48 protein-coding genes and 1 riboswitch (1 of these 49 running past the window's edge) are annotated in these 57671 nt (G+C 46.7%); of the genes, 19 read left to right on the forward strand and 29 right to left on the reverse strand.

Features of this window, described 5'->3' with window-relative positions; translation table 11 throughout:
* Positions 1–190: 190 nt before the first annotated feature.
* A complete protein-coding gene (map, locus tag ACXHJ2_RS21375; protein WP_013369117.1) occupies positions 191–937 on the reverse strand; it encodes a type I methionyl aminopeptidase in 747 nt (248 codons plus the stop codon).
* A 192-nt stretch (positions 938–1129) separates the two neighbouring features.
* Between map and ACXHJ2_RS21380 the strand changes: the two genes are divergently transcribed.
* From ACXHJ2_RS21380 to ACXHJ2_RS21390, 3 genes are all read left to right on the forward strand, one after another.
* Positions 1130–1825: a GntR family transcriptional regulator gene (locus ACXHJ2_RS21380; protein WP_025678719.1), complete on the forward strand. Its 696-nt coding sequence runs from the start codon at positions 1130–1132 to the stop codon at positions 1823–1825.
* A 239-nt stretch (positions 1826–2064) separates the two neighbouring features.
* Complete coding sequence (gene gntK, locus ACXHJ2_RS21385; RefSeq protein WP_165083857.1) at positions 2065–3612, forward strand: gluconokinase; 1548 nt, start codon at positions 2065–2067, stop codon at positions 3610–3612.
* A gap of 91 nt (positions 3613–3703) precedes the next feature.
* Positions 3704–3883 carry a hypothetical protein gene (locus tag ACXHJ2_RS21390; protein ID WP_080567850.1) on the forward strand — a complete coding sequence of 60 codons (180 nt, stop codon included), beginning with the start codon at positions 3704–3706 and terminating at the stop codon, positions 3881–3883.
* A gap of 183 nt (positions 3884–4066) precedes the next feature.
* Here the strand turns inward: ACXHJ2_RS21390 and ACXHJ2_RS21395 are convergent, their stop codons facing one another.
* From ACXHJ2_RS21395 to ACXHJ2_RS21405, 3 genes are all read right to left on the reverse strand, one after another.
* Positions 4067–4186 (reverse strand): hypothetical protein, encoded by a 120-nt coding sequence (locus tag ACXHJ2_RS21395; RefSeq protein ID WP_013369112.1) that lies wholly within the window; start codon positions 4184–4186, stop codon positions 4067–4069.
* A gap of 107 nt (positions 4187–4293) precedes the next feature.
* The gene (locus ACXHJ2_RS21400) at positions 4294–5121 is read right to left on the reverse strand and encodes a serine/threonine protein kinase (RefSeq protein WP_025678715.1); all 828 of its coding nucleotides are present in this window, start codon (positions 5119–5121) and stop codon (positions 4294–4296) included.
* 145 nt (positions 5122–5266) lie between these two features.
* Positions 5267–6082, reverse strand: coding sequence for a MerR family transcriptional regulator (locus tag ACXHJ2_RS21405; RefSeq protein WP_013369110.1), 816 nt, complete (start codon positions 6080–6082; stop codon positions 5267–5269).
* A gap of 538 nt (positions 6083–6620) precedes the next feature.
* On the opposite strand from ACXHJ2_RS21405, the gene ACXHJ2_RS21410 reads away from it, so the two are divergent.
* Positions 6621–7577 carry an L-lactate dehydrogenase gene (locus ACXHJ2_RS21410; protein WP_058710441.1) on the forward strand — a complete coding sequence of 319 codons (957 nt, stop codon included), beginning with the start codon at positions 6621–6623 and terminating at the stop codon, positions 7575–7577.
* 106 nt (positions 7578–7683) lie between these two features.
* Here the strand turns inward: ACXHJ2_RS21410 and ACXHJ2_RS21415 are convergent, their stop codons facing one another.
* From ACXHJ2_RS21415 to ACXHJ2_RS21435, 5 genes are read right to left on the reverse strand one after another with little or no spacing between them, the layout of a single operon-like run.
* Complete coding sequence (locus ACXHJ2_RS21415; protein WP_058710440.1) at positions 7684–8412, reverse strand: ABC transporter permease; 729 nt, start codon at positions 8410–8412, stop codon at positions 7684–7686.
* The gene (locus ACXHJ2_RS21420) at positions 8412–9128 is read right to left on the reverse strand and encodes an ABC transporter permease (RefSeq protein WP_058710439.1); all 717 of its coding nucleotides are present in this window, start codon (positions 9126–9128) and stop codon (positions 8412–8414) included. The genes ACXHJ2_RS21415 and ACXHJ2_RS21420 overlap by 1 nt, the downstream gene beginning before the upstream one ends.
* Positions 9125–10042: an ABC transporter ATP-binding protein gene (locus ACXHJ2_RS21425; protein ID WP_025678706.1), complete on the reverse strand. Its 918-nt coding sequence runs from the start codon at positions 10040–10042 to the stop codon at positions 9125–9127. Before ACXHJ2_RS21425 ends, ACXHJ2_RS21420 begins: the two co-directional genes overlap by 4 nt.
* 59 nt (positions 10043–10101) lie before the next feature.
* Positions 10102–11532 (reverse strand): sensor histidine kinase, encoded by a 1431-nt coding sequence (locus ACXHJ2_RS21430; protein ID WP_165083855.1) that lies wholly within the window; start codon positions 11530–11532, stop codon positions 10102–10104.
* Positions 11532–12206, reverse strand: coding sequence for a response regulator transcription factor (locus tag ACXHJ2_RS21435; RefSeq protein ID WP_165083853.1), 675 nt, complete (start codon positions 12204–12206; stop codon positions 11532–11534). The genes ACXHJ2_RS21430 and ACXHJ2_RS21435 overlap by 1 nt, the downstream gene beginning before the upstream one ends.
* Before the next feature lie 150 nt (positions 12207–12356).
* On the opposite strand from ACXHJ2_RS21435, the gene ACXHJ2_RS21440 reads away from it, so the two are divergent.
* Positions 12357–14159, forward strand: coding sequence for an alpha-glycosidase (locus ACXHJ2_RS21440; RefSeq protein WP_165083851.1), 1803 nt, complete (start codon positions 12357–12359; stop codon positions 14157–14159).
* 730 nt (positions 14160–14889) lie between these two features.
* Here the strand turns inward: ACXHJ2_RS21440 and manZ are convergent.
* From manZ to ACXHJ2_RS21465, 5 genes are all read right to left on the reverse strand, one after another.
* On the reverse strand, positions 14890–15732 hold the full coding sequence (gene manZ / locus ACXHJ2_RS21445) for a PTS mannose transporter subunit IID (protein ID WP_269203258.1): 843 nt from the start codon (positions 15730–15732) through the stop codon (positions 14890–14892).
* An 11-nt stretch (positions 15733–15743) separates the two neighbouring features.
* Positions 15744–16514 carry a PTS mannose/fructose/sorbose transporter subunit IIC gene (locus ACXHJ2_RS21450; RefSeq protein ID WP_013369101.1) on the reverse strand — a complete coding sequence of 257 codons (771 nt, stop codon included), beginning with the start codon at positions 16512–16514 and terminating at the stop codon, positions 15744–15746.
* 31 nt (positions 16515–16545) lie between these two features.
* The gene (locus ACXHJ2_RS21455; protein ID WP_013369100.1) at positions 16546–17034 is read right to left on the reverse strand and encodes a mannose/fructose/sorbose PTS transporter subunit IIB; all 489 of its coding nucleotides are present in this window, start codon (positions 17032–17034) and stop codon (positions 16546–16548) included.
* Between the two features lie 2 nt (positions 17035–17036).
* On the reverse strand, positions 17037–17456 hold the full coding sequence (locus ACXHJ2_RS21460; protein WP_013369099.1) for a PTS sugar transporter subunit IIA: 420 nt from the start codon (positions 17454–17456) through the stop codon (positions 17037–17039).
* Positions 17457–17655: 199 nt separating this feature from the next.
* Complete coding sequence (locus ACXHJ2_RS21465; RefSeq protein WP_165083849.1) at positions 17656–20448, reverse strand: sigma-54-dependent transcriptional regulator; 2793 nt, start codon at positions 20446–20448, stop codon at positions 17656–17658.
* A 254-nt stretch (positions 20449–20702) separates the two neighbouring features.
* On the opposite strand from ACXHJ2_RS21465, the gene rpoN reads away from it, so the two are divergent.
* Entirely contained in the window at positions 20703–22019 is a 1317-nt protein-coding gene (gene rpoN / locus ACXHJ2_RS21470) for an RNA polymerase factor sigma-54 (protein ID WP_165083847.1), read from the forward strand.
* Positions 22020–22160: 141 nt separating this feature from the next.
* Here rpoN and ACXHJ2_RS21475 read toward each other — a convergent pair whose 3' ends face one another.
* From ACXHJ2_RS21475 to ACXHJ2_RS21485, 3 genes are all read right to left on the reverse strand, one after another.
* A complete protein-coding gene (locus tag ACXHJ2_RS21475; protein ID WP_165083845.1) occupies positions 22161–23312 on the reverse strand; it encodes a response regulator in 1152 nt (383 codons plus the stop codon).
* Between the two features lie 159 nt (positions 23313–23471).
* Positions 23472–26612 carry a hybrid sensor histidine kinase/response regulator gene (locus ACXHJ2_RS21480; RefSeq protein WP_165083843.1) on the reverse strand — a complete coding sequence of 1047 codons (3141 nt, stop codon included), beginning with the start codon at positions 26610–26612 and terminating at the stop codon, positions 23472–23474.
* 161 nt (positions 26613–26773) lie between these two features.
* Entirely contained in the window at positions 26774–30190 is a 3417-nt protein-coding gene (locus ACXHJ2_RS21485; RefSeq protein ID WP_165083841.1) for an S-layer homology domain-containing protein, read from the reverse strand.
* A gap of 273 nt (positions 30191–30463) precedes the next feature.
* Between ACXHJ2_RS21485 and ACXHJ2_RS21490 the strand changes: the two genes are divergently transcribed.
* Positions 30464–31444 (forward strand): aldo/keto reductase, encoded by a 981-nt coding sequence (locus ACXHJ2_RS21490; RefSeq protein WP_025678690.1) that lies wholly within the window; start codon positions 30464–30466, stop codon positions 31442–31444.
* A 135-nt stretch (positions 31445–31579) separates the two neighbouring features.
* On the opposite strand, the gene ACXHJ2_RS21495 is transcribed toward ACXHJ2_RS21490, so the two are convergent.
* Complete coding sequence (locus ACXHJ2_RS21495) at positions 31580–32245, reverse strand: methionine ABC transporter permease (RefSeq protein WP_025678688.1); 666 nt, start codon at positions 32243–32245, stop codon at positions 31580–31582.
* Entirely contained in the window at positions 32242–33264 is a 1023-nt protein-coding gene (locus tag ACXHJ2_RS21500) for a methionine ABC transporter ATP-binding protein (protein WP_013369091.1), read from the reverse strand. The genes ACXHJ2_RS21495 and ACXHJ2_RS21500 overlap by 4 nt, the downstream gene beginning before the upstream one ends.
* A 273-nt stretch (positions 33265–33537) precedes the next feature.
* On the opposite strand from ACXHJ2_RS21500, the gene pdaA reads away from it, so the two are divergent.
* Entirely contained in the window at positions 33538–34335 is a 798-nt protein-coding gene (gene pdaA, locus ACXHJ2_RS21505) for a delta-lactam-biosynthetic de-N-acetylase (protein WP_025678685.1), read from the forward strand.
* Positions 34336–34452: 117 nt separating this feature from the next.
* Complete coding sequence (locus ACXHJ2_RS21510; protein WP_255305282.1) at positions 34453–34575, forward strand: hypothetical protein; 123 nt, start codon at positions 34453–34455, stop codon at positions 34573–34575.
* Between the two features lie 69 nt (positions 34576–34644).
* Here ACXHJ2_RS21510 and ACXHJ2_RS21515 read toward each other — a convergent pair whose 3' ends face one another.
* Entirely contained in the window at positions 34645–36345 is a 1701-nt protein-coding gene (locus ACXHJ2_RS21515) for a glycoside hydrolase family 13 protein (protein WP_165083839.1), read from the reverse strand.
* A 269-nt stretch (positions 36346–36614) separates the two neighbouring features.
* Between ACXHJ2_RS21515 and ACXHJ2_RS21520 the strand changes: the two genes are divergently transcribed.
* Entirely contained in the window at positions 36615–37706 is a 1092-nt protein-coding gene (locus ACXHJ2_RS21520) for a hypothetical protein (protein WP_165083837.1), read from the forward strand.
* Between the two features lie 149 nt (positions 37707–37855).
* Here the strand turns inward: ACXHJ2_RS21520 and ACXHJ2_RS21525 are convergent, their stop codons facing one another.
* The 3 genes from ACXHJ2_RS21525 to ACXHJ2_RS21535 all read right to left on the reverse strand — a co-directional run bounded on the left by ACXHJ2_RS21525 (position 37856) and on the right by ACXHJ2_RS21535 (position 41947).
* Positions 37856–38917, reverse strand: a complete 1062-nt coding sequence (locus ACXHJ2_RS21525) for an EAL domain-containing protein (protein WP_165083835.1) — start codon at positions 38915–38917, stop codon at positions 37856–37858.
* Positions 38918–39192: 275 nt separating this feature from the next.
* Positions 39193–41295 carry a bifunctional 2',3'-cyclic-nucleotide 2'-phosphodiesterase/3'-nucleotidase gene (locus tag ACXHJ2_RS21530; RefSeq protein WP_165083833.1) on the reverse strand — a complete coding sequence of 701 codons (2103 nt, stop codon included), beginning with the start codon at positions 41293–41295 and terminating at the stop codon, positions 39193–39195.
* Between the two features lie 217 nt (positions 41296–41512).
* Positions 41513–41947 (reverse strand): pyridoxamine 5'-phosphate oxidase family protein, encoded by a 435-nt coding sequence (locus ACXHJ2_RS21535; protein WP_165083831.1) that lies wholly within the window; start codon positions 41945–41947, stop codon positions 41513–41515.
* 269 nt (positions 41948–42216) lie between these two features.
* Positions 42217–42326: riboswitch (TPP riboswitch) on the forward strand.
* Between the two features lie 196 nt (positions 42327–42522).
* Between ACXHJ2_RS21535 and ACXHJ2_RS21540 the strand changes: the two genes are divergently transcribed.
* Entirely contained in the window at positions 42523–43566 is a 1044-nt protein-coding gene (locus ACXHJ2_RS21540; protein ID WP_165083829.1) for an ABC transporter substrate-binding protein, read from the forward strand.
* Between the two features lie 35 nt (positions 43567–43601).
* Here the strand turns inward: ACXHJ2_RS21540 and ACXHJ2_RS21545 are convergent, their stop codons facing one another.
* Entirely contained in the window at positions 43602–43739 is a 138-nt protein-coding gene (locus ACXHJ2_RS21545; protein WP_165083776.1) for a hypothetical protein, read from the reverse strand.
* A gap of 342 nt (positions 43740–44081) precedes the next feature.
* On the opposite strand from ACXHJ2_RS21545, the gene ACXHJ2_RS21550 reads away from it, so the two are divergent.
* From ACXHJ2_RS21550 to ACXHJ2_RS21565, 4 genes are read left to right on the forward strand one after another with little or no spacing between them, the layout of a single operon-like run.
* On the forward strand, positions 44082–44375 hold the full coding sequence (locus ACXHJ2_RS21550) for an MTH1187 family thiamine-binding protein (RefSeq protein WP_013369080.1): 294 nt from the start codon (positions 44082–44084) through the stop codon (positions 44373–44375).
* Complete coding sequence (locus ACXHJ2_RS21555; protein ID WP_165083827.1) at positions 44372–45148, forward strand: ABC transporter permease; 777 nt, start codon at positions 44372–44374, stop codon at positions 45146–45148. Before ACXHJ2_RS21550 ends, ACXHJ2_RS21555 begins: the two co-directional genes overlap by 4 nt.
* Before the next feature lie 45 nt (positions 45149–45193).
* A complete protein-coding gene (locus ACXHJ2_RS21560) occupies positions 45194–46147 on the forward strand; it encodes an ABC transporter ATP-binding protein (RefSeq protein WP_165083825.1) in 954 nt (317 codons plus the stop codon).
* Positions 46140–46985 (forward strand): TatD family hydrolase, encoded by an 846-nt coding sequence (locus ACXHJ2_RS21565; protein ID WP_058831375.1) that lies wholly within the window; start codon positions 46140–46142, stop codon positions 46983–46985. Before ACXHJ2_RS21560 ends, ACXHJ2_RS21565 begins: the two co-directional genes overlap by 8 nt.
* A 179-nt stretch (positions 46986–47164) precedes the next feature.
* Here ACXHJ2_RS21565 and nfsA read toward each other — a convergent pair whose 3' ends face one another.
* The 5 genes from nfsA to ACXHJ2_RS21590 all read right to left on the reverse strand — a co-directional run bounded on the left by nfsA (position 47165) and on the right by ACXHJ2_RS21590 (position 52722).
* Positions 47165–47908, reverse strand: a complete 744-nt coding sequence (nfsA, locus tag ACXHJ2_RS21570) for an oxygen-insensitive NADPH nitroreductase (RefSeq protein WP_165083823.1) — start codon at positions 47906–47908, stop codon at positions 47165–47167.
* A 289-nt stretch (positions 47909–48197) separates the two neighbouring features.
* Positions 48198–50654, reverse strand: coding sequence for a heavy metal translocating P-type ATPase (locus tag ACXHJ2_RS21575; protein WP_165083821.1), 2457 nt, complete (start codon positions 50652–50654; stop codon positions 48198–48200).
* A gap of 117 nt (positions 50655–50771) precedes the next feature.
* On the reverse strand, positions 50772–50972 hold the full coding sequence (locus ACXHJ2_RS21580) for a copper ion binding protein (RefSeq protein ID WP_013369074.1): 201 nt from the start codon (positions 50970–50972) through the stop codon (positions 50772–50774).
* A 55-nt stretch (positions 50973–51027) separates the two neighbouring features.
* Positions 51028–51378, reverse strand: a complete 351-nt coding sequence (locus tag ACXHJ2_RS21585; protein ID WP_013369073.1) for a metal-sensitive transcriptional regulator — start codon at positions 51376–51378, stop codon at positions 51028–51030.
* Between the two features lie 114 nt (positions 51379–51492).
* Complete coding sequence (locus ACXHJ2_RS21590; protein WP_165083819.1) at positions 51493–52722, reverse strand: multidrug effflux MFS transporter; 1230 nt, start codon at positions 52720–52722, stop codon at positions 51493–51495.
* A gap of 202 nt (positions 52723–52924) precedes the next feature.
* Here ACXHJ2_RS21590 and ACXHJ2_RS21595 point away from each other — a divergent pair, with 202 nt between their 5' ends.
* The 4 genes from ACXHJ2_RS21595 to ACXHJ2_RS21610 form a co-directional block, all read left to right on the forward strand.
* The gene (locus tag ACXHJ2_RS21595) at positions 52925–53518 is read left to right on the forward strand and encodes a DUF5317 domain-containing protein (RefSeq protein ID WP_013369069.1); all 594 of its coding nucleotides are present in this window, start codon (positions 52925–52927) and stop codon (positions 53516–53518) included.
* A 283-nt stretch (positions 53519–53801) separates the two neighbouring features.
* Complete coding sequence (locus tag ACXHJ2_RS21600) at positions 53802–55652, forward strand: bifunctional diguanylate cyclase/phosphohydrolase (RefSeq protein ID WP_165083817.1); 1851 nt, start codon at positions 53802–53804, stop codon at positions 55650–55652.
* Between the two features lie 296 nt (positions 55653–55948).
* The gene (locus tag ACXHJ2_RS21605) at positions 55949–57625 is read left to right on the forward strand and encodes a copper resistance CopC/CopD family protein (protein WP_238791720.1); all 1677 of its coding nucleotides are present in this window, start codon (positions 55949–55951) and stop codon (positions 57623–57625) included.
* A gap of 30 nt (positions 57626–57655) precedes the next feature.
* On the forward strand, positions 57656–57671 hold the 5' portion of the coding sequence (locus ACXHJ2_RS21610; protein ID WP_165083813.1) for a YcnI family copper-binding membrane protein. 734 nt of this gene lie beyond the right edge of the window; only the first 16 of its 750 coding nucleotides appear in the window; the start codon lies at positions 57656–57658; its stop codon lies beyond the right edge, outside the window.

Raw genomic sequence — 57671 nt, forward strand, 5'->3', positions numbered from 1 at the left:
TTGTCAGTCCGGTCATTCTCACTACATGCAGAACCGTGAAATACAGTCCACTTACAGAACTAATCCGCGTCAGAGAATTCTTTTATAGAATGCACGTGGTAAAAGAGGCCGTCCTTTGGACAGCCTCTTTTCTGTAATATGTCTACTTATTTAATTCGTTAGTCTGTACGTTACTGATGGATGCATGCTTTTATTGCTGGGTCAAAATGATTGGACCGTCTGCTGTAATTGCCAGCGTATGCTCGTATTGTGCCGACAAACCGCCGTCCAACGTACGCGCGGTCCAGCCGTCCGCATCAATTTTACTACGGTATGTGCCTGTGTTGAGCATCGGCTCAATTGTAATGACCATGCCCTCTTTCAAGCGTGGTCCACGGTGCGGAGGTCCGTAATGTGGAACCTGCGGTTGCTCATGCATTTCTTCCCCAATGCCATGCCCAATAAATTCGCGTACGACCGAGAAGCCTTCCGCTTCCGCGTAAGTTTGGATCGCATGGGAAATATCCCCGATCCGATTACCAACAACAGCTTGCTCAATCCCTTTATACAGAGACTCTTTGGTAACGTCCAACAGCTTTTGTGCCTGCTCAGACACATTCCCTACCGCGTACGACCAAGCAGAATCCGCCAACCAGCCATTCAGGTTCACAACCATGTCGATCGTCACGATGTCGCCGTCCTTCAATGGTGTTTTGTTAGGAAAGCCGTGGCAAATCACATCATTAGGTGAACCACAAGTTGCAAACTGGTAGCCGTTATAACCCTTTTGCTCCGGCGTTGCGCCGTGCTTCTTCATAAATGATTCTGCAAAGGCGTCGATTTCCAGTGTCGTAATACCCGGCTTAATCATTTTGGCAATTTCCCGGTGGCAAGCAGCCAAAATTTCGCCGGCTTTTTTCATATTTTCAATTTGTTCTTTGGTTTTAATGATAATCATTAAACGTTCTCCTTCTTATCCGTGTTCGTTCCACTTTTCGCTGCTTCTTTTTTCTGTTTCTATTGTAACGCTAAAAGCAGTGAAATGGAACCGATGTCAATTGATACCGTTTACAGGGGCTTAAACGGGGTTTATAATACTCCATAATTTGTATACAAGTATGCAAAATTATTTGCAAGATAGGAGTATTCTATGAAATATCCAACAACCTGGTTACAGGGCGCATCGCTTGGAGAGAGGATTGCTTGTGAACTCCGACTTCAGATTATACGCGGTATGCAGACACCCGGCACTGTTCTATCTGAGAATCAGATTGCTACCGATTTTGGTACCAGTCGTTCTCCTGTGCGTGAAGCCATGAAAGTGCTCTCAGGCGAAGGACTTATCCGTTTGGAGCGCATGGGGGCGGTTGTGATCGGCATGACACCCAGTGATATGGAGGAGCTATTCGACGTACGAATGCTGATTGAGCATTTTGTTGTTCAAAGGTATGTACATAAGGATAATAGCATATTGGTAACCACTTTAAATCAGATGATCGACAAAATGGAAGTCGCTCTCAAGCACAGGGATATCGCTGAGTTTTCTCTTCAGGATTTTAATTTTCATGAAGCTCTGGTTCTGGAAGCAGGCCATACCCGTATTCTCCATACCTGGAATGGTATGAGACAGTTGATCCTGACAGTTATGCTGGCTGCGACAGAACAACGATTTGCGTCTAACATCGAAGAATCTCAAGTCACAATTCGCAAGCACCGCACCTTTGCAAATGCTTTAAAACAAGCGAATGCTCAGGAGTTGTCACGACTTATCGAGGAACATTATCGAGACACCCGCAACGCGGTTAACGATAGCGTTTTGTCCTCCTATAGAAAGACATTATCCTAGTTGCAACATGCTTGGCAAAGAGCAAATGTACCGCGTCTTTATGCGTGCTCCAGCTGACGCGGCTCTTTTTTTAGACTCAATTGTCGACAAGTATACATTTATCTATACATATTGTTGCCTTCATTCTTTTGAATGTTATGGAACCATCCTCTCCCTGGTCGCTTTCGGTTTGATTATGCTGCTGAATGTGTTAATTTAACGATAATGAGCTAATAAGGTAAGTGAAGGGGAGAATGAATATGACTGAAACCCGATATATGATCGGCGTCGATATTGGCACAACCAGTACCAAGGCAGTGCTTTTCAAAGAAAACGGCAATATTGCCGCGCAGCATCATGTGGGCTATCCACTCCATACACCTGAGCCAGATGCGGCAGAACAGGACCCTGAAGATATTTTCAAAGCTGTCGTAACGACGGTGCAAGAGGTCATGACACAAAGCGGAGTACCCGCCGAACACGTGCTGTTCGTCTCCTTTAGTTCGGCTATGCACAGCGTACTGGCGGTAGACAAGAACGGTAAACCACTGACCGCCTCCATCACTTGGGCAGATAACCGTAGTGCCAAATGGGCTGAAGCGCTCAAACATAAATACAATGGACACGATATTTACTTACGCACTGGAACGCCCATTCACCCCATGTCACCGATGACGAAACTGATGTGGATTACACGAGATTTACCGGATGTTGCGGCCCAGACGTACAAATTTATTTCTATAAAAGAATATGTCTTTGCCCGGTTATTCCACCAATATGTCGTGGATCACTCGATCGCCTCCGCTACCGGACTCATGAATTTGAAGCAGCTGGATTGGGACGAGGAAGCGCTCACTATTGCAGGTGTGACGAAGGAGCAACTGTCCGAACTGGTGCCGACAACTCATGTGCTAAAAGGGCTTGACGCAGCCTATGCACATGACATGGGCCTGCTGGAGACGACTCCTTTTGTGATCGGAGCCAGTGACGGTGTCTTATCCAACCTCGGTGTGAATGCAATCAAACCCGGAGTTGTCGCTGTTACCATCGGCACCAGCGGAGCCATCCGTACTGTAGTTGATAAGCCTCTCACCGATGCCAAAGGGCGCTTTTTCTGTTACGCCTTGACCGAAAAGCTGTGGGTCATCGGCGGCCCGGTGAACAACGGCGGTATCGTTTTCCGCTGGATACGGGATGAATTTGCAGCCTCTGAGGTGGAAACTGCCAAACGCTTGGGAATTGATCCGTATCATGTACTGACCCAAATCGCGGAACAGGTGCGTCCCGGCTCGGACGGTCTGCTTTTCCTTCCGTATCTATCCGGCGAACGCGCTCCTCTGTGGGACCCAAATGCGCGCGGCTCCTTCTTCGGCCTGTCCCTGCGGCACAAAAAAGAGCACATGATTCGCGCCGCACTGGAGGGCGTACTGTTCAATCTGTATACAGTCATGCTCGCTATGGAAGAAGTCATCGACAGACCGTCAGTCATTCATGCCACGGGTGGATTTGCACGCTCGGAGCTATGGAGACAGCTCATGGCGGATATTTTCGACCAGGAAGTCATTATTCCCGAAAGTCTGGAAAGCTCATGTCTAGGTGCAGCCATTCTAGGCTTGTACGCGTTAGGGCGAATTGATTCGCTAGATGCAGTATCCGGTATGATCGGCACCACTCATCAGCATAAACCTGCGGCAGAGCATGTAGATATCTATCGCGATTTACTGCCGATCTATATTCGCATTTCCCGTAAATTTGAAGAAGAGTTCAAGGATATTGCAGAATTTCAGGCCAAGTCCCTACAATTTTAAATTAGTGGAACCTGTTCTAATACTGTTGCGTATTATCGTTTTATAAGACCTGTCTATGTCAGTTGGATAGGATAAGAAGGAGGATTAGACGATGCTCAAAAACTTACTGCACCGCCTGCTACATTCCACCTCTCATTCCCATAAGCGGCGATACAGCAGCTCAGATCGTTATTACGACCGTAAACGCCATTCTTCATCAGACGGATACAAGAACAGCCATAACGGTCACCGATATTACAAGGATAAACGCCGTCATTACTCCAGTTCCTAGCCAAACCACACGAAGCAGGGGCGGAGTACAACGTAACACAGAAGCAAACCACAGGCTCCTTAAACTTATAAAGCGAAGCCCCTTCTCATCGAGGGCCTTCGCTTTATTGTTGTGCGCCCTTCGTTTTGCAGAGCAACATCAGTGCACCTTACAGGAAATCGGCTATAACCGAAATTACATAAATTACAGAAACAGGGTTTTAGAGATGATCACCAGCAAAATAAACAGTACCAGAATCGCCCCTACAGAGGTCCAGGCACCTACACCGCAACCCATACCGCCTACTCCGCACATATGACTCATTTACAACACTCCCTTCGCTCATTTACAGGATCATTGTATGTAGACCTGGCCTAATGCGTAAGGGGGGCATTCCCCCATTTTTGCGGCGAATGCCTGTTTATTTTCAGCTACCGTTCTGGATTAACCTCTAGCAGCAACAATGCTTCCTCCAGCTCCTGCATAAACTGTCGACTGTTTTCATAACGTGGGCGAATTTGAAAAAGCCGCTCCAGTATATGACGCACTGGTTGACTTAATACTAATTCTTCCTGCCAGCTTCCAGGCGGTTGATCCGGCTGAGGCTCATAACTGCTATACAGCATAAAGAGCATAAAATGCCCGATATCGTACAAATCGCTGTAAAAAGCGACATCTTGTCGCTCAGGTGCGCGCTTTTCCAGCATGGCTTCGGTGAATACATCCTCCTGTCGTTCTCCCACGGCCAGAGCAAGCCCAAAGTCAATTAGGTACGGCTTCCCTTCACGGTGAATTACGTTAGGGATGCGAATATCACGATGGATATATCCCCGTTCATGCACATGCAAAACTCGCTCCATTAACTCTAAAATGTAGACGATACATTCCTGTTCTGTAAAGGAACGCTCCTGTTCAAAGATAAGCTCCTCCAAGGTCATACCGGAGACGTATTCCATGACCATATACATTTCGTCCGAATGTTTGTCATTCTCGAGCAGTTTCGGAATATAAGGATGCTCCATCTGTCGCATAATGTGAGCCTCGCGCTGCAATAGCTGAACTGCCTGCGCTCGTTTGCTCGGTCTGGGCAGTTTGACCGCCACCTCTTGCCCGCTGTGCCGATCCAGACAGAGGTAGGTTAAACCATAGCTACCCATGCCTAAAAGCGAACGAACACAATAACGTCCGCTCAGCAAATCACCAGGCTGTTTGGGATAATCCATCCATGATTCATAAATATTCCGCAACCAAGCAAACATACTTAGATCCTTTCTTATACATGCCGCACCACGTTTCCTATGCGACTTGTCCTCGTATTCTTGTATTCCGTTATTATATCATCCACGCCAAAAGACCATCAGAACCGATTAGGTCTGATGGTCTTATTAGACAAGATAATGTTCGTTATGCCTCTCTACGGCTACGCGGTGTCAGACCGAGCCAGGACAACAGCGAACTGCGCGTTTTGCGTTGCCTGCCCTGGTAGGTACGTAAATTAGTGATTAACTGCCGATCCCGTTCTTCCTCGACCCTTTCTTTCATCCAACGTTTATGATCCTCCAGTTGGTTAGATAAGCTAACATTTTTCTCCACCAAACGGCTATGCTCTGCTTCCAGTTCCTCCAAACGGCTCCGCATTTCCGACAAAGCGGTTTGCACCATATCCTGCATCTGCGCCAGCTCTTGCGGCTCTACAGACTCCTGTGTTTGTACGGATACAGGTGCTTGCTCCAATCTATATTCAATGGCTGATGTCAAAGTCTGAAGCTGCTCCTGCGGTTGCATGGGTTCCTCCGACAATTCCTGAACGCTCATTTCATCCTCTAACTCTGTCAGCTCAACCGTAGCAGCAGCTTGCTCCTGCACGACTGTCTCTTCTCTGTTCTCAGCCGCCGCCATTATTTCTTGCCAGGTTGCGGTCAGTGACTCAGCATCCGAGATAGGTGGCAAGCGGAATTCTTCATCCTCCAGTTGGAAGGGAGCGGTTATTCGCTCAAGTACCACCTGAACGGATTGCTCCATCGTCATATGCTGCTCACGCAGCGCCCTCCGCATCACCTTCAAACAATCAACATCCCCAGCACTGAACATTCTCGACTGATTAGCGGAACGCTGAAACACGTATCCCTGTTCCTCCAGCGCCGCTGCATATTTACGAAGGGTACTCGCCCCAATCCCCAGTTGCTTCGCTGCTTCCGTCGTCGACTTGCTTTCTTCCATTTAATCATTACCTCCCCGGATGGTATGGAAAGAAATAAGCTTGTATATGTAGAATTCGCGGAAACCATTGGAAATCCTTTGGCAAAAATGTTCTAATAATGCAGACTACTAAGAACCTTTGTCATAAACGAATACATTATAAAAATACAAGAAGCGACATCGTTGAGAATGCCCCTTCACTATATACTCTTAAGGTTCTTTATGAAGCGTCACATAAATGTCACACCTTTAATATTGTCATGGCAACATTTCTTCCATGAATATGGTCCATGTTATGATTTATACGAAAGCCATTTATAAATAAATGGCTATATTCTATCCTGCTCTTCCCTAAAAAATATTGATAATCCACGCTTATTCTTTAATTATTCCTAAATAGCTCTCCCTACTCACCTTTCGTTTTTTAATTTAGCGGAATGAGGGCAAAAAAATGGATATTTTCAAAAGATCAGCAATATGTTATGTTATGTAACGTAAAATGGATTTCAGGCATAATTTGTAGCATATTAACGTTCGCTGGAACGAGGAGGAAACATAAATGAAGGGGAAGGCAAGGAAAGTAGCGATTGTCGGCGCTGGAATGGTCGGTTCGAGCTGTGCCTACTCAATGGTCAATCAGTCCATTTGTGATGAAATCATGATGATTGACCGCACGTATGACCGAGCTTTAGCCCATGCACTGGATCTGTCCCATTGTATGGATTTTACGTCTACACGCACCAAGGTCCGTGCAGGCACATATGCAGACTGCACGGATATGGATGTTGTGATTATAACAGCTGGATCCAACCCTAAACCCGGCCAAGACCGCTTGTCTGTATTGGACGATGCCGTGCATATCACCAGAGAGATTGTGACAGCTATTATGGAGGGCGGTTTCGACGGTATTTTCGTTATTGCCGCTAATCCTGTCGACATTGTTACTTATCTGGTGCAGAGTATATCCGGTCTGCCGCGTAATAAGGTGATCGGCACAGGCACCTCTATTGACTCATCCCGACTCAAGACGTTGCTTTCTGAGGTATTTTCCATAGATCCACGCAGTGTGCAGGGGTATGCCTTGGGCGAGCATGGCGAATCCCAATTCGTGGCCTGGTCGCACGTCACGATTGGCGGCAAGCCGCTCTTGCACATTTTGCGTCAGCATAAGGAACGATTCAGACACGTTGATCTGGATGACATCGCCCGTAAAACAAGGGATGCCGGTTGGGAGATTTTTACCCGCAAAGGTGCCACTTATTTCGGTATTGCCAATGCGCTGGCGTACATTACCCGTTCCATTTTGAATGACGATGGTAAAATTATAGCGATCTCTGCCGTATTGGACGGCGAGTATGGACACACTGATGTCTGCACGGGCGTTCCAGCAATCATTGGCAGTAAAGGAATTCAGGAGATCATTGAACTTGAGCTGAGCCCAGAAGAGCAAGCCAAGTTCGACGCCTCTTGCCACCTGATCAGCGACAATATTCGTGCCATTTCAGGCTTAGTGTAAGCCCATAGAGTAAGTACCTTATTCAGAACACGAACCTGCCGCACAGCAAAAAAAGCTCCTTGCCCTCATTTAGGGTAAGGAGCTTTTACAGTTCCCACATTTCGTCTTATATCTCTTTATAACGAAATATCGTCAGACCGGCAATCGCAAACACGACAAAGCTACCCAGTACCACCATCAAGAGTGTATCCGTTGGCACCATGAACGCCCCGAAGTCGTCTCCCCCACTCGGCATCATCGCCAATAAAGGTTGTACCCACGGATAATACGGAGCATAGGTCTGAGAGTTGGCGATCAGCATATTGGGCACGGTGAAGACGAAATTCAAAGCAAGCGGTGCAGCAAAGCTAGACCACAAAAAGGACACCATCAGTTGCAGGGCGGCCAACGGCAGACAAGCAACCCAGCCTGCAAGCAGGCTTTGGGCGATCACGGTCCAAGGAATCGGCCCGTTCATCCCCTGCACAGCTCCAACACCCAACAGCGCTCCTCCGAACAGCAGCTGAGTCAGTCCGACCATAGCCATAATGATGGTCAGCTTGGCTGCGTACAGACCCGTGCGGGACAACGGTAGTGACATGAGCTGCTTCCAGCCGCCGCCCCCATGCTCGAAACGGCAGACTAGAGACCCAAACACGGCGGTCAGCATCGGCAGGAACAGCATTGCATGTATTGTAAGCATGGCAGCCAACAGCAACAGCCAGTTTCCTCCCGGATTCGCCAGTAAACCAACTAGGACGGCAATCGCCGGGCTGACGAGCGCAAGCAGCCAGACGGGCGATTTCGCCATTTTCAGGCGTTCGACAGAAAGTAACCGTACGTATCCTCCGAACATTACGCCACATCCTTTCGGCTAAAATGAGCTGCGGTCAGCAGGCTGAGAATTATACCTGTTGCGCATCCGATAGACGCGAATATCCACGCTTGTGGCGCAACCCATGCGAATTGCGGCCAAGCCAGCGGAAACCATTCGGACAGTTGGGAAGCGAATAAGCTGCCAATGCCTAACGTAATGCCCAGTGTTACAGGCAGAGCTTGATTATGGAACGTGACCGTTAGCCACAACAACAATACGAGTATAGGCAGCGTGCCGCCTAAGGGCCAAAACCCGAGCCGTAGTAGCTCCCCTATCGGTGCTGGCTCTCCCCCAAAGCCAAGAAGCATCCCCAAGGTCCAAGTCCCTACCGTCAAGAGTAGGCAGGACACGCACAGCATTCCAATGGCCAGTGTTAGCTTTGCCATATAAACACTAAATTTGGAAATAGGCAAAGCCAACAGCTGCTTCCAGGAGTTAGAGGTATGCTCCACATTCGCCAACATGGAAGCGACCATCGTGGCTCCTAACACAAGTGCAAGGGGAACAAACAGTGCGATGTTATCCATCAAGCTTTCCCATAAGCGGCCCTTATATCGCGGAATCAGATAGTCATAGCGAAGCCCAAAGTTCAGTCCCTGCATCGCCACCAGCCCAAGAGGACCGAGGAAGACCAGGAACCAGATTCCCTTTCTGCGTGCTTTGAGCAGATCCGCTGTCAGCGCTCGCAGCATCATAGGGAGCCCCCTCCTTTGCCCACCACCTGCATGAACATATCCTCCAACGATTTGCGGCGTTCCTCCACACGATATACGGCATGTGTGTTTTCAACTAATCTTCTAACTAGCAGCGCAACAGCCGCATCATTCATGTTGTCAAAATCCAGCGCTGACCCGTCCTTCACTGAATGGTAGCCCTGTTCCCGTGCAATCAATTGGGCTGCTTCCGGCTCCGATACTACGATCCGAATCCCCCCTGCGGACTCCTGACGAAGATTGTGAATCGTATTTTGGAAGACCAGTTGTCCTTCACGAATAATGCCGACGGTATTAGCCATATGCTCTACCTCACTCAGCAAATGGCTGGATACCAGTACAGTGATCCCCCGCTGCTTGGGCATCGCCTGTATCAATTCGCGCATTTCCTGAATGCCCTCGGGGTCCAAGCCATTCGTTGGCTCGTCCAGAATAAGCACTTCGGGATTGCCGAGCAGGGCTGCTGCGATACCAAGTCTCTGCTTCATGCCCAGCGAGTAACCTTTAACCGGACGTTTAGCGTGCTTGGTCAGCCGAACGACCTCCAATACTTCAGTAATGTTCTCTTTCGGCACATTCAAAATACGACGAATAGCCTCCAGATTTTCGACGGCGTTCAAATGACCATAATACGAAGGATACTCTACCAACGAACCGACTTTACGCAAAATATCGAGTCTATGTCTGCGAATATCTTTGCCGAATATACGGATCGTTCCTCGAGTTGGGCGAATAAGCCCAAGTAGCATGCGGATGGTTGTCGTTTTCCCTGCTCCATTGGGTCCGAGAAATCCGTAAATATCTCCCCGCGCTATTTTCAGGTCCAGCTGATTAACCGCGGCGCGGCCTTTGTATATTTTGCTGAGACTGTTCGTTTCAATGATTGATTCGTTCAAGTTCCTCACCTCGACACCTATCGTAACGCGCCAAGTTTAAAGCCAAGGGAACACTGAGTTTAAGTTTTGTTTAAAAAACAGATTCGTGTCCCGGCCGATGAACTGCAAATCTCCCTCTCCAAATTCATTTCGCGCGCCAATAGTTCTGTGATCGCCAGGCCAATTCCAGCTCCTTTTTCACTGGATTGCCGTTCCATTCCGGGACCTTTATCTGCAATGACCAATGCCTCTCTCCCGTTATCCTTCTGAACTTGAATACCAATATACCGGCCTGAGGCAGCATGACGAACTACATTTTGAAAAAGATTATCCAGCAGACGGCGGAAGCCCTGCTCGTCGACATTCCACACCATACTATGCTCGGGCAGGTCGATATCCACTTCAAAGCCTTCCCTTTCCCACACCGGATACCAGCTGGCCGCACACTCGCGCACCAGCCGCAAAATATCACGCGGTTCGTTATTCATGGTGTATTTGCCACTAGATAGGAGATTATAGGTCAGCAAGTTGTCGATCAGACTTCCAAGGTCTTTTAACTTATTTTCCATTAGTGTAATCGACTGCTTCCCTCTGCTGCTCAGGTTTTCTGCATCCAGTGTATACAGATGACTGCGCACAACCGTAAGCGGTGTTCGAATATCGTGTGACAGATCGGCGACCAGCCTCTTCCGTAGCTCCTCCTCCTGACGCTCACGTCCTCGGCTCTCTGCCAATTGTTCGACCATCCGATTAAACGCCTCCTCCAGTTTGCCGATTTCATCCGGGCGGCCGGTGGCAACAAGGATGGGCATTCCATCCTCTCCTCGCTGCGACATGGCAGCCTGAAGCTGCAACAACCTCCGCCGAATGCCTCCAAAAAACAGAAGAGATACGAATATAAAAGCTCCCAGAACCAATAGAATAAAAAGGAGATAATACATCAACATGCCATTGTCACTTGTCGGATGTTCAAAGAACGAACGGGGCACTTTTAATACCATATAGCCCTGATTCATATCATCCTTGCCCCCACCAATAAAGGCCACAACTGTAAACGGACCCTCAGAGCTGGCTTGCTTCATAAAAGCTATAGCCTGTGCCGCGCTCCATTGTTTTGGAATGTTAGGTTGGGTTGGCAGCTCTAATCTGGTTAACCCTGCGGTATCGACCCAAAATATTTGTGAATCCGGGAACATATCCTGCTGTATTTTGCGCAGACGGGCTGAAACTTGCTCTGGACTAGCTCCCTTCAAGGCGATAGCTTCTCGATGCCAGCTATGTTCAGTTTGGGTCGTAGAGGGATAGTAAGGATTCTTAGGCTTGACATCTGTCTGCAAGTTCAACAGTATGCTATATATCAAGGTTGTAACAGGCAATACAATGGGCAACAGCACCATAGCAAACACAATAATGACGAGATAGCGGAACAACAATGAATTACGAAACCGCCCTCCCTGACCAGGACGGAGGTTGCGATGTAATCCTGTCCACCTTTTACGCATACCGTTCATTATGCTTTCACCCGATAACCTACACCACGGATCGTCTCAATGATACGGGGTGTGGCAGGATCAATCTCCAGCTTTTCCCGCAAGTGCCGGATGTGGACCATCAAGGTTTTGTCTCCGTCGATATACGGATCTCCCCACACCGCCTCATACATTTGTTCCTTCGTCATAATCTGGCCCAAATGCCGCAGCAAATAAGCAAAAATATGATATTGCTTGCCTGTCAGCGTAATTTCCTCCCCGGTATCACGATTTACAATACGATTATCTGGAGGAAACACAGACAGATGCCCCAGTTGTAGAGATTCTTCGGATACGCTTCCTGATCGCCGCAGCAAAATTTCCATACGTGCTATGAGTTCATCGGGGTGAAAGGGCTTTGTCACATAATCATCAGCAAAATCCAATCCTTGCAGCTTATCGTCAATGGATGTACGGGCAGACAACATGAGAATGGGAAGCTCCGGGTACTCTTTCTTGAGCCGCTTCCCAATGGTGAACCCATCCAGACCGGGTAACATCACATCCAGAATCACGAGCTGGCACGTACGAGCTGCTTCCACAGCCCCATCTCCGCTGCGAAGCCAGGTTACAGCGTAATTTCGCTCTTCCAAATACTGATGCGTCCAAGCACCAATATCTTGGTCATCTTCGATGTATAGCACATTTGTTTTCATAATAGACACCTACTTATCGTTTTTCTTTTATGTAATGGGCATTATAGCATTTATGGTACATAACCCACTTAAAAAGGTTAATAACTACCTTATACGACATACGCTTCACAATTTCAAATTTGAATGCAGGTGAACAAGGAGGCCTATCAGATGCTGCTGGAAGCGATATACCACCACCCGAAACGTAATTGGGCTTTTGGTTATGATGATGAAACGATAATTTTACGGCTTCGTGCAAAGAAAAATGACCTGACTTCTGTTCATGTTCTTACCGTAGATAAGTACGACTGGGATCGTACTCGGCAGCTTATTCCGATGTCCAAATTTGCCACCGATGGCAGGTTCGATTACTACGAATGTACTGTAAAGCCTACTCACCGTCGGCTGAAATATGGATTTTTGCTGGAAGATGGCGAGGAACGAATTTGGATGGACGAGGACGATTTCACCACCGAGGAACCTCAAAATGCAGACAGTCTGTTCCAATATCCGTTTTTAAATCCGATTGATATTTTGAAGCCACCCGCATGGGTGAAGGATGCTGTATTTTATCAGATTTTCCCAGAACGCTTTGCCAATGGTGACCCCTCCATTAGCCCGGAAGATGCTGAGGACTGGGGTGGCACACCGCAAAGAGACAATTTTTTCGGTGGCGATTTACAAGGGATTCTCGATCATCTGGATCATCTGAGCGAGTTGGGGATCAACGCCATATATATGACTCCTGTCTTCAAGGCGACGACCAATCATAAATATGATACTGAGGATTATATGGAGGTAGACCCGCACTTCGGGGACAAAAAGATATTAAAAAAGCTGGTGGAGGCCTGCCACGATCGGGGAATCCGGGTACTGCTTGATGCGGTGTTCAACCATTCAGGACGTACCTTTAAACCGTTCGTGGATGTACTGGAAAAAGGCGAAGCCTCACCTTACAAGGACTGGTTCCATGTTCATAGCTTTCCGCTGGAAGTGGTCGATGGCACACCGACCTACGATACATTCGGGCTTGAACCGATGATGCCCAAGCTGAACACGGAACATCCTGAGGTAAAAGAGTACCTGTTGAATGTGGCAAAGCATTGGATTGAAGAGGTCGGTATCGACGGCTGGCGGCTGGATGTGGCAGACGAGGTAGATCACGCCTTTTGGCGTGAATTCCGCACTACAGTCAAGCAGGCTAATCCGGATGCATATATTTTGGGTGAGATGTGGAACGAATCATCAGAATGGCTTCAGGGCGATCAATTCGATGCGACGATGAATTATCCATTCACCTATGCGGTGAATGATTTTTTCGTCAAAAAAGTGACCGATGCCCAGAGCTTCGCCTTCGCCATTGGACGCCAGCTTGCCCGCTATCCGCAGCAGGCATCCGAGGTTGCCTTTAATCTGCTGGATAGCCATGATACACCGCGCCTACTGACGCTGTGCGGGGGCGACAAGCAACTGATGCGGCTGGCTGCTTTGTTCCAGTTCACGTATATGGGCGCACCCTGCATTTTTTACGGCGATGAGATCGGCCTGGATGGAGATGCCGATCCAGGCTGCCGCCAGTGCATGGAGTGGGATACCGACAAGCAGGACCACGAGCTGTTCAACTTTTATCGTGAGCTGATCGCTCTTCGCAAGGCGCACCCTGTCCTCCGTGATCAAGGAAGCATCACTTTCCTGGAGGCACAACCGGAGGGCGCTTCACTCGCCTACGAGCGGCGCAGCGACGAAGAAGTGTTGCTTGTGCTGCTCAACCGTTCCGATGAGGATCACACTTTTGAATTGTCCATTCCAGAGCAGGAATGGCAATTAGCCTTTGGCGAAGGCCAGTGGTCCGTAGGAGCGAAGGGGCTGCATGCCGAGCTTCCACCTTACGGATATACTGTGCTGAAGGCAGCGCCTGCACGGTCAGTCAAGCCTGCGAAAGAAGGCGACAACAAGACGGAAAGCAAGGCATAGGCTATGTAGACGCGGATGCTGATGAAGATACCTGCCGACTGTAAAAAAAGCAAGATCGCCGGGAACAAGTTATCTAACTTATTCCCGGCGATCTTTTTACGTTGAGGACATAGCTCTTTGTACAAGCTGATTATTTATTTTGGACATCTGTTCTTACTACCCCAACATCCGACGCATTGATAGAAATGGGGTTACCGCCTTGTCCTGTTTGAGCTGAAGAAGATTGTCTAACGTCCACCCTAATTCTTTTGCCCTTAAAGCCAGTTCGTCTCCTTTTTCCCAATGCCATGGCCTCCTTAAGTCTTCGTGGCTTCATAAACCTCTCAATATGACCTAACTGTGAAGAGATATGCTATATGCATATGCCACTGAAGAAAACAGGTCTCGGCGAATATCAGATCATAGAGAAAAGAGGCGATTACCACCCGATCTTGCAAGATCATCCAAAAAATTACAACGAACATACTAACAGCAAAAGAGCGGAACCTGCTTTTACAGGCTCAATGTGGCTTTAAAACCATCATTGAGCCTGTAATGATTAATGATAGAGAATCATTGCTTATGTCAGTTTTCAACAAGCCAGTAGCCTTTCATGACTATCGTTGAGCGCTTGCAGATTCGCTTGTAGATGATTGAATATTTTAATCAGTAAAATTTAAAGCGTTTACAAGTTAAGCGGCAGGTTGCCGGTCAGAGACGATTGCTTGACCGGATCACTTTACAAATTGGCTTAAGCCAATACACCAAGAGCGTATCCAATAATTCCTATTGCGAATAAAGCAAAAATCAGAGCTATAGCATTCACTTTCTTTTTGAGCAGTCTCATGCATAAAAAAGTCAGCAAAAGAGGTAACAGTCCAGGTATCAATTGATCCAGAATCATCTGTATCGTCGTAACAACCTCTACTCCATCCGAACGGGTATATCGGGATACTTCGAGTGGTATATTCAGAGTAGTCCATTTAGATACGAGTGCGCCCATAACAAATAGTCCCAGGATGGAGGCCGATTCCGTAAGCTTTTGCAGCCGGTTTCCGGACATGTCGGACACAATCTCCGTCCCTTTTTGGTAGCCGTATTTCAGTCCGTACCACTTGGTAGCCAGGCGAATAACATTAAAGAGCAAGAAAAATAGGACAGGCCCGATAACGCTTCCGGACAACGCAATGGAAGCTCCTAATGCAGCCAGAACGGGGCGTAATGTTCCCCAGAAGATAGGATCCCCTACTCCAGCCAAAGGTCCCATTAAGCCAACTTTCACGCCACTTATGGTAGCATTATCAATCGGCTGTCCATTGGCTTTCTGCTCCTCCATAGCGGCCGTTACCCCCATAATCGGTGCAGAGATAAACGGTTGAGTATTAAAAAACTCCAAATGCCGCTTTAGTGCTTCTTTTTGGTCTTCCTTCTTGCTGTATAGCCGCTTGATTGCCGGAATCAAGGTGACACAAAAACCAATTGACTGCATACGCTCAAAATTAAACGAGCCCAGCAGGAACCATGAACGGAAAAACATTTTGTTTAAATCGCTTTTGGTCAACTTTTTTTCTTCCATAGTACCCCACTCTTTCATTAAGAATTTCTTTAGAGCTCTTCAATTTCACCCACTTGATCTTTGCGCTGGCTATATTTGGGATTGAGCTGGATATACAGCAGAGCCAGAACCGCTCCCATGATTCCAAAGCCAACCAGATTGATGCTTGTAAATGCCGCGATGACAAAGCCCAAGAAAAAGAAAGGCATCAGATATTTGGCTGCCATCATGTTAATAACCATGGCATATCCTACAACGACGATGAATCCCCCTGCAATTTGCAGCCCTTTTGTAATGACCTCCGGGATGGCATCCAACAAAGTCGTAACTAGACCGGTTTCTGCTGCAATAGCCACCAATACGGCAGGCAAAGCGACACGTAATCCCTGAAGAAGGAGGGCTATGAAGTGACATAATTCAATTCCTTTGAAATTTGAAGATTCGGCATATTTATCTGCCAGATGCTGAAAGAACACGGTAATCGTTCTAACAAAGATAGTTAACACTTGTCCGCCAGCCGCAATCGGAATCGCAACGGCAATTCCCGCACCGATCGATTGGTGCCCGACAATAACCAATATGGTTGAGACTACACTGGCCAAAGCCGCATCCGGAGCCATGGACGCTCCGACATTCATCCAGCCCAAAGCCAACAATTCCAGCGTACCGCCTAGAATAATACCGGTTTTGAGATCTCCCAGGACCAGACCGATCAGTGTACACGCAACTATAGGACGATGAGTCTGTCCTTCATCCAAAACACTGCCCATTCCGCAAATGGCTGCAACCAGCGTGACCATTACGATTTCAAAAACACTCATGTTTGACCCCCTCTCTTATGCGTACGTGTTGTTAAAACTGGACATTTTGGAGCTTGTTAATCAAATTAATTTTAGGATCACTGGCCACTTTTCTAATCTCCAGTTCTATCCCCTTTTCGTGCAATTTATAAAATGCCTCTACATCCTGCTTGTCTACGGACACTGCTCCGGTAATTTGTGTTTTGCCTTCTTTGAAGCACATTCCACCTACATTTACCGATGTAAACGGTACCCCACCTTCTACAACCCGCAGTACATCCGTGGGATTGGTAAACAGGAACAAGGTCTTGAAATCGTTATATTTAGGATTGTTATAAGCTTCAATCGCTTTCGCAATCGTGACAACATAAGCTTTAATCCCCGGCGGCGCCACTTGTAACAATAAGGTTTTGCGCAGCGTATCCGCAGCGACCTCATTGCTGACGGCGATAATTTTGTTACACTTCGTTTCCTTCACCCACACAGTAGCCACCTGACCATGAATCAGACGGTCATCAATACGAACAAATGATATTTCCATACCTATAATTCCTCCTCTGTTTGTATGTCCCGGATGACACGAAAAGACTTCATTGAATCCTGACCCGCACGGATGGCCAGATCACTCAGATTCTCCACGTTCTCCAGCCCTCTATTGGTCAGCAGGTCTACGATCATTGGCAGGTTTACCCCTGTTACAATGTCCATTTTTTCATACCTGGCCACAATCCTACTGGCCGCATTATAGGGACTGCCACCAAACAAATCGACGAGAAAAATCAATCCGTCCGTCCAATCAATTGTTTCCAAGGCCGCTTTGTACTTCTCAACAAGTCCGTTAACACTTTCACCTGGTTCAAACGTTACACCCACCACATTTTCCAGATGGCCGAAAATCATTTCCGTGGATCTTAGGATCTCTTCGGAAAATTTTCCATGAGTGCCAACAATAACACCTATCATTTGTTTCACCCCCTCCTTGCATCCTTCGCCTATACTTATATGCAAGTCTCATGCCAAGATTCTGTATGATGCGATTAACTATCAAAAAAAAGACCAAACCCTCGGCTGCTCCGGGAATTTGGTCTTTTCTCACCAACTACTTATTATCCTTATCCGCATGATTAATACACATCCAGCATCGTTTTATACACTTGCGCCACTACTTGGGGATACAGTTATATACTTCGCTTAGGATTTCGCAAATATAATATTTTTCATCATTAGTCAGCTTAATGTTAATACTGGAAGCAAATATATTGCAGGAACGGTTCACCACATCGATTAATCGTTGGTCAAGCAAGGATACATCCTCCTGATACACTAGCCCTTCTCCAATGACCATTCGTTCCAGCGCATGAGCCGTATGAACAGCAAGCTGAACCTTCTTTGCATAATGGAAATCAGCCTCCAGTTCCTGTTCCAGCTGCTCGATAAATTTCATCAAAATCCCCAAAATTTTGTGAGGATTCAAATAAGTCATAAACTCCTTTAGCGTATCCTCACATAGATCTCTTACGACCACGCTTCCGTGTTCATGCATAACAGGCAACTGATTGTTGAGCAACAATTCTCTTAATGCCTGTTCACCGCTTGCCTCGATCAGTTTTTCCAAAGGGATAAACGGTACATTGAGCTCGCTTGGCCGCTTAACCCCAATCACCGCAAGAAGCGTATGCTTGGCCCGTAAATCCTTCACCACTTTATCCAATTCCCTGACCTTTGCCGGTACAACAACTATTTTCTCTTCGGTTAAGTCATAAACAACCTTCTCTACAAACTCCTTTAGCTTGGCGGCGGCACCTTTGCCGGAGGAACAGACTGTCACGATTACCTTATTACTGGTCTTTTCCGCTTTCACTCCAGCATTTCCAGTGTTATATCCGCGAAAATCCTTCAAAGATTGATAAATTTCCTCTATATTCATATCAAAAATACTGGCCTTTCGCACAGCCTCCAACACAAGCGGGGTTGAAACCATATCGATAGTCTTCACCTTAATCCCGACACGTTCCATAATGGTTGCTTCAAGATTGAGCAAGGAGCCCATATCAACCAGCAGCAATACGCCTCTGCCATTGTCAATGTCCTTCACTTTATCCACAATAACTTCCAGGATTTCTCTAGGACTAACATCCAAAGGCATGTCTACTGCGCAAATATTTGAGCTTCCCAGCAGGCTGTCGACAACGCTAACGACACTGCTTGCCGTACTGTTGCCATGTGCAGCTACAATGATTCCCACATTTCCCTGGTGCTCCTCTTCTACCGATTTCAGAAGAATCGCCACATAGGTAGTCTCGGCATCGGGTACGTTGACTTCAAACTTGGACTCGATCAAATCCTTGATAATAAGTGCCAGTCTGTATTCTTCATCCTGATCATTCATCGGATCATAGATTTGTTTACTGACATATTTTTTCTCCCGGATTCGCTTTAAGAAGGCACTCAAATGAAGACTGAAGGCATAAACAAACCTGTCGCTGTAATTTCTATTCAATTCTTTTTGAGCCATCTCTTGCACCTGTTCAGCGAACTCCAGAATATTTCTGCCTACGATCTTAAGAATCCGTTCCCGTCCCCCTTTGATGTTATAAAATCGGTTATAGAAACTTTTGATGTGAATATTGACATCTGTAGTTATAAACTTATTGATAAAACTGTCATCGAGTCCTTCTTCTTTGAGCATCCCTATCTTGTCTTCAATCAATTTGTACAGGTTGAACGGCAGTTCAGAAGCGTCTGCTTCATCCATTCCTTTGCTGCCTTCAGGAGTAATATACAGCGAGGAGTTGACCATCTCCATTTCGGCAATCTCCTTGCGGTTCTTCCCCATATTAAATAGACCTTCCTTGATATTTCCGGGCAAAATTTTAAAATCAAGTTCAATCTCTTCCTTATTTTCATGTATGCTGTTCAAAAATCCTTTGGCACACACAAGCTGAATGTTCGATTTCAACTGACCGATATTGCCATAGGTTACGCTGCCAATCAGTGCTTTTACAGTTTCCAATTCAACCCTAATGGGCTTGTTCACACGATGGGCTTCGTTTGCAAAGAGATGCTTCAGGATCAAAAACCGCTCCTCAACGGTCCGCTCTTGCAAGGAAGGAATGTTGATCGTAATCGGTATCCGTCTGATAAAGGTTTTCAACATAGAAGAACCGGGATCTTCGGTCGTAGCGCCGATGAGCAGCACATTCGCTTCCCGCTTGCGCTCCGACTCGCCCAATTTGTTGTAACTGTTCGTGTCCATGAAATAAAATATCATTTCTTGGCCTTCTGGGGGCAGCCGATGAATCTCATCCAAAAACAGGATGCCCCCATCCGCTTTCTCAACCAGCCCCTCTTTCTCCCGATCAGCCCCGGTAAATGCTCCTTTTACATGACCAAAAATGTGGGAAAGTAGCAGTTGAGGGTTATTATAATAATCGGCGCAGTTAAATACGATAAACGGTGCTTGCTCTGAAAAGCGCTTCATATATTTACCATAATTATACATCAACCTAGCGAACATTGTTTTCCCAACGCCAGTCTGCCCCACAATCAGCGTATGTAAGCCCTTCGGCGGGTATAATATTGCCGCTTTTCCCTGCTCAACCTGGTTTCTCATACTCCCCATGAAACCGATTAAGGCGTGAAACGGATCCACTTGCTCTCCAGGCAGCAATATTTCATGAATGCTGTTGACTTGGATTTGTTTCTCTTTAAGCTGAACCCGAAAGATCTCCTCGATCACCTGCTTGTGCAAAAACTTGACGGGTCTCCCCTTGATTTTAATAATCAAGTCGGCGCGAAGTAGACTATTAAGCTCCTTGCTTACATTATTTCTTAACATATTCTGTTGATCGGCTATTTCCGCAGCCGTAATTCCACCGCCGTCCTGCAAGGCCTCTACCGACAGTTTCTTTGTACCATTGGCAATATACTCTAAGATCTCATCAATTCGTTTCACGGTATTCCCCCATGCTGACTAGTTCTTATTTAATTAGTATATAAAAAAAGAAATAATCCTCTACAAGAAAATAAACTGACAAGTTAATCATTAATCTGATACCCTTTTTATTGAATCTATCCAAAACTCAAATTCAACCCATTCCATTCACTTCTTTTCCAAGATCAAAGGTTGGCAGTATAATTGCATAAGCTTCACGAATAAGCTGCATAAAAAGTTATTTTTGTTTCCCAGTAAGGAGCTGAGATAAAATAATGCGCTACGGATTACAGCAAGAGCAAACATTCAGGCTGGCTATGACTCCAGAATTACGACAAGCCATCACGATTCTTCAATATTCTTCGGTCGATCTGATGTCATATCTTCATGAGCAAGCAAATGAAAATCCGATCATTGATTTGGCAGAGATCGACATGTCCATCGAAAGAATCAATACAGAAGAAGAATATTCGCCACGAAAAAATGATAATCCGGTAGACCTTCTGGATTTTGTCTCTAATCCCGCAGATAATTTATATAGACATCTTAAAGCGCAGCTTGGGATGGTCAGCGGGCTATCCAGGCTACAACAGATGATTGGCATGTTTCTGATTGGGAATTTAAATGAAAAAGGCTACCTTGAGCTGGATGTAAATACAGTTGCCGGAATACTTGACGTTCCCACCGATGAGGTTGAAAATATACTTGCCCTGATTCAAGGCTTTGAACCGGCAGGAATCGCTGCCCGCAGTCTGGAGGAATGCCTTCTTTTGCAGCTGCGATATGCCGGGAATGATGATGTTTATCTGGAAGAAATCGTGCGACATCACATGGTCAATCTTTCATGTAACCGCATACAAAAAATCGCGGATGCTCTGGGGATCGACATTCACATGGTACAACAAATTACCGATCAGATACGCAAGCTGAATCCTTGTCCGGGAGCGGCATTTGCTCCATATGAACGCCAGCATCATATAGCAGATATCTCAGTGGAGAAATTTAAAAACGACTACATTGTGACAGTTAATGATATCACAGTCCCACGCGTCGGGATTAATCCTTTTTACCAAAGTATGCTTCGAAAGCCGGCTATGGAGGAAGAGAAACGATTTCTTCGTGAGAAGATGAATACGGCATTATGGCTTATTCATAGCCTTGAGCAGCGCCGCCTGACCCTGATGCGTGTGGCCCAGGCTATTGTTGATAGGCAGCGGGGATTTTTTGAGCATGGCGTTTATCATCTGAAATCGATGACCCAAAAGGAGATTGCTGAAATAACCGGCCTGCATGAATCCACGATCAGCCGGGCGGTCAGTAATAAATACATGCAGACGCCCCGTGGATTGTTTGAACTCAAATATTTCTTCACCTCCGCCCTAGGATCGAAAGACGGAGATGCTACTTCATCAGAGAGCGCAAAAATGCGGATAAAGCAGATCATCGACGGTGAAGAGAAGCAAAAACCATTTTCAGATCAGGCAATCACAGAACTGATGGCAAAGGAAGGACTAGAGCTGTCACGCAGAACGGTAGCCAAATACCGAGAAGAATTGGGGTATTTATCCTCCGCCAGGAGAAAAGTGTATTAAAACTTCAGCAAGCGATTGTGAAAACCAAGAAGCAGCGCTATCACATTCTACCGGCTGCCTCCCTCGTAGAATCTCCAATAGAATAGGCCAACCAGTAACCTCTGGTTGGCCTATTCATATGACCTGAGCGAGTACAGCAGTCTACGCAGGTAGCGTCTGTGTTTTCAATTGCACGTACAACTGGTGTGTAACCTGATGTGGCTCAATACCCAACTCATCTTCCAATAAGCTGACGAAGCTTTCATAATGCTTTTGAGCAGCTGTATACTCGCCCAACTGGGCATAGGCTGTCAGCAGCAGACCACAGATATCATCTGAGTAAGGCTCCCTCTGCTGTAGGCTGAGCAAGCGCTGGACAGACTGCCGGGCGCGACCTGAACGTAGCTCTTCTCTAGCCAGTTCTGAAGCACATGCCAGATACATATTGCGTAGTTTTTCTCTTTTTGCATACGCCCATGGGTAATCGTGCTCCTCCAGATAATTGCCACGGTACAGAGCCAACAGGTTCTCGATGCGCGGTGTACCGCCGTTGCCAGATGCCGCCCATTCGGAAATTCCCCGCTCGAATAGCTCCACATCTGTAACCCAGCCATTACGGTTCAAACGATAGCGATCCAGATTGTATTCCAGCTTCGTATCTTGCATCCGTTCTTTCAACGCTTTGCGGATTTGGTAAATGGACGTGTGGAGATGAACAACAGCCTTGTCCAAATGGTATTCGGGCCACATCGCATCCAGCAATTGCTCCTTGCTAACCCATTCCCCTTCATGATGTAGTAAAAAGGAGAATAGCTCCTGCGACTTTAATGTACGCCATTTGAATGGCCTTGCTCCCACGGCTCCTTGTCCATCCTCCGAAATTTCAAGCTTTTGAAAACAACGCACTTTGGGTAATTGCTCTGCTGCGGCGACCGAGCTGGAAGGACGGGAATCTGCCAGCCTGGCTACAATCCGATCTAACGTTTTATTAAGCCGCCGGGCATGAACAGGTTTTAACAAGTAATCCAGTGCTTGCAGTTCGAATGCTTCAATAGCGTATTCCGAATACGCAGTCACAAAGACGATATGAATATGTGAGTCCAGCTGTTGAATCCACTCGGCGGCCTCCAGTCCGTTCATCTCCGGCATTCCGATATCTATAAAAACAATATCCACGCGTTCTACCGCCAGATGATCCAACCCAGCTTGTGCAGACGTATATTTGCCCATGACCGTTAATCGTCCGTCCGCCTCCAGCAACCGTTCCAGGTAGGTTAATGCCGACCTCTCATCATCAATCAATATCGCCTTCATCTGTGTCCGCGCCCCCTTCTTGCTGCAACCATCCATCACAATGCTCTATGACCAGGCTATCTGCTTTATCATCCGATTTTTAATTTCTTATATTTTATATATCGTATAAACTCAGGCGCGACATTAGCTTTTTCCGGCAGATGCACTGTAATTTTTTATTCATTCAGTAGGGGGAGATAAGATCGTTTCCGGCACACGGAAGCTTACCGTCGTCCCTTGCATAGGATTGCTTTCAATCCGCAATCCTTCTCCATACATATGGATCAGACGGCGATGGATATTACGTAGACCCACACTGGACGATACATGCTCCTCCGACAGTAGCTGTTGCAGTCGCTCTGGTGGAATCCCTACGCCGTCATCGGTCACGCTGACCACAAAATCGGCTCCATCTTCTTGTACAATCACCCGCACTGTTCCACCTGTGGCCCGTTGCATCACACCGTGTCGTATCGCATTTTCCACGATGGGCTGAATGCTTAATGGCGGGATCAGCGACCGGATGTTCCTCCCTACCTCTATAGTCACCTGCAACCGTTCTTCAAAACGGGCTTTTTCCAATGCCACATACGATTCTACCAATTCCAGCTCCTTGCATAGCGGAACTGTATTCTCCCTGTTCTGAAAATCAAAGCTTCCGCGCAAATACTGGCTCAGCTCCATAAGCAGCTCTGCTGCTTTATCCGGGTCTACTGCTACGGTCGAAACAATAACATTTAATGCATTGTACAGAAAGTGCGGCTTGATTTGTGCCTGTAAAAAGGCCATTTCCGAACGCACCGCTTCCTCTGCCGAATGACGCATGTTCAACAGGGTCCGTACACGCGCCTTTAATTCCTCCGCATCAACAGGCTTACGCAGAAAGTCATTTGCTCCAGCCATAAAGCCTGCATGGATATCGCCGGGCAGGTCGCGTGCCGTCAGCAGTAATACGGGTAGCTCGGAGAGAGAATACCCTTCGCGAATTCGTCGGCACAACTCAATACCGGACATTTCTGGCATCATCCAGTCCGTGATAACTAGATCAAATCGGGCACGACCATTCAGCAGCTGAAGCGCCTCCTCGGCTCGATCCACAGCCACCACGCTACAGCCTGTGGTGTATAACAGCTCCTGCAATACCCGAAGGTTCACCTCATCATCATCTACAGCCAGCACTCTGTAGGGAACATTCCCTACTTGCTCCACAGCATGCTCTTCAAGCGAATGCACATCCTGACTTGAGGTCACACCAGGCTGCAATATGACCTCAGACAAAACCTCTTTTTGAGCTTCATGTGCTGGCATCCCAGTTTCCGCTAAGGGCAGGGTAAAAGAAAAAGTCGAACCCTTACCCAATCTGGATTCTACTCGGATACGACCTCCATGCAGCTCCACCAGACGACGGGTGATGCCTAACCCAAGCCCAGTCCCACTATATCCTTTGTCCTCAGCATTCACTCCTCGATTAAAAGGTTCAAATATGTGCGAGAGATAGTCTGGGGCAATACCTGGTCCGGTATCCTTCACACTGATTTCCATTTCACGGTTTCTCACCTTGGCAGAGATTACGATTTCACCTTCCTCTGTAAATTTCATCGCATTCCCCAATAAATTGTATAAGATCTGATTCAGCCGATCCCCATCTGCATCTACTTTGGGCAACGAATCGGGCCATTCTTTGACGAATTGGAGCTTTTTCTTACCTACTGTATGACCCAATACCTCCAGTACAGAACTCACAGCAGCCTGTACGTTTACAGGTCGGCGGTTTAAGGCTAATCTTCCATTTTTCAGATTAGAAAAGTCCAAAATATCGTTAATCAAATAGGAGAGTCTACGCCCTACCTTCGCAATCAAGACCAAGTTATGCTTTTGCGGCTCATTGAATTGCGTCCCGTAGCGGTCTAGCATGGACTGAGCGATATTAATAATGCCATGTAGAGGAGTACGCAGCTCATGTGACGTGTTCGCCAGAAATTCGTCCTTTAACCCATCCAGTGTCAGCAACCGTCGTGATAGGTTCTCAACCTCCATGAACGAATGTACAAAACGTTTGGCCAGCAATAGTGTTTGGGCCAATACGAATATGAGCATTTCATAGGCTGTCACCCCACGTACATCTCCCCAGCCCAGAACATACACAAAACTAGTCACCACAATCATAAGAATGCTCATAATACTAATGACTAGCAGCGCAGCGTCATCCGTCCGTTGAAGAAGTCCACGAATCAGAATCAGTAATACATACCCCACACTGACTACACCAAAAAGAAGAATAAAAGTCTCAAAGGATGAAAGGACCAGTGTAGGCAACAATAGCCCCATACCCAGCATCAGTGCGGTTACAATATTATATAGAAGCAGCACGATTCGATTCATAACAATCTGTGTCGTCAGATGAACATACCGAATCAGAAAATAGTAGAACAGCGTCGAAGAGAACGATTGAATTTTCAATATCCATTCATAAGGCAAATCTGGCATCCCCCAGACTAGCAGCTTCTCTCCATGTGTCAGAATGTAAAATAGTGCCGCGATGCAAAAGCATGCTAAGTAAAGCAGGGCCTTCTCTTTTCTACGTAAAAAGTACAGCATGATAAAAAATACGGTAGGGATAAAAAATCCTGCAACTAGTACGGTGTCCTCTGCCATCGCTACTTCACGGCTATGCGTAATACTGGCATAATCCCCAAACAGCAGTGGATAAATGATCCCCCCAGAGGAATAGCTATAATTAGCCACATGCACGGTAATATCAGCCGAATGTCCATCTACTGCAGCAAACCCAACAAAGGGGGCGTTGCCCTGCTTGCCCTTGTCGGCCGAAACAGAGGGAATACCACTTGCCCCCACCTCTGCTCCGTTAATCCATACTCGGCTGGAGTTGCGAATATTTTGCATATGGATGCCGTACAGATTTTCCACTTTTTCAGGCAACAGTACACGAACATGGTAGGTTCCATATCCAGTCGCCTGACCCCCAGGCATCCACTGATTCCATTTACCAGGCACGTCTACAATTTTGGCAGAAGCTCCAGTGCCTAATCCCAATTTCGAGGAATATTGATGATTTCCCCAATCCTGATATCGCGTTTCCTGAAAAGATGAAGGCTGCAAAAGCTGATTAGGATAAAACTCCCACTCTCCCCCCAACTGTACAGCACCTTCCTTGTCGGGGTCCCAATTACGCAAATCAATAACACCGTTGTGAGCTTTCCAATGACTGTTTCCGGATAATACACCCGACACTAACGGATATACCGGCAACGCAACCGCAAGCAGAAGTATAATAAAAAATAAAACACCCTGTTTTTTCATAAATCCCCCGCTCTTTTCAATAACGTCTATCTTTTTGTATCGGTTATTCTATTCAGCTACATTAGAAGCGTTGTCCATACAAAAAAGGACGTCCGCCGCAGATAAAATCTGTGCGGAATCGTCCCCTTCTATACATCCTTGCACTTCCTATATTCCCCTTATTAAGGAATTATAACGTCATCAATACTACCGCCAGGAATCGAGCCTGAATCATCTCCGCTGCTATCGCTCGGTGGCGTTGCTTCACCACTGCTGTCGCTGCTTCCTGTTCCACTGTTATCGCTCGGCGGTGTTGCTCCACCGCTAATGTCGCCGCTTCCTGTTCCGCTATTATCGCTTGGCGATGTTGCTCCACCACTGCTGTCGCCGCTTCCTGTTCCGTTGCTATCGCTTGGCGGTGTTGTTCCACCACTGCTGTCGCCAGTTCCTGTTCCGTCGCTATCACTTGGCGATGTTGCTCCACCACTGCTGTCGCCGCTTCCTGTTCCACTGCTTTGTTGCTGGCTGTCTATAAAATCTTTATACTCCTGAATCGCATCTTCCAGATTCATGTAATTTTTCTTAAGTTCTGGCATAGGCAAATACTGGTCCAGACGATTGAATGCATCCACTACTCTGTGAAAGTAGACCGTCGTAGGATCTGTACCATTTACTGTAAGCAGATTGTTCGCAATGTTCTTGAGCTCATTGATATCAAGATCAGTTACGATCCATTTGGATTGGTAGTTCGCAAACGCTGTAATCAAATCCGTGTTAGCCTGGTCTACCTGCAGTTGTGTGCTATTCGGATTATTAAGCACAAGGTTTGCCAGATTAATTTGCCCCTGAAGTTCTTCGTTATCTTGATCAGTATAATGACGTCCGAACGTCTGAACTTCATTATTAGCCAAATTGATATTGAGGTTCAACAACATAGTATCCACCGCTATAGGTGCAGTATACTGATTCTGTACCTGTTGCAGCTCCTCATATACAGGAACAACGTCTTGTAATTCAAAGCTGGACAAGCCTAAGAAAGTAGAGGCATGCTCTGAAGCAGAAGACAAGGCTTGCTGAGCCTCAGCGCTTAATGTGCCTGAATTTTGCAGCAAAATTCCATTGATCGAAGTCTGCATTTCAATGACTTTGTCTCTCAACTGTAGCCTTTTCTCATTATATTTTTCAATATAGGTCCCTTTAGCCTGACTTAATTGATTATAAGAGATCACCAATTGCTCCTCAGGAGTAAACGGCATAATAAGTGCAAAGTGGGCTTGTACTGTTTGTTGATCTAAAAGCTGCATTTCCGTATTCAAGTAATTACGAGCTACAGGGTCAGACAGCAGTTTGAGTTGAATATCTTGAACCAGCTGCTGCAGTTTTTCCCGAGTTGTAGCAGGCACTGGCGCAGTAAATTCCGTAAGCCTTTGACTCAGCTCCATGTTCAAGTTCAATACGTCCTGCTGGGTCATAGCAGTGTGCATCTTCTCTGTATATTCCTGAATCAGGTTGTCTAGTTCAGCATTTTGAGAACCACTCTGATCGTAGATAACCTGCGCTTCTTGTAAAGTATTTTTAAGCACTGAGAAGTCCGCTGCTTGCAGTGCCAAGAATGATTCTGTGGCACCTTCTATTTTTTGTTTCCATTCGTCCAACTGCTCAGTTGTAGATAATGGATTCAGATATACTTTTGATCCTTCCCTCACAATGGACTTGTAACGCGCTTTGTCAGTTTTCAAATTCTCCACACGATCCGTTACATCGAGAAAATGCAGATAGACATCTCTGAGTTTTACTGATGCTTTGTATACCTTTATTACTCGACCCAAGCTTTCTACTTCCCGATCCACAATATTCTGAGGCGCATTCCCTTCCAACACATTGTTGCCAAATCGAATAGCTTGACTTAGTGAGTCATCCCAAAGAGGCGGAAATTCGTCACCAACCATCCGGTTTTGTTCAAGGATAGTCGAAGCTAACTGAATCAGTCTAGTTAATTCCTGTGTTCCAATCACCGGTTCTGTGACTGAGGCCGTGTATACAGAAACATCCTGTTTCAATGTGCTGAGCGCTTGATCTACTTCTGCCTGCGTGGCTGCCGTATTGTTCAGTACCAGCATAGCTTGATTGATTGCTATAGACAGGCTTTCCTTCGCTGCGGCTGGGTAAAGCGCCTGATCTGTTCCACCCTCATCTGCACGCTCCAGCAGTTCTTTGGCTGCATTGATTTCTGTCTCCAACTGACTGCGGTCTACGCTGATAATGTCACTGTCGTGTTTTTTCTTATCTTTGCTGTCTGTATCCGTGATAACCGATCCAGCAGAGGATGAGTTCTTTGTACCATTCACGAGACCAATAGCTTCTTTCACCGCATCATAGTTAATGATAACATCCCGCGGCTGTTTTTGTTCCGGCAGGTTAAGCTGGCTGATTGCTGCTCCCTTAGCCAACGTAATTAAGGGAACGCCCACATATTGAGATGCATCCAGCAAACCAATACTACCGTTAACCAACAGCTTGCCGAGTCCCTGTTGTAATGAAACACGGCTAATCGCAGCATTTCCTTCGGTCATGATCGATGCATCATTTTTCAGCGTCAAGTTGTCAATCTTTGTCGTTCCGGTTGCTGTCAGCTTGGCATCCTTAGAGCCCAACTCCACACCAGACCATGTCGTATTTTCCAAAATGGCCGATACAGACTGATTTCCTGAACCTTTGATTTCCAATACGCCTGTGGAGGACATGTTTTTCAAGGTTACCGAACCATTGACGATTAGGCGTCCATCAAAAGACATACCCTTACCGTCAAATACGCCACCGTCTGCGTTAATTTCCAGCTGTTTTACACCTGTGAGTGTACGCAAATTACGGTTAAGATCGATTTTTGCCCCTTTTAATACCGCTTTGTTATTTTCACCGAACAAGCCTTGCAAAGATCCTTCCAGCTGGTAGGGGATATTTCCGATTCGAACAGTATTGCCCTCTGATTTCACTTCTCCTACTGGATGATCCAACAGGCTAACGAATACTTCCGCACTACTCTCCCGGTTCAATGGATTTTTCAAATCCGTTGCAGAAGCATCCTCTGATAACAAACCATAATTGCGAGCTACCTGAACTGCATTTTGCTGTGCGTCCATAGTACCTGCATCCAGCAAGTCCATTGCGCGTACTAGCGATACGATCAGTTCTTCCTTGGTAATGGCATCTCCCGGACGGAACAGTTCTCCGTTGCCTGTCATATACCCAGCTGCACGTACAGCCTCAATATAGGGAGCACCCCATGCATCCGAGGACACATCCATAAAAGAAGTTTGCGGCTGATTGTTAACTTCCAACTGGAACAGACTGCACAAAATTTTAGCCGCTTCTGCGCGGGTCAAATTCTTTTGTGCCATAAAATCGCCCTGATTACCACCTGTCATCAAACCCAAAGTGCGAGCTTGTGTTACAAATCCAGTTTCACTTTGCGTATCTGCTGTCGCTGCATAAGCAGTCTGGGCACCGCCCATCCAAGGCAGAGATACGATGGAGCCTGAAGCAATCCCCAGTACCATTGCAGATGCAATCCATTTATTTCGATTTACAAGTTTCAACATTTTCACTCCTAGACACTATTTATTGGCATATATCCTGTTATATCAAAGGCTTTAGTCATATTTAGTTCTACGATTTATGCAACCAAGGAACTATGCTAAGAGGAGTATACGAAACCCTACTGAACCAATTCTGAACAATTAGACCTATACGAATCATTCCGCAGCAAAAATGCTTGGCTTGGAGTTAACTCCATATGGCATAATATCCGATGTAAGCAGGTGGAGTAGACTAGATTTGAAGAAAACCATATCTAGGAAGCGAGGTATAATCAAATGGACTATGTTAAGCTTGGAAATACCGGCTTGGATGTATCCCGGCTTTGTCTTGGCTGTATGGGCTTCGGGGTCGCTGAACGATGGATTCATCCATGGATACTAGATGAAGAGCGCAGTCGTCCAGTTATAAAAAAAGCTCTGGAGCTAGGCATTAATTTTTTTGATACTGCAAATGTATATTCAGATGGAACTAGCGAGGAAATTGTCGGACGGGCTTTAAAGGATTATGCGAATCGAGATGAAATTGTCCTAGCAACAAAGGTTCATTTCCGTATGCATCAAGGCCCCAATGGTGCGGGACTTTCCCGAAAGGCTATCATGAGCGAAATTGATAAGAGCCTTAAGCGACTGGGGACAGATTATGTGGATCTATACCAAATCCATCGCTGGGATTACAATACCCCCATTGAAGAGACGATGGAAGCATTACATGATGTTGTGAAGGCCGGAAAGGCAAGATATATTGGTGCTTCTGCCATGTACGCATGGCAGTTTCTCAAGGCATTGCATGTCGCTGAGAATAATGGATGGACACGGTTTGTATCAATGCAAAATCATTTAAACCTCTTATACCGTGAAGAAGAGAGAGAAATGCTGCCGCTTTGTAAGGAGGAAAAGATCGGTGTAATTCCATACAGCCCGCTTGCAGGAGGTAGATTGACGCGGGATACGCAGGAAACAACACATCGGTCTGAAACCGATCAAGTGGCAAAATCTAAATACGATGCGACTGCAGATTCCGATCGATTGATTGTGGAGCAGGTTGCGACAATCGCAGAAAAACGTGGAGTTCCCCGCGTTCAAATTGCTCTTGCCTGGTTGCTGCAGAAAGCACCGGTGACTGCTCCCATTATCGGTGCTACAAAGACATCTCATCTCGAAGATGCGGTAGCTGCTCTATCAATTACGTTAACACCAGAGGAAATTGCGTCGCTGGAAGAACTGTATGTTCCTCATCCAGTAATTGGCGCTCTATAAAAATAGCAATGTGATAATAGTTTGGATATAAGAAACAGCAAAAACGCCCTATCCAGTTACATAGGGCGTTTCTTGATCAGTAATAACGCTAAAACCTGACATACCAACTATATATTTTTATATCCGTTTTGTTCATTAACCCCTGCGTGCTTTGCGGGAGAGCAGATTGCCCAAGGACTGAACACCTTGTACAAACACGACTAGAATGATAACAGTAATCAGCATTACCAGCGTATCAAAACGTTGATAGCCATACGCTATCGCCAGGTCGCCAATCCCACCGCCACCGACCGCACCAGCCATAGCCGTTGCACCAATCAGTCCAATGGCGGCTGTCGTTAACGATAAAATCAAAGAACTGAATGCCTCGGGTAGCAAAAAGTATCGAATGACCTGAAACGGAGTCGCTCCCATCGCATCTGCTGCCTCCAATATCCCCGGGTTGACCTCCAACAGCGAATTTTCCACCAGCCTGCCGATATAGGGTGCTATATATATAATCAAGGGGACAATGGCCGCACTGGTCCCAATAGATGTATGCACAATCAGACGAGTTAACGGAATGATCGCTATCAGCAAAATAATAAACGGTAAGGAACGGACAATGTTAATGATCGGATTTAAAATACCGTACAGCCATTTGTTCTCCAAAATTCCGCCTGAACGGGTGACAACAAGTAAAATACCGATAGGGACCCCAATCAGAGCGCCAATAAATAATGATATGCTGACCATGAGCACGGATTCATACAAAGCTTCCCACAGTTGATCCCAAGTTATCGTGGTTCCTGTAATCATCATAGACTCTCCACCTCCTGAATATGGACTCCTTTGCTCTTGATAAAATCAACAGCCTGCTGAACGGCCTGCTGCTCACCGCGCAGTTGAAGTGTCATATAGCCAATCGTCGTTTCTTGTATCTCCGTCATGTTGGCAAACAAAATGTTCACATGGATATCATGCTTTCGAATCAATTCATGAACCACTGGGTCGGAAGCTGCCTGTCCAATAAATTCCAGCTTGTATATGCGTTGCGACTCTTGTTGCTCGAACGTTTGCAGCACACTATCCGGTACTTCATCGTGAATAACTGTGCGTACAAAGCTTTGCGTCGTTGGATGCTTCGGCTGCCCGAATACCTCCAGTACATCGCCCTGCTCAATGATTTCCCCCTTCTCCATTACAGCTACCTTGTTGCAAATCCGCTGAATGACCGACATCTCATGGGTGATGATCAATATGGTGATCTTGTATTCCTTGTTAATTTTGCGAAGCAAATCAAGAATAGACTGCGTGGTCTGCGGATCGAGTGCCGAGGTTGCCTCATCACAGAGCAAAATGGACGGGTTGCTCGCAAGCGCCCGGGCAATCCCGACACGCTGCTTTTGTCCGCCGGAAAGCTCGCTGGGATAACTATTTGCCTTATCCGATAATCCTGTGAATGCCAGCAACTCTGTTACACGCCTCTCAATTTCCCGCTTGTTGCGCTTGAGCAGCACCAACGGAATGGCAATGTTTTCGAATACTGTTTTCGATTCCAGCAGATTAAAATGCTGAAAAATCATGCCGATCTTCTTCCTTACTTTTCGCAGCCCCGAGGTCGAGTAGGCATTTAAGCTCTCCCCTTCGACAAGAACCTCACCGGTCGTTACTTTCTCCAGACGATTGACCAAACGGATAAGCGTACTTTTTCCCGCACCACTGAATCCGATAAAACCAAAGATATCTCCTTTATCCACTGTGATATTTATATTTTTTAACGCTTGAATGCTTAAGCCTTTTCTTACATAGGTTTTGGATACATTCCTAAGTTCAATCATAGCTCCTAACTCCTCCCGCTCCATCAAGTATGTAAAATCTCTCTGAGTTGATTTCTTTCCTATGGCACGAACATCGAATCAAATTTAAATCCGAGTATTTTAGTAAGTTTTATAGAGTATACTACTTCGATTTTATATTGATGTCAATATGTGTTTTAAGTTTGGTGCAAGCATTTCTTTCTTTGCATAAATGAACATGATATTGCAGATGGTATGGAATATGCCGAAGTATACACATCTTACCCGAATCAGGGCGGAAGCGGAGGAACATAGATGAAGCAAATTTTTACCTTGTGGCTATGCATTGCATTGATGGGGATGTCCACAGTTATGGGAGAATCAGCATCAGCTACCCAAGCTGTGGACGGACAGCCGTATCATTTTGGATTTAAAAAAAGTAAGGGAGGCGAGCTGCCTTCCATCGCACAAGAAGGCTTTATGCACCTGATTGAAAGACAAGGCGGCATCTTTTTGGGGGATACGACTAAGAAAGAATTGTTTCTTACTTTCGACAACGGATACGAAAATGGATATACTCCCAAGGTGCTGGATGTATTGAAAGCCAAAAAGGTTCCGGCCGCCTTCTTTGTAACCGGGCATTTTGTAAAAGACCAACCGGATTTGATGCGCCGCATGGCCAGCGAAGGCCATATTATTGGAAACCATTCATGGAGCCATCCTGATATGAGCACCATTTCTTCGGCAGAGATTCGGTCTGAGCTGGATCGGGTACGAACTGCGTCTGCAGAGCTGACTGGGCAAAAGGAAATGAAATATGTCCGGCCACCGCGCGGCATTTTTAATGAAAAAGCATTGGCATCCTGTGGAGAAGCCGGATACACGAGTGTGTTCTGGTCGGTGGCCTACAAGGACTGGGACACGAATATTCAGCGAGGAACAGACTATGCCTATCGCCAAGTTATGCAGCAGCTCCACCCTGGAGCGGTCATTTTGCTCCATTCTGTATCCAAGGATAATGCCGAGGCACTTGGCTCGATCATTGACGAGGCTCGCAAGCAAGGATATGAGTTCAAAAGCCTGGATGACCTTAAAGTTAAGCACTATCATTAAAAATAGCATCTAACTTAATGACTCAATACCGTCATCAGCCCGATCCACATCTGCCCTAGCAGACTGTGTGAATCGGGCTGATTAGTTTACGAATAAGGAAGGTCATGGATATCCGTCATGATTCATCACCATGCTGAACTGGCTGCCTACGCGACTGAATCTATCCCCAATGAGGGGGAAAATCAAGAAGAGCGGATTATCGCCAAAATACGTGAATTGGCTGAAACAGTAACTATTTAGTCCAACGCTAAGGAAGGGAAGTCCCCTATGGGCCTCCCCTTCCATTTACCATCCACAGGATAACAACGCCTATTTCAAGGTTAGCTTATACACTCTAGCTTCATAAGGCCGCAACTTCAAGGCGTGTAAATTTTCTCCTTTTACCGGTTCGTAGTTGGAGAGAAGCAGCTCCGCCTTGGCGGCAGGAAACTCCTCACCGTCGGGCCAGTGGAACACGGGATCACGGTCAAAGAAATTCAAAATGACTAGCAAACACTCTTGTCCCAACATGCGTGAAAATACATATAGCTCTGTATCAAGTGGCAACAACAGCTTGTATTCGCCATAGACTATGACCTCATGTTGTTTGCGCAGAGCAATCAACTTACGATAATAGTGGAAAATTGAGTTCGGGTCATTTCTTTCTGCTTCTGCATTAATGTGCGTGTAGTTATCATTAATTTTCATCCACGGCTCTCCATCGGTAAATCCGGCTGCAGGTCCGGCATTCCACTGCATGGGAGTACGCGCATTATCCCGACTTTTTCGCCAGATCGCGGCCATAATCTGCTCCTCTGGCTCACCGAGCTTCCGTTGCTGCTCATAGTAGTTTAACGTTTCCACATCCCGATAATCATCAATCGACGGGAAGGCAATATTCGTCATCCCAATTTCCTCACCCTGATAAATATAAGGTGTACCCTCAAGCATATGTGTGAAGGTTGCCAGCATTTTGGCGGATTCCACACGATATTGTCCATCATTCGCAAAACGTGAGAGAGCCCGTGGTTGATCGTGATTGTTGAGATAATTGGCATTCCATCCTTCCTGATGAAGCACCGTCTGCCAACTACTCATTATTTTTTTCAGTTCCACCAGCGTCCACGACTTGTACTTCCATTTTTCCGTTCCTAACCCTTGTGCATCAATAAACATGTGCTCAAACTGGAACACCATATTCAGTTCATGCCGCTGATCTCCCACATAATCCAGTGCCTGTTCCGGTCCTAAACCGGACGTTTCGCCAACCGTCATTAAGGGATAACGCTCCAGTACTTTTTCATTTAGCATCCGTAGAAGTACATGAACCTGTTCCAGATTGGAAAAGAGTTGATAGGCACGCACCAAGGTTTGTTTGTCGGGATTATGCGCATCCGGCAGCCCTTCTGCTTTGACAATATGGGCAATGGCGTCAAAGCGGAAGCCATCGACTCCCTTTTTTAACCACCATTCGACCATACGATAGATTTCACCCACCATCTCTTCATTTTCCCAGTTCAGATCCGGCTGATGCTCGGAATACAGATGCATGTAATATTCGTCTGTAAGCTTGTCATATTTCCACACAGAACCGGAGAAATACGATTCCCAGTTGTTCGGATATCCGCCATTTTTGCCTGTTCGCCATATGTAGTAGTCCCGCTTCGGATTATCCTTGGATGAGCGTGACTCCGTGAACCACGGATGCTCATCCGACGTATGGTTTAATACCAAATCCATCATAATTTTGATGCCTCGTTCATGCGCCTGATGAAGGAGTTCATCAAAATCCTCCATCGTTCCAAACTCATCCATAATGGCATAATAATCGCTAATGTCATATCCATTATCGTGATTGGGCGACTTATATATCGGGCAAATCCAGATCACATCAATCCCTAGCTCAGACAGATAATCAAGCCGAGACAAAATGCCGCGCAGGTCCCCTTTTCCGTCTCCGTCAGAATCCTGAAAACTGATCGGGTATATCTGATAAACAACAGCTTCCTTCCACCATATTTTTTTAGGCATGTTTCCCTCCTGTATCTTCTCTGTACATCCAATAGCTTATGCTCTTAACATACACGCAATACCTGTATGCGAATCGTTGGTGCAGAGAAATAAGGGACTTGTAAGCTTGCTCGGGCGCATAAGCAGAGCTGCTATAGCCTACGATATATTTTTAATTTAATTTTTGAAAAACAGGTTGTATAAATGGACTTGGCGTTACCTATATTTATGAACTGCCCATATACTTGAACCAAAAGCGGTGCCATTCTTGAATTTAGGGAGGAATGTATATGAACCTTCGACCCAAGGAGCCAAAGGATCTGATTGTGGAATCAGCTGTAATCCCACCCAACATCCATGTGGATGTGGAGTCAGCCACTGAGGGGGGAACACGCCGTCTGATGCTTAGCGATAACCCGGAGACGCTTACCCATGTAACGGTACCTACCGAGCAAGCCACTTTGTGGCATGATGTGGTTCGCACCACAACCCGGACAGTCAAGCACCGGATTTTCGGCTGGCATTATAACAAAATAGGCAGCCCTGTTAAACTGGGCATCACCATAGAGAATAAAAGCACGGCTCGCCTGCAAGTACGTCATATTGAACGTGCCCTTGAGATTGTACCCGAGGACGGCAACTGGATTATTGATGTTGGGCAGTCTATTGCCAAAAGCTGTTTGGCGGGTACGATGAAACGTCTGAAGCCAGTAGACCGTCACAAATTCGGCAGAGGCACCGCCTTGCTGGAGGAATTTGAGCTACCCGAAGGATCGCTGGCTGGATTCATCTATGACCTCACGGTAGAATATGCCGAAGGCCACGGTACGCTGGACTATGTGATTCGCACCGTAGTCAGCAAAGATACGCAGACGGATCTGCGCGAGATTCACAAGGATGCACTCCCTCCTGTACCCCCGCCGCAGGCGCACCCACGGGGAGTATGGTCCTTTTCTGAAACAAATGCGCGCATGCCGGAGTATGTAGTAGGGCAAAGCGCCAACTACCGAGCATGTGCCACTAAGAAGCTGAACGGCGAAACTCCTGCAGATCTGCTGTTTACAGGGGAACGCAGCGAGCTGGGGCCTGCGCTTGATAATCGCGGACAATTCGGAACGATATATAACGCAACCATTCCTATCGTTAATCACAGTAGTGAGGTACGTACCGTACGAATCTATGCCAATCCACGTGGAGGCGCGTTCGCCGGGTCTGTACGCGTGGATGGTCATGTATATGGTATCCCCTTGCTACAAGATAATACCAAGGTATGCCGACTGACTGACATCCCCGTCCCTCCTGGCCAGTCAAGCTATTCTCTTAGCTTCATGGTTGCAGGTAGCGCGACCACTCCGCTGGGTTTATACGTTATCACGTTATAATCGCAATAACACTAGATGGATACATGAACCGCCTCAATAGTGCAAAGAATATAATTAAGATGTGATTGTTCTAAAATACTAAATAACCCGGTGACCATAGATCATCGGGTTATTTATGTCGATTTTCTTATAGAATACGCTATTTCAGATTATACTACTCTGCTCAGTATAAAGTTGGAAGGCGGTGTAGGCTCCGGCTTACCAAACAAATAACCCTGGGCCAGTGACACACCTGCATCGCAACAAAATTCAAAATCCTCCTTTTGTTCTACACCTTCAGCCAACACCTGACCTCCAAAACGAAAAGCGGATTCCACTATCCCAGTAATTTGCCGTTTCTGATCACTGTTATGATGACAGCCATCAATTATACTGCGGTCAATTTTAACATAATCGGGCTGGAGGCAATTCATAAGCTCTGTCGTAGAATAGCCTGCTCCTACATCATCCAGTGCCACTGAAACTCCCCGTGTACGATACTGTTCAAAGATTTGATGCAAAAAATTCAGGTCGTCTATTTCTTCCGTCTCTACGACCTCAAACACAAAATCCTCCGTATTCATAGATAACCGTTTAATCGTCTCAAAGGTATGATTCAAGCAATAAGCCGGATTATAAATGGTTGAAGGGAGAAAGTTAATAAATCGTTTAATCCCCGCCGGAAGGCAGGTCGCACTTTTTTCAATAGCGGAAATACGAGCCGAGCGATCCAAATGAGCATGCAATCCAGCTTCACGGGCGACTTCAAACAGTCGGAAAGGCTGAAAAGACTTATCTGGCTGTGATGGACGCAGCAAAAACTCAAAGCCGATGATATTCAGCTTGTAGTCAACAATAGGCTGCATATGGCTGGTAAAGTTTTGATTATTAATAATACTCACCAGATCCGGATGTTGCAGTCGAGCTTGCAATTGACCAAATAAAAGCCATTCCTCAAATCCCTCAACATGTTGCAAGCCAGTCACCACAACTTGCATTCGGCTCAAGCACTCCTGCGGCAGACGAGCCAGTCCGTTAACCAGCTGTTCCAACTGTGTACGGCTGTCATAGCGAAACACGATGTTACCCTCACACCAATGTTCTTGTTTCATTTGTTCCGATAGCATGCCCAAGCCCTCTAATGCTGGAGTAAGCGACACCCTAGAATGCCTAATTTTCAGCAATCCTTGATCCTTAATAGGTAATATGATGCTGCAATTGCTGCAAGTCATAATGGTCCTCCTCGGAACAATTTCCCGGTTTTTTCACCATTATATCACAAATAATTAGAACAAAAGCACTATATAATTACGTGTTTTTACAAAAAATAAGCTTATTCTCAACAACAACTTAGGACTTAAGTACATATTCGACAAAAACAAAACCTTTTTTGCACTCATGATAAACGCAGGTACTGTTGTATTTGATATCAAAAAAAGCAGCAAGTCTCTTGTTTAAAGAGACTTACTGCTTCATTCTGATATGGAGTGGAAACTAAAATTCCAAGTTACTTGGACGCCTTTGGTTTCGTTGTTTTAGCTGGTTTTGCAGCTGCAGGTTTAGTCGTTTTAACAGCTGGCTTCGCGGTTGCTTTCGCAGGTGCCGCAGCTTCCTTCACAGACGTCGTTGCTGCACTAGGCTTAGCGCCAGCTTTCAAGCTGTATTTGGCAAACCCGTCTGCCGCGCTGCTCAAGTATGAAATTTGTTGATTTCCGGCCAGCACATCTTTGGCATCAGGAGAGGACTCAAAGGTAACCTTGGCCTGACCAAAAGGAGCAATAGACCAGTTGCCGTCCGCTGACGGGTTAATCGTTCCGTTCGTACGGATATAATCAACAACGACTTGGCGACTTTCATCTGGTGCTGCCATCACAATACGTTTGCCATCTGGGTTGGCCAGTTTGGAGGAGGAAGCACGATAGTTATTGGTCGCAACGATAAATTTCTGTGCAGGATCAATAGCCTTCCCATTGTATTGCAGATCCTTGATGCGATGGGCTGAAGAATCAATAATAGTTCCCTTGGCATCATATCGTGCAGGCTGAGTTACATCAATCTGGTAATTCACACCGTCAATCACATCAAAATTGTAGGTTGGAAAATCCTTGTTGATCAGCGATTGTTCCTCTGTTTTGCTAGGATCAATGCGGTTGAACTGACCCGCAGACCATTCCAGCCACTCCTGAATTTCAGCACCAGTAACTTCTACGGCATGAACCGTGTTCGGGTACACGTACAGATCGGACACGTTTTTAATCGCTATTGTACCTTCAGGAATGTTGGTATAATACTCGGCACCGTTGCGACCACCGGCTTTGAATGGAGCGCCTGCCGATAATACTGGGAGATTTTCGTATTCTGTTCCTTTAAGATGGTTTTGAACATACCATTTCTGTGCATTTGTCACAATTTGAATGGACGGATCATCCTGCACTAATGCAAAATAGCTGGTAATCGGTGCAGTCGTTGTACCGACAGGTTGACGAACATAATCCAGCGTTCCTTGATGCTCTTCTTTAATCGCGTCTTTCAGTTTAGTGTCAGGAGTAAACTGCAAAGCATGGTTTGTGGTGCTCACAATTGGCCGCACTTGAGACTGAGAATTGATTACATTCCACTCACGGTTTTTCTTTTCCAGGCTCAGATCAATAATGCCCAGATCCTTGCCCCACGAAGAAGCTTCTACAGCTGGTACACCATTAATAGTTCCTTTATCCAAATCTACGCCCTTCATATCTTTAAAATCAGGGCCAGGGAAAGATTTATGAGCATGCCCAAACAGAATCGCGTTAATTCCGTCCACCTGGCTCAAATACTTAACGGCATTCTCCATCATTGGCGTTTGCGGCACATCCTCATAGCCTGTATGTGCAAGCACGACAATAATGTCAGCACCTTCTGTTTTCATTTGTGGAACAAACTTTTTGGCTGTTTCCACGATATCCTTTGTAACGACCTTATCCTTCAAATTAGCTTCATCCCACTGCATAATTTGAGGTGTTACTAGACCGATGACACCCACTCTGAGTGTATGCTCTTCGCCCTTCTCATCCGTTACTGTTTTGTCAAGAATCTGATAAGGGGTAAAATAATTTTTAGTAGCTTGACCCTCATTATCAACATAGACGTTCGCATTTACGTAAGGAAAATCAGCACCCTTGAGCGATTTATCCAAAAAGTCGAGGCCAAAGTTAAATTCGTGGTTGCCCACAGTAGCCGCATCATAGCCCATCAAGTTCATCATCTTGTAAACCGGATGGACACCGCCTTCTTTCTCGAAGACTCTGTTTTTAGCCATATAATCGCCTAAAGGATTGCCCTGCAGCAAATCACCGTTATCGAACAGCATGCTGTTTCTTGTTTCACTACGAGCCTGTTGGATCAAGCCTGCTGTACTAACCAAGCCATATTCGTTGGTTTCTTTGTCCGAATAGTAGTCATAATTCATCAGTGCCCCATGAATATCCGTCGTTTCCATGATCCGCAAATTCACCGTAGCGCTATCGCGAGAGTCGCTAGCTGCCCAAGATGGAGCGGCTGAAAACACCAGTAGGCTACAAGCTACAACTGCTGCTGTAAACCCTTTAAACCAATTTTTACGAAATAACAAAATATACCCCTCCTTATTAAGGTGTATGCCTCATATACATACTTTTGCACATATATGTAAGCTTTGAACCCACCATTCCTATTTTAATCCAACGCCAGACAAAAGAGTAGTCATTTGCTTAAAATATTTATGAAAAAATAATTATTTTTCGCATAAAAAAGCCAGTAAATCTCCTGAAAAGGTTGGAAATTTACTGGCTTGTCCGTTTATATTGTTTCTATTTCGTCCACACCTGGCGCTCTGTTTGTTGACCGACGTACTCAATACGAGTCGGATTGACGTCTAAAATGACATAATCGGGATCATCAGGTCCGGAAAACCACTTTTTCAGAGAATCATTCCACACTTGCTTGCGCAACCCCTCATCAGCTGTAACCTGGACGGTAGCCTCCACTTCCAAGACTTCCTTCGTGCCACCCACTTCATAACCCAGCAGCAGATAAGCATTCGGATTCTCCTTTAGCTCTTCCACTTTATGTGTTTTGCGATCCGTCGCCAGATGAATGTTCATTCCAACGTTAAAAAGGGCCATATAGCGTACTTTCGGTTTTCCGCCCTCTACCGTACCTAACGAGCAAAATTTGTTGTTATCCAAAGCCTTCACAATAGCTTGTTCCAGCTGACTGCGATCCAATGTCTCCGTTTTACCCACAGTACAACAACTCCTTTTTACGAATTAGAATTCTATAGGGCTATGCCACTTGGCACCAGCTCTCCTAAACATACAGTGTAGCTGTTCTGAAAATAACATGACCAGAACAGATCTGAATGATTCATGTTCATTTTCAGATCAAAGCTCACAGTAAAAGTGTACCCTGTCGTTCGGCAAATGAACCGTGAGCGCTTCCTTAAGGCTGGACAGACCCGCCTTCAAGGCATATAATCGTCGTAGTAAACCCGAATAAACGAACCCATTAAACCATACAATGCCAGGGGTGCTGGAATCGGCCGGCTGAGATTGTGTCCCAAGACACTGACCCTTACAACCTGATCTGGGTAATGCCAGCGTAGGAATGCTTAAGCAAGATGTGCCTTTTATTAAAACAGGACATCCCTTACTTTGGTATATACAAGCGCAAGCGTCCCGGAATCCCGGGACGCTTTTTTTGTTGAAGATGAAGTTGTTGGAAAGATTGCATTCCGGCAGATGTTATTTTTGTGAAAATGGGGAACATAAGCTGTCTGATTGGACGGACAACGGGTAATTAAAAAGGAGAGAACACAACGATGAAGCGCATGAAAATGTTAAGCCTGGGTCTAATCAGTCTTTGGCTCATGGCTCTGACTCTGACCGCTTGCGGCGGCAATCCCCCTACATCTCAAAAGGAGGCTCCTGCTGCCGACACTTCAACGTCTACCTCGGCAAAGGGGCTCAAAGATGTTAAAGTCGTGCTCGACTGGACACCCAATACGAATCACACAGGACTCTATGTCGCCAAGGACAAAGGATTTTACGAAAAAGCAGGCTTGAATGTCCAAATTGTTCAACCAGGCTCAGGCGGAGCCGACCAAATGGTTGCTTCGAATGCTGCACCTTTTGGTATCAGCTATCAAGAAGGCGTCACTCAGGCTCGCATCCAAGGCGTACCGCTCGTATCCATCGCTGCGGTGATTCAGCATAACACCTCTGGCTTCGCAGCCCCGGTAGACCGCGGAATTAAAAGCCCGAAAGACTTCGAGGGTAAAAGCTACGGCGGCTGGGGTTCACCTGTAGAAGAAGCGGTCATGAAATCCATCATGGATTCAGACCAAGGTGATGTGAGCAAAGTGAAGATCGTCAATATGGGCAATGCAGACTATTTTACAGCCGTGAAGCGGGATATTGACTTTGCCTGGATTTTCTACGCATGGACCGGGATTGAGGCCAAGCTTCGAGGTGAGCCATTGGATATGCTATATGTAAAAGATTATTCCAAAAACCTCGATTACTATACACCTGTAATTGTGAGCAATGAACAGACGATAAAAAATGATCCTGACCTAGTCAAAGCGTTCATGGACGCTACCGCGCAAGGCTATGAATACACTATCGCCCATCCAGAAGAAGCGGCAGATATCTTAAGTAAAGCTGTGCCGGAGCTGGACAAAAAACTGGTACTCGCTAGTCAAAAATGGCTAAGCCCGCGTTATCAGGACGATGCCCCGCAATGGGGCGTACAAAAAGCGGAGGTATGGAAAAACTACTCGGACTGGATGTATGAACGCAAGCTGCTCAGCAAACCTTTGGAAGTCGATAAGGCCTTCACAAACGACTTCTTGCCCAAGCGTTGATCTTGTAAATAGAGCTTGAAGTAGCCTTTGTTCCACTACGCGGACGGATGATGCTTTCCATCGCCACCGCCCCCGGATTTCCGGATTAAAGCATCAGCAGGGTAGAAATCCGGGGACAAAAGCGACCGCTTCGCTTGTACAGCACCATTCCGTCCGCTTCGTTCTCGCTCCACTTGGTTTATTCTTTAGTCTCATAGTATCTAAGCGCAAAAGCAGGTGCGCTTGTGTGTAAAAATGCCATACAACCCTGCTTTAAAAATAAGGTGCTTATAAGGCGGTTGGCAGCGTAGCGATTCATTTGAATCTTGAGAAGCGAAGCGTTCGCCTGAAAGCTTTCTTTAGGAAAGCTAGCTTCGGAAGCATATGCTCAGGGGGATTCTTACCTTTAAAATTTAATTCAAAGAATCCCGCGGCAACAGCGATCGTAAGATCAAATGAACCGTGAAGCGGTCTCCCCGCCTTAAACCAATTTATTTTCCTAATAACTTAAACTAAAAAGGACAGGTGAAATTCGCATGGCTAACACATTGCTCAGTATTCAAGTCATCCCTAAAACTCCTAATAACGAAGACTCTTATCCATATGTAGACAAGGCGATTGAGGTCATCCAGCGTTCCGGCGTCAAGCATCAGGTGAATCCATTGGATACCACAATGGAGGGCGAATTGGACGAATTGCTGAAAGTCGTCAAAGACATGCATGAGGCTTTGACGGAAGCTGGAAGTCCCAGCGTCATTTCACAGATCAAAATCGCACATAACCCACAGGGCATCAGCATGAACAAGCTGACCGAGAAGTATCGCCCATGAATCCGAAAGGCAAGAACGCATCCTGGTGGAAAAGCGTATGGCCGCCCCTTGTGGCGGTCCTCTTCTTTTTAGCGGCTTGGCAGGGAGCGGTTAACTATTTACATATTGAATCCTGGCTCCTGCCAGCTCCATCCCTAATCGTACAAGAGGGCATGGCGCAATCGGCGTTGCTTGGCACCCATACATGGGCTACGGTTCGCCTGACGCTTGCGGGATTTGCTATAGGGACAGCAACGGGACTGCTGATCGCCATCGTTCTTCATACGATTCCTTTTCTCAAATCTGCTCTATACCCGCTCTTGATCCTTAGCCAAAACATTCCGATTATCGCCCTCGGTCCGTTGCTCATGGTATGGTTCGGTTTTGGCGTGCTGCCCAAGCTTATGGTCATTACATTAGTATGCTTTTTTCCCGTGGCTGTAGCGGCCATGGACGGGCTGACACGGACAGACCGTATGATGATGAATTACATGCGAATGTCAGGTGCAAGCCGCAGGGCTATTTTTCTAAAGCTAGAGCTACCACACTCCCTGCCACAAGTCTTCTCTGGCGTTAAAATCGCTGCTACCTATAGTGTGATGGGCGCGATCATTGCCGAATGGATTGGGGCCAGTGAAGGAATTGGATATTATATGATGCTGCAAAAGTCTGCCTATCGTACGGATCTCATTTTTGCCGCTATCGGTATTATTGTTGCACTCAGCTTGCTGATGTTTGTCGTTATTTTACTACTGGAGAAATGGTTGGTTCGCTGGAAACCTGATCAAGAATAACATCCACATATTGCATTAAAGCATCAATGAAAGGACGTGGCATATATGAGTCTGCATCCGACTGACTTGACATCACCACCCGTCGCTGATGAACAGCAACAAGCCGGAGAACTGCAGGTAATGACGCCTGCCCCTCCTGCCTTGGAATTGGACGGGATCAGCCTCACCTTCCGGGAAAAGCGAAGCTCACTGCCTGTACTGCAGGATGTATCCCTTACCGTTAAGTCGGGCGAATTTGTTTCCCTCATCGGTCCGTCAGGCAGTGGCAAAAGCACACTGTTTCACATTATCGGAGGGCTGCTCAAGCCGCAGCAGGGACGTATCCGTATGCATGGACGGGACATGACTGGTGAACGCGGGCATATCAGCTATATGCCGCAGCAGCCTGCCCTTTTCCCGTGGCGCACCACGCTGGACAACATACTGCTCGGGCAGGAAAATGCACCACGAAAGGATGCAGCAGCGGGCTCCCGATACGGCAGCGAACGTGAACGTCGTAAAGAAGCCTTGCAATGGCTCGAACAGGTTGGACTGGGCAAGTTCGCGAAGGCCTATCCGCATACGCTATCTGGTGGCATGCAGCAACGCGCGGCCTTTCTTCGCGCCCTGCTCAGCCCACAGGAATTAATGTTGCTGGATGAGCCGTTCAGCGCACTCGATGCACTGACACGTGCAGACATGCAGCAATGGTTATTGCGGATGTGGGAGAAGAACCGCCGCTCTGTGCTGTTCATTACCCACAGCATTGAAGAAGCGCTGCTGCTCTCCGACCGCATTTATGTGCTGTCGGCGCGACCTGCTTCAGTGATGCATGTCGTAGATGTTCCTTTTCCCCGCCCGCGTAGGGAAGAAATCACCCTTGATCCACGCTTTATGGAATGGAAACGGACCATGACTGGCTGGATGCGCGAGGAAAAGCACAAACTGGACGGTGACATGGACGCCGCTGAAAGCATCCGCAAAAACACCTCTGACGACAGGGTAAACCATTATGAATGATTGGAACATGCACTCTGCATTGAGATCGAACGCGGCAGCAACTGTTCCCTTAATCGACGCGCACATTCATGTAGACAGCTACCCGCCTGAACAACAGGAGCTATTGCTCGCTTCGCTTGCCGACAACCATGTAGAAGCCATCATAGCTGTGTCCATGCATCTCGCCTCCAGTCAAGCCAACTTGCGCCTGGCTGAGCGTTGGCCCAGGCTAGTACGTCCCGCCTTCGGCTTTCATCCAGAACAGGCTCTGCCATCACATACCGAGCTTGACCTGTTATTTGACTGGATGGACGAACATGTACAGCAGATGGTCGCGGTGGGTGAAGTCGGCTTGCCCTATTACAATCGGCTGGAAGCTTCACGCAGTGGAGAGCCCTTTGAGCTCGCTCCTTACATAGCACTGCTGGAGCGTTTTATCCAGTTTGCAAGCAAACATAGCAAACCCATTGTGTTGCACGCTGTTTATGAAGATGCAGACATTGCCTGCGACCTTTTGGAACGTCATGACGTCACACAAGCGCATTTTCACTGGTTTAAGGGCTCTGCCGCCACGACCAAACGTATGGCCCGGAACGGCTATTATGTCTCCTTCACACCGGATCTCCTGTACGAAGAAGAAATCCGCAGTTTGGCAAGACAGTATCCGTCTGATCAGGTCATGGCAGAGACAGACGGTCCATGGCCGTTCGAGGGTCCTTTTACCGGACAGCAGACGCATCCACGGATGACTACCGAGGTCATTCGCGCATATAGCAAGCTGACCCATCAAGATGAAGCTGCTGTCCGTCAATTATTTTATGATAATACAAGACGCTTCTACTCACTGTCTGATTCGTAAAGGCATATCTGCTATTTACTAAAAAAGATTACAACCACAACTTATAGTTAAAGCAAAGAACCTCCTTATGTACGCGAAACTTCAACATGCGTAATTAAGGAGGTTCTTATAGCTTTAAATAACACATATTTCTCAAATGCTACTTGTAAATTGCAGCATTCTTTATCGTTGCTCCATTTTTATTGCTTCAAGAAACCCTTCTGTTCCAAAAATGGCTTCAACTGCAAGCGCGCTGGTTCGGTCAGTCTCGTGGCCATTTGCTCAGACCAAGGTGTAGAGCGTTGACCGCCCGTACGTTCCTTCAAATATTCGGCTGATGTGTGGTCGTATATCTCTACAGCTTTCATCGTTTGGTTTTTGTCATAACCGTTCATATGCAACACACCGGACAGTGGAAGACGTGGACGCAAGCCCGTTTCCTGATCCGGTACACCAATGCACATACCGAACACTGGATATACCAGCTCTGGCAAGCCTAATAACTCGGATACCTCTGCTATTTTAGTACGAATGCCCCCGATGTAAACGATGCCCAAGCCGAGTGATTCAGCGGCCACCGCTGCATTTTGTGCAGCTAACGCAGCATCAATGGTTGCAACCGTATAATTTTCGACGGACCCTTCATAGGAAGGCTGGCCTGGCTGATGATGAATCGTCACCTGCTTCAAACGATACAGGTCTGCGCACCATACTAGAAATGTCGGGCACTGCTCAACGTAAGCCTGCCCTCCTGCCAACTCGGCCAGTTTTGTTTTTAATGATGGCTCGGTAACGGCAATAACGGTATATGCCTGCACATTGCTGGACGAGGATGCCATTTGGCCAGCTGCCACAATAGCTGCGAGCTGCTCGTCGGTAATGGGGTCTGACTTGAATTTTCGCACAGACCGATGGTTCATCAACAAGGAAATCGTATCATTCATGACTGCTTCACTCCTAATCCATAATATAAGCTCTTTATCTGCTTCAAGCTGTGAGTACACGAAAAGGTTCTTGCATGCTTGCATGGCACTCTTACAAATATTATGAAACTTTCGCGAATGATAAGCAACCTGACGCGATGAAGAATGACTGCATGAATTAAATAAATAAAAAAACACAACAAAAAAGCAAGTACACACAAAGCCAAAATTGTGCGTACTTGCTCTAATTACAAAAATGATATCGCTGCAAATATCCAACAGCATGCATCTGCCTAATACATCAATACGTTTACAGCTTCACCCGCTGGAGACGTAGCGCATTCAGTACAACCGAAACAGAGCTGAATGCCATGGCCGCTCCCGCCAACCATGGAGCCAAAAAGCCCAAAGCAGCAATCGGAATGCCGATCACGTTATAACCGAGCGCCCAAAACAGATTTTGCCGTATGTTTGTCATGGTCCGGCGACTCATTTCGATCGCGTCCGGAATGCTATTCAGGTTACCACGCATGAGAGTAATATCGGCAGCCTCCATGGCCACATCTGTACCTGTGCCCATTGCCATCCCTATATGGGCTGTAGCCAGCGCTGGCGCATCGTTAATACCGTCCCCGACCATGGCTACGATCTTGCCCTGGTCCTGAAGTCGCTTCACTTCCTCGGCCTTTCCTTCAGGCAACACTTCCGCCAGCACCCGTTCAATTCCCGCCTCGGCGGCAACGGCCTTTGCCGTCCTTTCATTGTCACCTGTAATCATAATGACTTCAATGTTCATCGCCCGCAGACGGGCAATAGCTTCCCGTGATGTTTTTTTAATTGTATCCGCCACGGCCACTAATCCGGCATAGGAACCATCCACAGCGACAAGCATTGCCGTTTTCCCTGCGCCTTCCAGTTCATTCATTTGCTGCTCGGTTGAGTCATCCATCGTGATGCCTTCCCTGCTCATTAATCGGCGTGTGCCCACCAATACCTGCTTGCCCTCCACAGAGGCCTTCACACCATAGCCTGGAATATTTTCAAAATCCGTCGGGCCCACTAGCTCAATACCTCGATCAGCAATCCCTTTTACAATGGCTTCCGCCAGCGGATGTTCCGAGCTTTTTTCTGCCGCACCGAGCAATCGCAGCAAATCCGTTTCAGCCAGGCTGCTCGCTCCAACTATAACATCTGTCAGCTCTGGTTTGCCGTTCGTAACCGTACCTGTCTTATCCAAAATCACTGCGTTGACGGAACGGGTCATTTCCAAATGCTCGCCGCCCTTGAACAAAATACCGTATTCAGCGGCACGTCCCGATCCTGCCATAATGGACGTTGGGGTGGCCAATCCAAGCGCACAAGGACAAGCAATGACGAGAACTGCAATCATTTTCTCCAGTGATCCTGCAAAATCAGACGGTGTCACAAGGAAAAACCAGACGAGAAACGTCATCACGGCAACAGCAACTACGATGGGGACAAAGATACCCGAGATTTGATCCGCAATCCGCTGAATCGGGGCCTTGGAGTTTTGCGCATCTTCCACGACCTTAATAATACGGGCCAACGCCGTATCACCACCCACACGCTCAGCCTGAATACGAAGTACTCCGTTTTTATTGAGCGTGGCTCCTGTGACTGGGGAACCCTCTCCTTTTTCAACCGGAAGACTCTCTCCACTTAACATGGATTCATCCACTGCCGAACGTCCATCCACGACCACACCATCGACAGGAATTTTCTCCCCTGGGCGCACAATAAAGATGTCCTTCACACGCACTTGTTCAATCGGCAAATCTAGCTCTTGTCCATCACGTACCACACGTGCCGTTGTCGCCTGTAGGTTCATCAGGCTCTTGATCGCCTCAGACGAGCGCCCTTTGGCTACCGCCTCGAACCATTTACCGACTAGTATAAGCGTAATGAGTACCGCACTTGTCTCGTAATACAGCTCTGGCATGGTCATGACAGGCATTCCCGCCATTCCCTCCATGGCGTCAGACGGACGCAGAGTAAGGTACAAGCTGTAAAAATAAGCCGCAGACGTACCTAGCGCAACTAATACATCCATATTCGAACTTCTATTACGAAGCGCTTTATATGCTCCCACATAAAACTGCCATCCTATGATGAACTGAATTGGTGTCGTCATTACAAGTTGAAACCATGGATTCAAGAACAGTTCCGGCACATAAATCCATGAGGTAAAGGAAAAATGAGCCACCATCGCCCACAATAACGGTAGCGACAGCACTGCCGATATCATCCACTTCCATTTTTTACGTTGGATATCCTTACTGCGGACATCCGCAATATTGTCCTCAGCGCTCTGCGGGATCGCTCCATAGCCCAGCTGTTCAATCTTGCTTACCAAATCACTAACCGTAGTACTCCCAGCAGCATATTCCACATGAGCTGTTTCCATCGCCAAATTTACCGTGGCACCTGTTACGCCTGGTATTCGGTTTAATCCTTTTTCAATTCGAGCTGCACAAGCCGCGCAAGTCATGCCCGTCACATTCAAATTGGCTTCTTCACTCACAGTTCCAAAACCAAGAGAAGCAATTTTATCGCGGAATTCTGGGATTTCCACCTGCTTGGGATCATAGGATATGGACGCCTGCTCCAAAGCCAAATTCACATTAGCCTGTGCCACGCCGTCTATTCGATTTAAACCTTTTTCAATACGGCTTGCGCAGGCTGCGCAGGACATCCCCGTAATATGAAGCGTTGTATGCTTATCACCGTCGGTCGCACGGTTTTCCATGGTAGTCCTCCTTCTACATACCCCAGTGGGGTATATTATGTTCAAAAAGAAAAAGCTCCTAATATGGAAGCTTCTCCTTCGAACAAATCTGTTCACGCATCATACAGCATCTTAATCTTAAACAACATCATAGCCTTGGTCTTCAATGGCTGTTTTCAGAGCTTCAACGCTCAGCTTGGATTCATCATATTCTACATTTACTTGTTTCGTCTCGAGGCTGACCTTGCCGGTAGCGCCTACTTTCTCCAAGGCTCCTTCTACTGCTTTCACACAATGATTGCAGCTCATGCCTTCTACGTTCAATGTAACTTGTGCCATTTTCGTTTCCTCCTCAAGGGTACGTCCATACCCATAATGTGTATACCTGCTACTTTTAACGGATTAGCTTCTTAACCGTCACCAGCAGCTCATCAATCACTTCTTGCTCTCCTGCCTGCATGCGCTCAATGACACAGCTTTTCATATGCCCTTCCAGCAGCAGCTTGCCGACACCATTAAGGGCCGACTGAACAGCCGCAATCTGATTCAGCACATCGTCACAGTAGGTATCCTTCTCAATCAATCCCTTAATCCCGCGAACCTGACCTTCAATACGGTTTAACCGGGATACAAGGCTGTTCTTGAATTCTGCCGAATGATGACTTTTTCTAACTGTCTTCTCTCCATCTGTTCCACAATGAGCCCCGTGGACTTCAGTGTGGGAAACAGGTTGCTCCTCAGCCATACATCAGCCTCCTGTGTGGTGTATATGCACTCATGCATTTAATATATACCCATCATAATATACCCCCATGGGGTATGTCAACATTCCTGAAAAATGTCACCATTTTGCCTTGTTTCACACTTTTGAGCGTGCTTCCTTGGCAAGTACAACAAAGCTTAACAGCGCACCAAGCTCAGCTATAGCAATAACAACCGCCATCGGTACGGGGGTTGTTCCACTACCCAAGCCTACCAACGGTGAAGCGATGGAGCCCAGCAATAGAGGCAGCAAGCCAAGCATGGCGGACGCACTGCCTGCCGAACGTTGCTGACTCTGCATGGCCAGTGAAGTCGTCGTTGTACTCACAATACCTACGCAGGATACGACAAAAAACATCGGAATTAATACAGCTAACAATTGGCCTCTGGTAAAAGCTACGGTAAGCAAGCTGATCCCGGCTACAGCCGCAATCACCAGACCTGACAAGAGCAACTGTCGTTCGCTAAATCGACCCACGAGTCTACCCGTCAACTGGGAAAACAGTACAATCCCCAAACCATTCACCGCAAAAATGATGCTATAGGTCTGGGGAGAAACCCCGAAAATATCCTGAAGCACGAAAGGCGAGCCAGCGATGTACGCGAACATCGCCCCTGTAATCAGTGCCTGCGAGAGGGCATAACCCATAAAGCGCCGATCTGCAAATAGATGACCGAGTGTTCCTAGCGTCTGCTTCAAGCCACCGGATGAACGACGGTTCGTTGGCAACGTTTCTGGAAGACCCAATACAACGGCAATTAGCATGGCCACACCAACTACACACAGCACCATGAAAACACCGCGCCAGGAAACAAAATTCAAAATGACACCGCCCAGCACAGGTGCAGCAATGGGAGCCACACCATTCACCAGCATGAGCAGTGAGAAAAAGCGTGTCAATTCTTTGCCCGAGTACAAATCACGGGCCACTGCTCTGGAAATCACGATCCCCGCCGATCCTGTAAGCCCTTGAATAAAGCGAAGCGCAATGAGCACAGCGATATTTGGAGCAAACACACATAACAGCGATGCCGCGGCGTACAGAATAAGCGAAATCACCAGCGGTCCTCTGCGACCCCTCACATCGCTAAGCGGACCAGCAACGATCTGACCAACGGCCAGTCCCAACAGACAGGCTGTCAAACTAAGCTGTGCCAGCGAAGTAGTCGTATGCAAATTGTCGGCTAATGTAGGCAGTGACGGCAAATACATATCTATGGACAATGGTCCGAAGGCACTTAATGCACCCAGAACAAAGGCAATCCATAATATTCGTGATTTGGTCATATCTGCGGCAACCATTACCGTATTGGATAACCGATTCATGATAATAATCATCCTTTTCACTAAAATATAAATAATGACTTCAATATATTATGATATCATTCATTTCGTCTGGCTTCGAATAATTACACGCTAATCCGCAATTTTTTTTCAAAACTGCTATAAATCAGGCAGGAATTTACCAATTTCAGGTCGAATTACACGGTAACCAAAACAAAAAAAATGTAGAATCTGGAGAATGATAATGGTCTATGATGGAGTGCTGCTGGGTCTCATTGTAGGTCTGTTTAGAGGAGGCTGGCGGCAAGGTCTGATCCGTTTCAGTCACATTCGCCTTATAGCCGGCTGGATGTTCCCCCTGCTGCTGCTGGTACAATTCATTATTTTTTATGCTCAGGAAAAATGGGCTTGGCTGGCAGCCATGAACGGGTATCTATTTATGGGAGTCTACGTAGTCGGCTTGATATTTCTCTGGTTGAACAGACATCATAAGGGATTCAAGCTTATTTTAATCGGCGTATTATTGAATTTTATCGTGATGGCGGTAAATGGCGGCAGAATGCCGGTCTCGTTGAGCGCTTCAGAGGTGCTGGGCCCCTATTATACAGATATGCTTAAATCCGGAAGTGTCATCTCGAAACATTACATGATGGATGCGAGCACGCGTTTATCATTGCTTGGTGACATCATCCCCCTTTCCAAGCCCTATCCCCGCACGCAGGTGATTAGTATTGGAGATGTCGTCATGAACTTCGGGATGTTCCTGTTTATCCAAAATGTGATGGTCGTGAAAAGAAATAAGGATAATCAGCAAGAAACCAATCCCCGCCACGCCTAGTTCAGACCTTATTCCAAGGAAGGGAGGGAACATTATGAAAAACTTGAAATACTCCCGTGTGATTATCAATGCTATTATCGTTGCTTCTGTCGTAATCGCGTTGACTTCCGGTTACAAAATTGGAGGCTAGTCACCGATAAAGAAAAAAAGGAAGCACAGGCTCAACAAAACAGGCTGGATTCCGGCCTGTTTTTTCATGTGAAATTTTCGATTACACAATTGTAAATTATCCCATTCACCCCTGGTAGCTTTGACATCAAGATACGACAAGGCAGGAGAAAAAATGATGAGTATATTAAAAAAGCTGCAAGAACGGGTTACCACGACGGGAATATACGTATTTTTCATGTGTATGGTAGGTCTGATCGTTCTCTTGTATACGAACCATTGGTCCTTTTTGCACTATTCGACGACAGAGTGGGTCACGATCTATTCCCTGTTGGGAGCAGTTCTGATTCTGGAGCATTTTACATTCCAGTTGCCACCAGCCAGTAACAAGCAGTCCATGGATTCCTCCGTGTACCTCGCTTGTATTTTTGTGCATGGCACTGAAATTGCCATTTTGATTTTGCTGTTCAATGTGATCATTGCTGCGTTTCGACATACAGAACTGTCCTGGTGGAAACATGCCGTCAATTTTTCCATTTACGCACTTTCCATTTTCCTGTCGTCAACCGTATTCGAACTAAGTGGCGGAACGCAGGGAGCCTTGAACGAGGACCATTTTGCTTCCTATCTGCTGGCATTGATCTGCTACTTTACGGTAAACACAATCACCTTGGGCATCTACTTCTATATCGCATATAAAGGGTCGTTCAATGAGCTCAAACAGGCTTTTTTGGCAGAATCTCTGCTTGTATACTTATGTACACTCATCCTGTCTTTGGTCTTGACCACGCTGATTTATTACAACGGCATTTTAGGACTTTTGCTATTCTTGGGGCTAAGCATGCTCTTATCCCACGCGTTCAAGCAAATGTTCACGATGTATCGTGAGATTGAAGAAAAAGCCAACACGGATCGCAGAACAGGGCTGTACAATCACAGCTACTTTGAAAATACACTTGAAGCTGAACTAAATACATCCAGATCGCAGAATACTCCCCTAAGTCTGGCGCTGATTGATATTGATGATTTCAAAAAATACAATGATCATTTCGGTCATCTCAAGGGCGATCAGCTACTGGGGTTTCTCGGTGAGTTTCTCAAAAAGGAAACGTTCGGTACTCATATTACCGTATCCCGCTATGGTGGAGAAGAATTCACTTTGCTTATGCCCGATCATACTGCTGAACAAGGTTATGAAAAGGTCAATGCTATCCGAAAAAGACTGAATGATTCCCGTTACGAGGGAGTTGAAATTTTCCCACACGGGTGTCTGTCCTTCTCCGCAGGCATTGCACAAAGCCGTATTGATATCTACGACAAATCACAGCTGGTCGATCTGGCGGATAAAGCACTGTACTATGCCAAGAAACAGGGCAAAAATATCGTTCATACACACGGCAGTCTAAATGAAGTGGAACGCGAGGTCGATCTCGGACAGGATATCCGTGATCTGGAGCAGCAGCTTAATCTATTCTTGTACAAGGATATTAACACCTTCAAGCATTCCAAACGGGTATTCAGATATGCAGCAGACATGAGCGATGTGCTTCAGCTCGGCCCGAAGGATAAACGGCGTTTTTTACTGGGAGCCCTCATTCACGACATTGGCAAACTGGAAATCCCCTGGAATATTCTTAATAAAAAAGAGAAGCTGTCTAGCGAGGAATGGCGGATGGTACAAGCTCATGTCGTGTGGGGCAAACGTATTGTCGAAGCCAATGAACGATTCATAGATTTAGTTCCTTTTGTGGAGCTGCATCATGAACGTTATGACGGGGGAGGCTATCCGTTTGGCTTTAAGGGCGAGCAAATCCCACGGCTGTGCCGGATGTTGACGATCATCGACTCTTTTGACGCGATGACGACAGAACGTCCCTATCAACCGACCAAAACATTCGAGGAGGCCATCGAAGAATTGCGTACTTGTTCGGGTAGCCAATTCGATCCCGATCTAACGGCTATTTTTATCCAATATATTCAACATAAGCAACCTGCTTTCACGCAGTCTATAGAAGCAGGCCTCTAATGTCTCATACACTATTCCTCTTTATCCCTACCGCGAATGAAATCCAGGCGATTTCTTTCATAGTAGGGATTTTTCATAAGATTGGCATTTTGCATCATGCTTATTATTTCAAATTTCATATAAATGTCATAATTCGCTCCATCTATTCACGCTATATGCACTATGATTAAGATAGGAATTGGTTTGTCCGTATAAAATGCTACAAATGAGGATATCCTCGCTTCAAGTAATCGAGAGAAGGTGACTTCACAGGCATGTTGTACCTGTCCAGACCAGCACGTGCGGCTTGTCTTTTATTGCTGTGTCTCCCTCTTCTGCTCCTGTTTCCTCACTCATCGTGGGCTCATGCATTTGTCGTTGAATCCAGTCCGACCGAAAATCAGGTTTTGGACAAGTCTCCTTCTCAGGTGACTATCACTTTCAACGAAGATTTGCAATCTGCCTTCATGTCCATCAAAGTGACCGATGAAACAGGCAAGCGGGTCGACACAGGAAAAGCACAGCTCAACCCAAAGCACCCATCCACCATGGAAATCCAATTGATTCCAGGGATGGAAAATGGAATTTACACCATCACTTGGAGAGCTTTGTCCGCAGATGGACATCCAGTCAATGGAGTGATTCCATTTCAAGTAGGTAGCGGTTCCAATGCGTATACCGATCAAGCTACCCCTTCTGAAAGCTCTGGGACATCACGAATCGACTTAATCGCTGTCCGTTGGCTCCTTTACATAGGACTATCGCTGCTTTTTGGAGCGATTTGTTTCCGACTGTTCCTCTTACCGAGCATAAACCGAGACAAGAATCGCAGTGAGCAGAAGATGCTTAATCAGCAGCCCTCTGACACATTCCCCCGTTGGACTAAGTTGCTATGGAGCGGCTATGGCATAACGTCTGCTGCCATTTTAATCAGCCTACCGCTTCAGGCGTCTTGGGATGCTGGAGTTTCCATCAGGGAGGGCTTCTCACTTCCCATTCTGGGAGAAGCGCTTCAATTTACTGGGGCAGGTAAAATCTGGTTTATCCAGATGATTCTCGTGCTGCTTCTAAGCGTAACGTTAATTTATGCGATTGATCCCAGCATTTCCAATCGCCAGCGCCGTGTATGGGGCTACAGCTCCGTTCTACTAACGCTGAGCCTCATGCTATCCAAGGCCTTTGTTGGGCATCCGGCAGCAGCTACCCATCCGGCTCCAGCCATTGTGGCAGATTTCGTCCACCTTGCAGCGTCAGCCTTTTGGATCGGCTCACTTACCGTCATGGTGGTGTGCCTGCCTGTTGCCGGATCGGAGCTGCCTGTATTCAAGCAGGCAGCTCTGCGACAAATCGCCCTGCGCCGCTTTGCTGGCTGGGGCATTGCTATGGTGGCGGCGCTACTCGCCACTGGTATTTATGGAGCGGTGCTGTACCTTCCGGCTCCCTCCATGCTGCTGAACACGTCCTATGGACTCGTTCTGCTCGGTAAAGCAGCGCTACTGCTAGTTATGCTGGTCTTTGCAGCCAGCCAGTTCCGCAGCGCTCGACAAGCGACAGCGAGCAAACGAGCCGCCGGAGGATTGCGTGTCGAGCTGTCCGTCGGCCTGCTCGTGATGCTGTTGGCAGCGGTGCTCACTCACATGTCACCTGGCCAGGCACCTGCTGTACCGTTTGAGGAGACTCGCACTACTGGCGAATACAGCGTTACACTGGCAGTCAGCCCGAATGCTGTGGGCAGCAATGAATTTAAGGTATCCGTTCAGGATAGCAAGGGTACTGCCGTTTCAGGTATCCAGCAAGTCACATTGACGCTTACCCCTGCTGATCCTGACCAAGATCAACAGGAATTTGTTCTGCCCGTGAAGCAGCAACAGCCCTTCCGCAGTCAGGAATTGATAACCTCCGAAGGAACATGGGCGGTAAAAGTACATGCCCTGACGGCATCACTCGATGCGGTTGATGCTGAATTTACTCTGCATGTAGGCGGTAAAAAATAATTATTTTATCTAACAAGGAGCGAAATGAAGATGAATATAACGATTC

This window comes from Paenibacillus sp. ALE3, from assembly GCF_054113405.1.

Excerpts from the sequence above, each read along its gene's own strand:
- ACXHJ2_RS21410 (WP_058710441.1), top strand. The coding sequence starts at position 6,621 with ATGAAGGGGAAGGCAAGGAAAGTAGCGATTGTCGGCGCTGGAATGGTC.
- ACXHJ2_RS21575 (WP_165083821.1), bottom strand. The coding sequence starts at position 50,654 with ATGGAAAACCGTGCGACCGACGGTGATAAGCATACAACGCTTCATATT.
- ACXHJ2_RS21565 (WP_058831375.1), top strand. The coding sequence starts at position 46,140 with ATGAATGATTGGAACATGCACTCTGCATTGAGATCGAACGCGGCAGCA.
- ACXHJ2_RS21510 (WP_255305282.1), top strand. The coding sequence starts at position 34,453 with ATGATTCATCACCATGCTGAACTGGCTGCCTACGCGACTGAATCTATC.
- ACXHJ2_RS21520 (WP_165083837.1), top strand. The coding sequence starts at position 36,615 with ATGAACCTTCGACCCAAGGAGCCAAAGGATCTGATTGTGGAATCAGCT.
- ACXHJ2_RS21435 (WP_165083853.1), bottom strand. The coding sequence starts at position 12,206 with ATGAAAACAAATGTGCTATACATCGAAGATGACCAAGATATTGGTGCT.
- ACXHJ2_RS21400 (WP_025678715.1), bottom strand. The coding sequence starts at position 5,121 with ATGTTTGCTTGGTTGCGGAATATTTATGAATCATGGATGGATTATCCC.
- ACXHJ2_RS21600 (WP_165083817.1), top strand. The coding sequence starts at position 53,802 with ATGATGAGTATATTAAAAAAGCTGCAAGAACGGGTTACCACGACGGGA.
- ACXHJ2_RS21420 (WP_058710439.1), bottom strand. The coding sequence starts at position 9,128 with ATGATGCTGCGAGCGCTGACAGCGGATCTGCTCAAAGCACGCAGAAAG.
- ACXHJ2_RS21540 (WP_165083829.1), top strand. The coding sequence starts at position 42,523 with ATGAAGCGCATGAAAATGTTAAGCCTGGGTCTAATCAGTCTTTGGCTC.
- ACXHJ2_RS21485 (WP_165083841.1), bottom strand. The coding sequence starts at position 30,190 with ATGTTGAAACTTGTAAATCGAAATAAATGGATTGCATCTGCAATGGTA.
- ACXHJ2_RS21475 (WP_165083845.1), bottom strand. The coding sequence starts at position 23,312 with ATGAAGGCGATATTGATTGATGATGAGAGGTCGGCATTAACCTACCTG.
- ACXHJ2_RS21550 (WP_013369080.1), top strand. The coding sequence starts at position 44,082 with ATGGCTAACACATTGCTCAGTATTCAAGTCATCCCTAAAACTCCTAAT.
- ACXHJ2_RS21585 (WP_013369073.1), bottom strand. The coding sequence starts at position 51,378 with ATGGCTGAGGAGCAACCTGTTTCCCACACTGAAGTCCACGGGGCTCAT.
- nfsA (WP_165083823.1), bottom strand. The coding sequence starts at position 47,908 with ATGAATGATACGATTTCCTTGTTGATGAACCATCGGTCTGTGCGAAAA.
- rpoN (WP_165083847.1), top strand. The coding sequence starts at position 20,703 with ATGCGCTACGGATTACAGCAAGAGCAAACATTCAGGCTGGCTATGACT.
- ACXHJ2_RS21525 (WP_165083835.1), bottom strand. The coding sequence starts at position 38,917 with ATGACTTGCAGCAATTGCAGCATCATATTACCTATTAAGGATCAAGGA.
- map (WP_013369117.1), bottom strand. The coding sequence starts at position 937 with ATGATTATCATTAAAACCAAAGAACAAATTGAAAATATGAAAAAAGCC.
- ACXHJ2_RS21560 (WP_165083825.1), top strand. The coding sequence starts at position 45,194 with ATGAGTCTGCATCCGACTGACTTGACATCACCACCCGTCGCTGATGAA.
- ACXHJ2_RS21515 (WP_165083839.1), bottom strand. The coding sequence starts at position 36,345 with ATGCCTAAAAAAATATGGTGGAAGGAAGCTGTTGTTTATCAGATATAC.
- pdaA (WP_025678685.1), top strand. The coding sequence starts at position 33,538 with ATGAAGCAAATTTTTACCTTGTGGCTATGCATTGCATTGATGGGGATG.
- ACXHJ2_RS21490 (WP_025678690.1), top strand. The coding sequence starts at position 30,464 with ATGGACTATGTTAAGCTTGGAAATACCGGCTTGGATGTATCCCGGCTT.
- ACXHJ2_RS21500 (WP_013369091.1), bottom strand. The coding sequence starts at position 33,264 with ATGATTGAACTTAGGAATGTATCCAAAACCTATGTAAGAAAAGGCTTA.
- ACXHJ2_RS21455 (WP_013369100.1), bottom strand. The coding sequence starts at position 17,034 with ATGGAAATATCATTTGTTCGTATTGATGACCGTCTGATTCATGGTCAG.
- ACXHJ2_RS21430 (WP_165083855.1), bottom strand. The coding sequence starts at position 11,532 with ATGAACGGTATGCGTAAAAGGTGGACAGGATTACATCGCAACCTCCGT.
- ACXHJ2_RS21395 (WP_013369112.1), bottom strand. The coding sequence starts at position 4,186 with ATGAGTCATATGTGCGGAGTAGGCGGTATGGGTTGCGGTGTAGGTGCC.
- ACXHJ2_RS21390 (WP_080567850.1), top strand. The coding sequence starts at position 3,704 with ATGCTCAAAAACTTACTGCACCGCCTGCTACATTCCACCTCTCATTCC.
- ACXHJ2_RS21580 (WP_013369074.1), bottom strand. The coding sequence starts at position 50,972 with ATGGCACAAGTTACATTGAACGTAGAAGGCATGAGCTGCAATCATTGT.
- ACXHJ2_RS21405 (WP_013369110.1), bottom strand. The coding sequence starts at position 6,082 with ATGGAAGAAAGCAAGTCGACGACGGAAGCAGCGAAGCAACTGGGGATT.
- ACXHJ2_RS21495 (WP_025678688.1), bottom strand. The coding sequence starts at position 32,245 with ATGATGATTACAGGAACCACGATAACTTGGGATCAACTGTGGGAAGCT.
- ACXHJ2_RS21480 (WP_165083843.1), bottom strand. The coding sequence starts at position 26,612 with ATGAAAAAACAGGGTGTTTTATTTTTTATTATACTTCTGCTTGCGGTT.
- ACXHJ2_RS21440 (WP_165083851.1), top strand. The coding sequence starts at position 12,357 with ATGCTGCTGGAAGCGATATACCACCACCCGAAACGTAATTGGGCTTTT.
- ACXHJ2_RS21415 (WP_058710440.1), bottom strand. The coding sequence starts at position 8,412 with ATGTTCGGAGGATACGTACGGTTACTTTCTGTCGAACGCCTGAAAATG.
- manZ (WP_269203258.1), bottom strand. The coding sequence starts at position 15,732 with ATGAAAGAGTGGGGTACTATGGAAGAAAAAAAGTTGACCAAAAGCGAT.
- ACXHJ2_RS21590 (WP_165083819.1), bottom strand. The coding sequence starts at position 52,722 with ATGAATCGGTTATCCAATACGGTAATGGTTGCCGCAGATATGACCAAA.
- ACXHJ2_RS21595 (WP_013369069.1), top strand. The coding sequence starts at position 52,925 with ATGGTCTATGATGGAGTGCTGCTGGGTCTCATTGTAGGTCTGTTTAGA.
- ACXHJ2_RS21380 (WP_025678719.1), top strand. The coding sequence starts at position 1,130 with ATGAAATATCCAACAACCTGGTTACAGGGCGCATCGCTTGGAGAGAGG.
- gntK (WP_165083857.1), top strand. The coding sequence starts at position 2,065 with ATGACTGAAACCCGATATATGATCGGCGTCGATATTGGCACAACCAGT.
- ACXHJ2_RS21450 (WP_013369101.1), bottom strand. The coding sequence starts at position 16,514 with ATGAGTGTTTTTGAAATCGTAATGGTCACGCTGGTTGCAGCCATTTGC.
- ACXHJ2_RS21460 (WP_013369099.1), bottom strand. The coding sequence starts at position 17,456 with ATGATAGGTGTTATTGTTGGCACTCATGGAAAATTTTCCGAAGAGATC.
- ACXHJ2_RS21555 (WP_165083827.1), top strand. The coding sequence starts at position 44,372 with ATGAATCCGAAAGGCAAGAACGCATCCTGGTGGAAAAGCGTATGGCCG.